General features: G+C 58.9%; 58 protein-coding genes and 2 riboswitches (2 of these 60 cut by a window edge). Of the genes, 17 read left to right on the top strand and 41 right to left on the bottom strand.

Going from position 1 to position 55,634, the window contains the following annotated elements; genetic code table 11:
• The 9 genes from GBK02_RS13300 to GBK02_RS13260 all read left to right on the top strand — a co-directional run.
• Positions 1-536, top strand: partial view of a cation-translocating P-type ATPase gene (locus tag GBK02_RS13300; protein WP_203467116.1) — the final stretch only. It extends 1,645 nt beyond the left edge of the window; the window shows 536 of its 2,181 coding nt (coding positions 1,646-2,181); the start codon falls outside the window, past its left edge; its stop codon occupies positions 534-536.
• Positions 537-589: 53 nt separating this feature from the next.
• A complete protein-coding gene (locus GBK02_RS17030) occupies positions 590-2,317 on the top strand; it encodes a bifunctional diguanylate cyclase/phosphodiesterase (protein WP_203467115.1) in 1,728 nt (575 codons plus the stop codon).
• On the top strand, positions 2,318-2,527 hold the full coding sequence (locus GBK02_RS13290; RefSeq protein WP_371810490.1) for a heavy-metal-associated domain-containing protein: 210 nt from the start codon (positions 2,318-2,320) through the stop codon (positions 2,525-2,527). It abuts the gene before it with no gap.
• A gap of 33 nt (positions 2,528-2,560) precedes the next feature.
• A complete protein-coding gene (selD, locus tag GBK02_RS13285; RefSeq protein ID WP_203467114.1) occupies positions 2,561-3,607 on the top strand; it encodes a selenide, water dikinase SelD in 1,047 nt (348 codons plus the stop codon).
• A gap of 262 nt (positions 3,608-3,869) precedes the next feature.
• Complete coding sequence (locus GBK02_RS13280) at positions 3,870-6,086, top strand: TonB-dependent siderophore receptor (RefSeq protein WP_239003027.1); 2,217 nt, start codon at positions 3,870-3,872, stop codon at positions 6,084-6,086.
• A gap of 60 nt (positions 6,087-6,146) precedes the next feature.
• Positions 6,147-6,830 (top strand): Fe2+-dependent dioxygenase, encoded by a 684-nt coding sequence (locus GBK02_RS13275; RefSeq protein WP_203467113.1) that lies wholly within the window; start codon positions 6,147-6,149, stop codon positions 6,828-6,830.
• A complete protein-coding gene (locus tag GBK02_RS13270) occupies positions 6,830-8,005 on the top strand; it encodes an alpha-hydroxy acid oxidase (protein WP_203467112.1) in 1,176 nt (391 codons plus the stop codon). The genes GBK02_RS13275 and GBK02_RS13270 overlap by 1 nt, the downstream gene beginning before the upstream one ends.
• Positions 8,002-9,018 carry a Fe(3+) ABC transporter substrate-binding protein gene (locus GBK02_RS13265; RefSeq protein ID WP_203467111.1) on the top strand — a complete coding sequence of 339 codons (1,017 nt, stop codon included), beginning with the start codon at positions 8,002-8,004 and terminating at the stop codon, positions 9,016-9,018. Before GBK02_RS13270 ends, GBK02_RS13265 begins: the two co-directional genes overlap by 4 nt.
• A 63-nt stretch (positions 9,019-9,081) precedes the next feature.
• A complete protein-coding gene (locus tag GBK02_RS13260; protein ID WP_203467110.1) occupies positions 9,082-10,206 on the top strand; it encodes a DUF1513 domain-containing protein in 1,125 nt (374 codons plus the stop codon).
• A gap of 127 nt (positions 10,207-10,333) precedes the next feature.
• On the opposite strand, the gene GBK02_RS13255 is transcribed toward GBK02_RS13260, so the two are convergent.
• The 22 genes from GBK02_RS13255 to GBK02_RS13150 form a co-directional block, all read right to left on the bottom strand.
• Positions 10,334-10,537 carry a (2Fe-2S)-binding protein gene (locus GBK02_RS13255; protein WP_203467109.1) on the bottom strand — a complete coding sequence of 68 codons (204 nt, stop codon included), beginning with the start codon at positions 10,535-10,537 and terminating at the stop codon, positions 10,334-10,336.
• 103 nt (positions 10,538-10,640) lie between these two features.
• Positions 10,641-11,942, bottom strand: a complete 1,302-nt coding sequence (locus tag GBK02_RS16910; RefSeq protein WP_239003026.1) for a DUF2325 domain-containing protein — start codon at positions 11,940-11,942, stop codon at positions 10,641-10,643.
• A 76-nt stretch (positions 11,943-12,018) separates the two neighbouring features.
• A complete protein-coding gene (locus GBK02_RS13245; protein ID WP_203467108.1) occupies positions 12,019-12,225 on the bottom strand; it encodes a hypothetical protein in 207 nt (68 codons plus the stop codon).
• Positions 12,226-12,442: 217 nt separating this feature from the next.
• A complete protein-coding gene (locus tag GBK02_RS13240; protein WP_203467107.1) occupies positions 12,443-15,226 on the bottom strand; it encodes an ATP-binding protein in 2,784 nt (927 codons plus the stop codon).
• 4 nt (positions 15,227-15,230) lie between these two features.
• A complete protein-coding gene (locus GBK02_RS13235) occupies positions 15,231-16,322 on the bottom strand; it encodes an NrtA/SsuA/CpmA family ABC transporter substrate-binding protein (protein WP_203467106.1) in 1,092 nt (363 codons plus the stop codon).
• A 104-nt stretch (positions 16,323-16,426) separates the two neighbouring features.
• Entirely contained in the window at positions 16,427-16,909 is a 483-nt protein-coding gene (gene bfr, locus GBK02_RS13230; protein ID WP_203467105.1) for a bacterioferritin, read from the bottom strand.
• Between the two features lie 12 nt (positions 16,910-16,921).
• Complete coding sequence (gene bfr, locus GBK02_RS13225; protein WP_203467104.1) at positions 16,922-17,407, bottom strand: bacterioferritin; 486 nt, start codon at positions 17,405-17,407, stop codon at positions 16,922-16,924.
• A 71-nt stretch (positions 17,408-17,478) separates the two neighbouring features.
• Entirely contained in the window at positions 17,479-17,736 is a 258-nt protein-coding gene (locus GBK02_RS13220; RefSeq protein ID WP_203467103.1) for a ferrous iron transport protein A, read from the bottom strand.
• Between the two features lie 6 nt (positions 17,737-17,742).
• On the bottom strand, positions 17,743-19,692 hold the full coding sequence (gene feoB, locus GBK02_RS13215; protein ID WP_203467102.1) for a ferrous iron transport protein B: 1,950 nt from the start codon (positions 19,690-19,692) through the stop codon (positions 17,743-17,745).
• 74 nt (positions 19,693-19,766) lie between these two features.
• Positions 19,767-21,158 (bottom strand): 4Fe-4S binding protein, encoded by a 1,392-nt coding sequence (locus GBK02_RS13210; protein ID WP_203467101.1) that lies wholly within the window; start codon positions 21,156-21,158, stop codon positions 19,767-19,769.
• Positions 21,151-21,954 carry an FTR1 family protein gene (locus GBK02_RS13205; protein WP_203467100.1) on the bottom strand — a complete coding sequence of 268 codons (804 nt, stop codon included), beginning with the start codon at positions 21,952-21,954 and terminating at the stop codon, positions 21,151-21,153. The genes GBK02_RS13210 and GBK02_RS13205 overlap by 8 nt, the downstream gene beginning before the upstream one ends.
• 11 nt (positions 21,955-21,965) lie before the next feature.
• Positions 21,966-22,295 carry a cupredoxin domain-containing protein gene (locus GBK02_RS13200; protein WP_203467099.1) on the bottom strand — a complete coding sequence of 110 codons (330 nt, stop codon included), beginning with the start codon at positions 22,293-22,295 and terminating at the stop codon, positions 21,966-21,968.
• Positions 22,296-22,303: 8 nt separating this feature from the next.
• A complete protein-coding gene (locus GBK02_RS13195) occupies positions 22,304-23,776 on the bottom strand; it encodes a carbohydrate porin (RefSeq protein WP_203467098.1) in 1,473 nt (490 codons plus the stop codon).
• Positions 23,777-23,778: 2 nt separating this feature from the next.
• Entirely contained in the window at positions 23,779-24,324 is a 546-nt protein-coding gene (locus GBK02_RS13190) for an iron transporter (RefSeq protein WP_305852113.1), read from the bottom strand.
• An 82-nt stretch (positions 24,325-24,406) separates the two neighbouring features.
• Positions 24,407-24,832, bottom strand: coding sequence for a biopolymer transporter ExbD (locus GBK02_RS13185; RefSeq protein ID WP_203467097.1), 426 nt, complete (start codon positions 24,830-24,832; stop codon positions 24,407-24,409).
• Between the two features lie 2 nt (positions 24,833-24,834).
• Positions 24,835-25,578 carry a MotA/TolQ/ExbB proton channel family protein gene (locus GBK02_RS13180; protein ID WP_203467096.1) on the bottom strand — a complete coding sequence of 248 codons (744 nt, stop codon included), beginning with the start codon at positions 25,576-25,578 and terminating at the stop codon, positions 24,835-24,837.
• Between the two features lies 1 nt (position 25,579).
• The gene (locus GBK02_RS13175; RefSeq protein ID WP_203467095.1) at positions 25,580-26,212 is read right to left on the bottom strand and encodes an energy transducer TonB; all 633 of its coding nucleotides are present in this window, start codon (positions 26,210-26,212) and stop codon (positions 25,580-25,582) included.
• A gap of 107 nt (positions 26,213-26,319) precedes the next feature.
• On the bottom strand, positions 26,320-26,493 hold the full coding sequence (gene hemP / locus GBK02_RS13170) for a hemin uptake protein HemP (RefSeq protein ID WP_203467094.1): 174 nt from the start codon (positions 26,491-26,493) through the stop codon (positions 26,320-26,322).
• Between the two features lie 134 nt (positions 26,494-26,627).
• A complete protein-coding gene (locus tag GBK02_RS13165; protein WP_203467093.1) occupies positions 26,628-28,727 on the bottom strand; it encodes a TonB-dependent receptor in 2,100 nt (699 codons plus the stop codon).
• A 150-nt stretch (positions 28,728-28,877) separates the two neighbouring features.
• A riboswitch (cobalamin riboswitch) is annotated at positions 28,878-29,075 on the bottom strand.
• A 159-nt stretch (positions 29,076-29,234) separates the two neighbouring features.
• A complete protein-coding gene (locus GBK02_RS13160; protein WP_239003025.1) occupies positions 29,235-29,798 on the bottom strand; it encodes a YbhB/YbcL family Raf kinase inhibitor-like protein in 564 nt (187 codons plus the stop codon).
• Positions 29,799-29,898: 100 nt separating this feature from the next.
• The gene (locus GBK02_RS13155) at positions 29,899-30,681 is read right to left on the bottom strand and encodes a helix-turn-helix transcriptional regulator (protein WP_203467092.1); all 783 of its coding nucleotides are present in this window, start codon (positions 30,679-30,681) and stop codon (positions 29,899-29,901) included.
• Positions 30,682-30,832: 151 nt separating this feature from the next.
• The gene (locus GBK02_RS13150) at positions 30,833-31,210 is read right to left on the bottom strand and encodes a hypothetical protein (RefSeq protein ID WP_203467091.1); all 378 of its coding nucleotides are present in this window, start codon (positions 31,208-31,210) and stop codon (positions 30,833-30,835) included.
• 350 nt (positions 31,211-31,560) lie between these two features.
• Between GBK02_RS13150 and GBK02_RS13145 the strand changes: the two genes are divergently transcribed.
• The 4 genes from GBK02_RS13145 to GBK02_RS13130 all read left to right on the top strand — a co-directional run bounded on the left by GBK02_RS13145 (position 31,561) and on the right by GBK02_RS13130 (position 34,202).
• Positions 31,561-32,259, top strand: a complete 699-nt coding sequence (locus GBK02_RS13145) for a Crp/Fnr family transcriptional regulator (protein ID WP_203467090.1) — start codon at positions 31,561-31,563, stop codon at positions 32,257-32,259.
• A 60-nt stretch (positions 32,260-32,319) separates the two neighbouring features.
• Entirely contained in the window at positions 32,320-32,514 is a 195-nt protein-coding gene (locus GBK02_RS13140; RefSeq protein ID WP_239003024.1) for a hypothetical protein, read from the top strand.
• Between the two features lie 488 nt (positions 32,515-33,002).
• Entirely contained in the window at positions 33,003-33,473 is a 471-nt protein-coding gene (locus tag GBK02_RS13135) for a hypothetical protein (protein ID WP_203467089.1), read from the top strand.
• Between the two features lie 81 nt (positions 33,474-33,554).
• Positions 33,555-34,202 carry a hypothetical protein gene (locus tag GBK02_RS13130; protein ID WP_203467088.1) on the top strand — a complete coding sequence of 216 codons (648 nt, stop codon included), beginning with the start codon at positions 33,555-33,557 and terminating at the stop codon, positions 34,200-34,202.
• Positions 34,203-34,650: 448 nt separating this feature from the next.
• Here the strand turns inward: GBK02_RS13130 and GBK02_RS13125 are convergent, their stop codons facing one another.
• The 15 genes from GBK02_RS13125 to GBK02_RS13055 form a co-directional block, all read right to left on the bottom strand.
• A complete protein-coding gene (locus GBK02_RS13125; protein WP_203467087.1) occupies positions 34,651-35,016 on the bottom strand; it encodes a ferredoxin in 366 nt (121 codons plus the stop codon).
• The gene (cobJ, locus tag GBK02_RS13120) at positions 35,013-36,011 is read right to left on the bottom strand and encodes a precorrin-3B C(17)-methyltransferase (protein WP_203467086.1); all 999 of its coding nucleotides are present in this window, start codon (positions 36,009-36,011) and stop codon (positions 35,013-35,015) included. The genes GBK02_RS13125 and cobJ overlap by 4 nt, the downstream gene beginning before the upstream one ends.
• Positions 36,008-36,403: a cobalamin biosynthesis protein gene (locus tag GBK02_RS13115; protein WP_203467085.1), complete on the bottom strand. Its 396-nt coding sequence runs from the start codon at positions 36,401-36,403 to the stop codon at positions 36,008-36,010. The genes cobJ and GBK02_RS13115 overlap by 4 nt, the downstream gene beginning before the upstream one ends.
• On the bottom strand, positions 36,400-37,143 hold the full coding sequence (locus GBK02_RS13110; protein WP_203467084.1) for a cobalamin biosynthesis central domain-containing protein: 744 nt from the start codon (positions 37,141-37,143) through the stop codon (positions 36,400-36,402). The genes GBK02_RS13115 and GBK02_RS13110 overlap by 4 nt, the downstream gene beginning before the upstream one ends.
• Before the next feature lie 37 nt (positions 37,144-37,180).
• On the bottom strand, positions 37,181-37,969 hold the full coding sequence (gene cobI, locus GBK02_RS13105; RefSeq protein ID WP_203467083.1) for a precorrin-2 C(20)-methyltransferase: 789 nt from the start codon (positions 37,967-37,969) through the stop codon (positions 37,181-37,183).
• Entirely contained in the window at positions 37,966-39,258 is a 1,293-nt protein-coding gene (gene cbiE, locus GBK02_RS13100; protein ID WP_203467082.1) for a precorrin-6y C5,15-methyltransferase (decarboxylating) subunit CbiE, read from the bottom strand. Before cbiE ends, cobI begins: the two co-directional genes overlap by 4 nt.
• Entirely contained in the window at positions 39,255-40,433 is a 1,179-nt protein-coding gene (locus tag GBK02_RS13095; protein WP_203467081.1) for a cobalt-precorrin-5B (C(1))-methyltransferase, read from the bottom strand. The genes cbiE and GBK02_RS13095 overlap by 4 nt, the downstream gene beginning before the upstream one ends.
• Positions 40,434-40,439: 6 nt before the next feature.
• Positions 40,440-41,117, bottom strand: coding sequence for a precorrin-8X methylmutase (locus GBK02_RS13090; protein ID WP_203467080.1), 678 nt, complete (start codon positions 41,115-41,117; stop codon positions 40,440-40,442).
• A 16-nt stretch (positions 41,118-41,133) separates the two neighbouring features.
• Entirely contained in the window at positions 41,134-42,051 is a 918-nt protein-coding gene (locus tag GBK02_RS13085) for a sirohydrochlorin chelatase (RefSeq protein ID WP_203469398.1), read from the bottom strand.
• Positions 42,047-42,838: a precorrin-4 C(11)-methyltransferase gene (gene cobM / locus GBK02_RS13080; RefSeq protein ID WP_203467079.1), complete on the bottom strand. Its 792-nt coding sequence runs from the start codon at positions 42,836-42,838 to the stop codon at positions 42,047-42,049. Before cobM ends, GBK02_RS13085 begins: the two co-directional genes overlap by 5 nt.
• A gap of 32 nt (positions 42,839-42,870) precedes the next feature.
• Positions 42,871-43,746: an energy-coupling factor ABC transporter ATP-binding protein gene (locus tag GBK02_RS13075; protein ID WP_203467078.1), complete on the bottom strand. Its 876-nt coding sequence runs from the start codon at positions 43,744-43,746 to the stop codon at positions 42,871-42,873.
• Positions 43,746-44,489 (bottom strand): cobalt ECF transporter T component CbiQ, encoded by a 744-nt coding sequence (gene cbiQ / locus GBK02_RS13070; RefSeq protein WP_203467077.1) that lies wholly within the window; start codon positions 44,487-44,489, stop codon positions 43,746-43,748. Before cbiQ ends, GBK02_RS13075 begins: the two co-directional genes overlap by 1 nt.
• Positions 44,479-44,829, bottom strand: coding sequence for an energy-coupling factor ABC transporter substrate-binding protein (locus GBK02_RS13065; protein WP_203467076.1), 351 nt, complete (start codon positions 44,827-44,829; stop codon positions 44,479-44,481). The genes cbiQ and GBK02_RS13065 overlap by 11 nt, the downstream gene beginning before the upstream one ends.
• The gene (locus GBK02_RS13060) at positions 44,826-45,503 is read right to left on the bottom strand and encodes an energy-coupling factor ABC transporter permease (RefSeq protein ID WP_203467075.1); all 678 of its coding nucleotides are present in this window, start codon (positions 45,501-45,503) and stop codon (positions 44,826-44,828) included. Before GBK02_RS13060 ends, GBK02_RS13065 begins: the two co-directional genes overlap by 4 nt.
• Before the next feature lie 124 nt (positions 45,504-45,627).
• Positions 45,628-45,841: riboswitch (cobalamin riboswitch) on the bottom strand.
• 118 nt (positions 45,842-45,959) lie between these two features.
• Positions 45,960-47,774 carry a DEAD/DEAH box helicase gene (locus tag GBK02_RS13055; protein WP_203467074.1) on the bottom strand — a complete coding sequence of 605 codons (1,815 nt, stop codon included), beginning with the start codon at positions 47,772-47,774 and terminating at the stop codon, positions 45,960-45,962.
• A 371-nt stretch (positions 47,775-48,145) separates the two neighbouring features.
• On the opposite strand from GBK02_RS13055, the gene GBK02_RS13050 reads away from it, so the two are divergent.
• Positions 48,146-51,025 (top strand): response regulator, encoded by a 2,880-nt coding sequence (locus GBK02_RS13050; RefSeq protein WP_203467073.1) that lies wholly within the window; start codon positions 48,146-48,148, stop codon positions 51,023-51,025.
• Here GBK02_RS13050 and GBK02_RS13045 read toward each other — a convergent pair.
• Genes GBK02_RS13045 through GBK02_RS13035 form a run of 3 tightly spaced genes read right to left on the bottom strand, consistent with a single transcriptional unit; the run spans position 51,022 to position 53,222 of the window.
• Positions 51,022-51,819: a ferritin-like domain-containing protein gene (locus GBK02_RS13045; protein WP_203467072.1), complete on the bottom strand. Its 798-nt coding sequence runs from the start codon at positions 51,817-51,819 to the stop codon at positions 51,022-51,024. The two genes, GBK02_RS13050 and GBK02_RS13045, sit on opposite strands and share 4 nt — an antisense overlap.
• Positions 51,816-52,853 carry an aldo/keto reductase gene (locus GBK02_RS13040; protein WP_371810517.1) on the bottom strand — a complete coding sequence of 346 codons (1,038 nt, stop codon included), beginning with the start codon at positions 52,851-52,853 and terminating at the stop codon, positions 51,816-51,818. The genes GBK02_RS13045 and GBK02_RS13040 overlap by 4 nt, the downstream gene beginning before the upstream one ends.
• A gap of 36 nt (positions 52,854-52,889) precedes the next feature.
• The gene (locus tag GBK02_RS13035; RefSeq protein WP_203467070.1) at positions 52,890-53,222 is read right to left on the bottom strand and encodes a hypothetical protein; all 333 of its coding nucleotides are present in this window, start codon (positions 53,220-53,222) and stop codon (positions 52,890-52,892) included.
• A gap of 105 nt (positions 53,223-53,327) precedes the next feature.
• Here GBK02_RS13035 and GBK02_RS13030 point away from each other — a divergent pair, with 105 nt between their 5' ends.
• Positions 53,328-53,966 (top strand): DUF47 domain-containing protein, encoded by a 639-nt coding sequence (locus GBK02_RS13030; protein WP_203467069.1) that lies wholly within the window; start codon positions 53,328-53,330, stop codon positions 53,964-53,966.
• A 14-nt stretch (positions 53,967-53,980) separates the two neighbouring features.
• On the top strand, positions 53,981-54,988 hold the full coding sequence (locus GBK02_RS13025) for an inorganic phosphate transporter (protein ID WP_203467068.1): 1,008 nt from the start codon (positions 53,981-53,983) through the stop codon (positions 54,986-54,988).
• A 150-nt stretch (positions 54,989-55,138) separates the two neighbouring features.
• On the opposite strand, the gene GBK02_RS13020 is transcribed toward GBK02_RS13025, so the two are convergent.
• Entirely contained in the window at positions 55,139-55,360 is a 222-nt protein-coding gene (locus GBK02_RS13020; protein WP_203467067.1) for a YdcH family protein, read from the bottom strand.
• Between the two features lie 68 nt (positions 55,361-55,428).
• Between GBK02_RS13020 and GBK02_RS13015 the strand changes: the two genes are divergently transcribed.
• A protein-coding gene (locus GBK02_RS13015; RefSeq protein WP_203467066.1) for a hypothetical protein crosses the window boundary here: on the top strand, positions 55,429-55,634 show its 5' portion. The gene runs 103 nt beyond the window's last position; only the first 206 of its 309 coding nucleotides appear in the window; its start codon is at positions 55,429-55,431; its stop codon lies beyond the right edge, outside the window.

Genomic DNA, 55,634 nt, shown 5'->3' with positions numbered 1-55,634 from the left:
GTCAGGCGGTGGAAACCCTGCTGGCTCGCGGCATTCGGGTCGTCATGCTGACCGGAGACAATGAGGCAACGGCCGCCGCCATCGCAGCGCAGGCTGGTATCGTCGAATTTCGTGCCGGCATCCTGCCGGGTGACAAGGCCAGCGCGGTGGCCAGCTTGAAAGCGGATGGCTTGCTGGTGGCAATGGTTGGCGATGGTATCAACGATGCGCCGGCGCTGGCCGCTGCCGATGTCAGCTTCGCGATCGGGGCTGGCTCGGATGCGGCAATCGAGGCGGCCGACCTGACTCTGATTCGTAACGACCTGCTCGGTGTAGTCGACGCAATCGACCTATCCACGGCCACCTTGGGGAAGATACGGCAGAATCTTTTCTTCGCATTCATCTACAATGTGGCAGGTATTCCGCTGGCTGCACTCGGTTTGCTCAATCCCGTTTTTGCCGGGGCGGCAATGGCCATGAGTTCGGTTTCGGTGGTGTCGAATTCGCTTCTTCTGAAACGTTGGCAGCCGGATGCGCTGCGGCAGGAGAAAAAATAAGGCTTTGAGAGGAGTTTTGATGACCGTTAAGCACAGGCAGAAAGGGCCGGAAAATGATTTTCGGTGATACTGCCCATGTGCTCGCCGGGCATCAAGGTGGCGAGGCGGAGTACGACGCCCTGTTTGATGCCGCGATGGCGGCAGCGCAGGTCGGGATTTTCATCCATCAGGATGGTCGTTTCAAATATGCCAACGCTCATTTGCTCCAGCTGATCGGCTATTCGGCAGATGAACTGATTGACCGGATGGGGCCGCTTGATCTGCTGGCGCCGGGTGAGCAGGCGCTTTTCCTGCAGCACCTTGCAGAGGAGACCGCGGGCATCTCCAGCCATCAATACGAACTTTCGGTTCGTCACAAGGATGGCGAATCGATTCCGGTCAGTCTGCTTGGACGATCCACCCGGTTTAACGGCCGGGCGGCATCGGTTGCCAGTGTCCTGAATATTTCAGCCCAGCGCGAAGCTGAAAGACAGGCGCGGGAACTGGCTGATTTCGATGCGTTGACTGGCTTGCCGAACCGCCGTCTGCTGGCCGACCGGATGGTCCAGTTGCTTGCCGTCGCCGAGCGCGAGCAAGGTGCCGCGGCGCTGATTTTTCTCGATCTCGACCACTTCAAGCGGATCAACGATTCCCTGGGGCACAGCTTGGGCGATGAATTGCTTTGCGCGGTGGCCCAGCGTTTGTCGACCGTGGTCCGGCGGGTCGATACCCTGGCCCGCCTGGGCGGCGATGAATTCGTCTTTGCGCTGCCGTCGACCCATTCCGGCGCGGCCGCGGAGATCGCCCGGCGTCTGGTTGAAGTCTGCAATGAGCCCTTTTTTGTCGGTGGGCACGAGTTGACCGTGACAGCCTCGCTGGGCATCAGCCTTTACCCGCAGGACGGAAAGGATGCCGAAACCCTGCTCAAGAACGCCGATACAGCGATGTACAAGGCCAAGGAACAAGGGCGTAACGCCTTTCAGTTCTACGCCAGCGCAATGAACACGGCGATGCTGGAGCGTTTGCTGATCGAGAGCGATCTGCGGCGGGCGCTTCGCCTGAATGAATTCACGCTGGATTACCAGCCACTGGTCAGCCTGCAGAGCGGATTGATCGTCGGTGTTGAAGCACTGGTGCGTTGGCGGCATCCGGAACTTGGCATCATCATGCCGGACAGCTTCATTCAGGTGGCCGAAGAAACCGGGATGATCAACCGGCTGGGGGACTGGGTGCTCGGTGAAGCTTGCCGCCAGGCGCAGGCCTGGTGCGACGCCGGCTTGCCGCAGATGATTGTCGCGGTCAACGTTGCGCCGGTGCAGTTTCGCCAAGCGGGCTTTGTCGAGGCGGTAGCCGGGGCGCTGGCTGCCAGCGGGCTGGAGGCCGGCCTGCTTGAACTGGAGGTGACCGAGCGAACGGTGATGCACGATGCCGAAATCCATCTTGGCACCTTGTCGTCGCTCAACCGGATGGGGGTGGAGCTTTCGCTCGACGATTTTGGTACCGGCTATTCATCGCTGGCTTATCTGAAACGTTTCCCCGTCGGCAAATTGAAGATTGATCGTTCTTTCATCCGCGATCTGGAAAACGATCCGGACGACCGGGCCATTGCCTCGACCATTATCAGCATGGGGCGTAACCTGCGCCTGACCGTGTTGGCCGAAGGGGTGGAGAATGCACAACAACTCGCCCTGCTGCGCGATATGGGCTGCGATATGGCCCAGGGCTATTATTTCAGCCGGCCGCTGCCTGCCGGTGAGATGACCGTGTTGCTGCGTCAGCAACCGTTTTTGAACAAGGAGTAAATGGTGGAAGAAACGTTGATCAAAGTCGGCGGCATGAGTTGCCAGGGGTGCGTCAAAAATATCAATCAGCTGCTGCTGGCCATGCCAGGGGTCAATTCAGCCGATGTGTCGCTTGAGGCAGGGGAGGCGAAAGTCACTTTCGACCCGGCAAAAATCCAGCGCCTTGCCTTGCTTGAAGCCATCGAGGACGCCGGCTTCGATGCCGAATAGTCCATTTTGAACATTCGTAACGAGAAACCAGCCGTGTCAGACGAAAAACCCAGACTTACCCAACTTTCCCACGGCGGCGGCTGTGGCTGCAAGATTGCACCGGCCGTGCTCCAGAAAATCCTGGCCGGCATGCCGCCAGGCATCGTCCCGCCCCAGTTGCTGGTCGGTACCGAAACCAGCGACGATGCTGCGGTCTACCAGATCAATGCACAACAAGCGATTGTCGCAACGACGGATTTCTTCATGCCGATCGTCGACGACCCCTTCGATTTTGGCCGCATCGCTGCGACCAACGCTATTTCCGATGTCTACGCCATGGGCGGCACGCCGCTTTTCGCGCTGGCGCTGGTCGGCATGCCGGTCAATGTCCTGCCGCTCGAAACCATCGGCCAGATTCTTGCCGGGGGCGATGCGGTGTGTCGTGCGGCGGGGATCCCGATTGCCGGTGGTCACACCATCGATTCGGTTGAACCGATTTACGGTCTGGTGGCCATCGGTCTGGTCAATCCGGATCATCTCAAGCGTAATTCCGGTGCCAAGGCCGGGGACAAGCTGATTCTCGGCAAGCCGATCGGTGTCGGGACCTACAGCGCCGCGATCAAGAAGGACAAGCTGCATCCGGGCGATTACGCCGCCATGGTGGCCAGCACCACGCAACTCAATACGCCGGGGCCGGTCCTCGCCTGTCTGGACGGGGTGCATGCCGTGACCGACGTTACCGGATTCGGCTTGCTGGGGCATTTGCTCGAAGTTTGCAAAGGCAGCCAGTTGCGCGGCAAAGTCAAATTTGCCGATATTCCGCTATTGCCCCGGGCACAGGAATTTGCCGAGGCCGGTGTGATTACCGGTGCTTCCGGACGCAACTGGGCAAGTTACGGGCAGGATGTCGTCTTTGATCAGGCTTTGGGTGAAACTGCCCGCCACCTGCTGACCGATCCACAAACCTCCGGTGGGCTGCTCGTTGCCTGCGCTCCCGATACCGTCACGGAAGTGCTGTCGATCTTCCTGCAGCAAGGCTTTGGCCATGTTTCGGTGATCGGCGAAGTGGAGGAAGGGCAGCCGGGGATCGAGGTGTATTGAGCGTCATTTCACGGTGTTACTGCGGGTCGGTCTTGAGCTTTTTTTACAAATGAGATACATTCTCGTTTCTATTTATGAACTAGCCAGCCAATTCAGCATAGCCAGCCAGGTTCTCAAAGAAACTGTTTGAGCCTGTCCGGTATTTTTCCAGCAGGGTAGTCCACTGACTGCCTTGCTGTGGTCGACCGATTCTCAAACGCAGAATTCGGCAAGCCAGCCTTTCGCCAGCCAGCCGCCTCAATGACTCGCTAAAGGACTGTCCGTGAAAAAAACCAAGTTGCTCGCCCGGGAAAAAGCCGGGCCTTTGTCTTCAACCCCCTGTTCGACTGATCGCGCCAGCCCGGTTTTGCCGCTGGGTGCCGCCATGTTCGTTGGCCTGATGGGGGCCGCAGGGGTGGCTGTTGCCCAGGAAGCGACGCTGGCACCGGTGACCGTCAAAGCCAATGCCGAGCAGCAGGATGGTTATCGGGCCAGCAAGACCCGTGTCGGCAAGGTGGTTCAGGACCCGCACGATGTGCCGCAGGCCATTACGACGATTACCCGCTCGCTGATGGAAGAGCAGGAAGCCAATTCGTTGCGCGAAGCGTTGCGCAATGTTTCCGGCCTTTCGTTCAATGCCGCTGAAGGCGGTCGTTCGGGCGACAACATGATGCTGCGCGGGTTCTACACCTTTGGTGACATGCACCTCGACGGTATTCGCGACACGGCGCAGTACGACCGTGAAGTATTCAACCTGGAGCAGGTCGATGTGCTGCGCGGTGCGGCCGCCATGCTGTTCGGTCGTGGTCAGGCCGGCGGTGTGATCAACCAGGTCAGCAAGACGCCGATGCTTTACGGTATCAACAAGGTCAGCGCCGGTTTTGGTACCGATGGTTTCTTCGAAACCAAGGCCGACCTGAATCAGCGTATCGGCGAAACAACCGCATTGCGCCTCAATCTGATGAATCGCGATGAAGGGAGTTCACGTTCGAACCCGGTCACCGGCACGACCCCGGAAATCCATCGTCAGGGCATTGCCCCGAGCATCGCCTTCGGTCTGGGAACGCAGCATGAGCTGACTTTGAGCCATTTCTGGTTGCAGACCAACGATCGCCCGGATTATGGTGTGCCATTCAACGGCCAGGCCAAGAAGCCGGAAGCCAATCACGCCAAGTCAAGCACGTACTGGGGGCTTAGTGGCCAGTTCGATGAAAGCCAGACCAATGTCACGACCCTGAACTACCTGTTCAAGATTTCGCCGGATACGCAGTGGCGGACTGTCATGCGTGCCGCAAACTACAAGCGCTCTTACTGGGCAGGAGCCCCTGAGGGGGTTCGCTTGCCTAATGGTACACGGACAGATCCGGCGACAACAATTCAGTCTGGCGGCGGTGCAAAAACGCGTGAATTCGATACCGACAACTTTGTTATCCAGAGCGATTTCAATACCGCGTTCAATATTTTCGGCATGCGTAACGAACTCGTGACCGGCGTGGAGTACCTGAAGGAAGATTCGAAGCGCTGGGCTTTGCGTAATCTCGGTACAGCCGCCAACCCGGTGTACAAGTCCGGTCACTACACTTCTGCCTCGCCGAATACCTATAACGGCGATACCTACAGTGCTTATGTCCAGGATACGCTCGAATTTGTCCGTGACTGGAAGTTGACCGCAGGTATCCGCCGCGACGAAATGCGTTCCGGTTATCAATCGGTCAGCAATACCGGTGTGGTCAGCAACTTCAGTGGTGATTTTGGCGAAAACAGCTACCGCACCGGCCTCTCGTGGCAGCCTTCGGCGGCACAGCATTACTACCTCGGCTGGAGCGACTCGTTCAGCCCGACAGCCGATCTTTACCAGCTTTCGGGTAACCAGTATCCGGCCGAACGTTCCAAGGTCACGGAAATTGGCGCCAAGTGGTTGTTGCTCGATGGCAATCTGGCCTTCCGCACGGCACTCTATACCGCGACCAAGAACTGGGAGCGCAACACCGATCTGGAATCCACCTCTTCAATCCTGACCAAGAAACGTCAATCGGATGGTCTGGAACTGGAACTGGCCGGCCGGATTACCGACCAGTGGGAAGTTTTCAGCGGCTTGTCGTTGATCGATGCTGAAATTCTGCAGGTTGCGCCGACGACTGGCAACGCGAACTTCATCGGCCACAATGCCCGTAATACGCCGAAGCAGACGTTCAATTTGTGGACCACGTATCAGTTGCCGATGGGCTTCAAAGTTGGCGGCGGCATGGAGTACAAGAGCAAGCGCTACGGTGGCGCCCCGACGGGCAACAGTGCAACAACGCCGTTCAACCCGAACTTCGTGCCGTCCTACACGCGCTGGGATGCCATGGTTGCTTATGAGCAGCCGAAATACACGATCAAGCTCAACATCCAGAATGTCTTCGACACCCTGTATTACGACGCGATCTACGACAACGGTGGCTTCACTTATGTTGGCCAGCCGCGCCGCTTCATCCTGAGCACGGAATACAAGTTCTAAGAAATGTCTGACCCAACGCCCCCGACCTGAAAAGCGGGGGCGTCTTTGCTTGAGGAAGCGATGCTGATTACTATCGATGACGTTTTGACCCCGGAAGAGCTGTCGACCGCGAAATCGTTGCTGGCACAATCGACCTGGTCGGATGGGCAGATAACCGCAGGTTTGCAGGCGGCCAAAGCCAAGAACAACGAGCAACTGGCCGAAAATGCTGAGCATTTGCCGGCCTTGCGCCGTCTGGTACTCAATGCGTTGAACCGGAATGCGCTGTTTTTTACCGCCGCCTTGCCGCTCAAGATTTTGCCGCCATTCTTCAATCGCTATGGTGGCGACAGTAATTACTACGGTTTTCACACCGACAACGCCATGCGCCAGATGCCGGACGGCAGCGGCTATGTCCGGGCCGATGTTTCGGCCACGCTGTTTCTGTCCGACCCCGACGAATACGAAGGCGGGCTGCTGACCATTGAAGACACCTTCGGCAAACACGGGGTCAAGCTCAAGGCGGGCAGCATGGTGGTTTATCCCTCGACTTCGATTCACGAAGTTGCCCCGGTGACGCGGGGGCATCGCGTTGCCTGCTTCATGTTCATGCAGAGCATGGTGCGCGACCCCGGCCAGCGCCGCATGCTGTTCGATATGGACATGGCGTTGCTCAGCCTGCGCGAGACGCAAGGCGACAGCGAGCCGGTCGTCCGTCTGACCGGCTGCTATCACAATCTCCTGCGTCGCTGGGCAGACAGCTGATGTTCCAGGCGCCGTTGCTTGACGGCATTCCGCGCGACATCGTCGCGCTGGCCGACTATGAAGCCTACGCCCGTCGCCGTCTTGACGACAATGCCTGGGCTTATCTCGATGGTGCGGCCGCCGATGAGCTGACCCAGGCCTGGAATCGCGCCGCCTTCGATCGTCGCAGCCTGCTGCCGCGGGTGATGGCCGATGTTGCCGGCGGGCATTGCCGGACGACGTTGCTCGGCCGCGAACTGCCCAGCCCGGTGCTGCTGGCACCGGTTGCCTGGCAAAAACTGTTTCATCCGGATGGCGAACTGGCGACTGCCTATGCCGCCTCGGCGCTGGGCGCCGGCATGGTGCTCAGCACGCTGGCTACTTGCCAGATCGAGGATGTGGCTGCCGCAGCCCGGCGGGGTGGCGATGGGCCGCGCTGGTTCCAGCTGTACCTGCAACCGGAACGCAGCCTGAATGCCGAACTGGTACAGCGAGCCGAAGCTGCCGGCTACGAGGCCATCGTTTTTACTGTTGATGCGCCCTTGCACGGCATACGCAATCGCGAGCAGCGTGTCGGTTTCCAACTGCCGCCCGGCATTGAGGCCGTAAACCTGCGTCGACCGCAGCAAACGGACGATGTTGAGGGAATGGCCCGGCGTCGGCGTTCGGATGCTGAAAAACGCGCACAGCGCGGCCCCAGCAAAGTGTTCGATGACTTGATGCCGCATGCCCCGACCTGGCGCGATCTTGAATGGCTGCTCGCGACGACCCGTTTGCCGGTCATCGTCAAGGGCATCCTGCATCCGAACGATGCCGTCCGCGCGGTCGATCTCGGGGCGGCCGGTATTGTCGTCTCCAACCATGGCGGCCGTACGTTGGATACCTTGCCGGCCAGCCTTGATGCCTTGCCGGCGATTGCCGAGCGCCTGCTCGGTCGCGTCCCCATCCTGCTCGATGGCGGCATCCGGCGTGGCACCGATATTTTCAAGGCCATTGCCCTCGGGGCATCGGCCGTCATGATTGGCCGTCCCTATATCCACGCGCTGGCTGCTGCCGGCCCACTGGGTGTCGCCCACGTGCTGCGCCTGCTGCAGGACGAACTTGAGGCCACCATGGCCTTGTGCGGTGTTGCCAGCCTCAGTCAGATTTCAACCGATTATTTCAAAGCACCTTCTTTCAGGAGAACCGACCGATGAACAAGAAAATGACGCTGATCGCCCTGTTGCTGGCGACGACCGGCCTGGCCGCCCAGGCTCAGGAAAAGGTTTTGAACCTCTATTCCGCCCGCCACTATCAGACCGACGAAAAGCTCTACGACAACTTCACCAAGCAGACCGGCATCAAGATCAACCGGATCGAGGGCAAGGAAGAGGAGTTGATGGAGCGTATCCGCAACGAAGGCGCCAACAGCCCGGCGGATGTGTTTATCACGGTCGACGCCGCCAGATTGGCCAAAAGCGATGAGTTGGGGCTGTTCGCACCGGTCAAGTCGAAGCTGCTCGAATCGCGGATTCCGGCCCACTTGCGCAGCGATACCTGGTTTGCCTTTTCGACCCGGGCGCGCGTCATCATCTATAACCGCAATGTACTCAAGGCAGAGGATGTCGCGACTTACGAATCGCTGGCCGATCCGAAGCTGAAAGGCAAACTGTGCAGCCGCTCCGGTGCGCATCCCTATAACCTGTCTCTGGTTTCTTCCTTGATCGCCCACGATGGCGAAGCAAAGACCGAAGAGTGGGCCAAGGGCGTTGTCGCCAACTTTGCGCGTGCGCCAAAGGGCGGCGATACCGATCAGATCAAGTCGGTGGCGGCCGGCGAATGCGGCGTGGCCGTTTCCAATACATATTACCTGGCCCGTCTGATTCGTTCCGACAAGATAGAAGAGCGCCGGATGATGGAGCGGGTCGGCATCGTCTGGCCGAATCAGGCCGGGCATGGCGCGCACATCAATATTTCGGGCGGCGGCATGGTCAAGACCGCGAAGAATCAGGAAGCTGCCGTCAAGTTCCTGGAGTACCTGGCCAGTGACGATGCCCAGCGCTATTTCGCCGATGGCAATAATGAATGGCCGGTCGTGGCCAGCGTCCAGACCAATAACCCGGCGCTTGATGCGATGGGCAAGTTCAAGGCCGATACCTTGCCGATCAGTGCGTTGTCGAAACATGTTGCGACCGCCCAGAAACTGCTTGATCGGGCGGCCTATCGCTAACGACGAACAGGGCAGCCGGTAGATGCCGGCTGCTGTTCTGTTGCTTTTATCACTGGAATCGAGATGAATCGTCGTCAAATCCTGCTTGCCTTGGCGGGCATGGCTACTTTGCCCAAGTTATCCCTGGCTGCCCCAGCCATCCACCAGGCTATCATTGGTGCGGCCTGGCGCGGGCCGAACAAGAGCGATCCCTACTTTGCCGGTATGCTGCGTGCCGACTGGGACAGTAAAAAAATCGACATTGGCTACGCCGTTCCCCTGCCAACCCGTCCGCATGGCTTGCTGCCCGAACCGGACGGCGGCCTGCTTGTGGTTGGCGCCCGGCCGGGCGGCTGGATGCTGCGTTGCGATGTCGATGGCAAGATCGTCCAGCAACTCGACATGGCGGAAGAAAGTGCCTCCGTCCGTCTGAACGGCCACGCTGTCGTATCGGCCAACGGCAACTTGCTCTACACGACGGAAACAAATCTGACGACCGGGCAAGGGAAAATTGGCGTTCGCGACCTCAAAACGCTGAAGAAAGTTGCCGAGTGGGAAACCCATGGTATCGACCCGCATCAACTGCTGCTCGACCATCAAGGCAATCTGATCGTTGCCAACGGCGGTGTGCCGCGGACCCCGGCAGATAAAAAATACGACCTGCACCGGATGGACCCGTCATTGGTCCGCATCGATCAGCGCAACGGCCAGCTGCTGCGCCAGTGGCGTCTCGATGATCCGAGGCTCAGTTTGCGTCACCTGGCCTGGAGCCACACGCCGGTTGATGCCGATGCGTATCTTGGCATTGCCATCCAGGCCGAGCACGACGATGCAGGCAAACGTTCTTCCGCCCCGATTTTGGCCGTTCTTGATGGCGATGAACTGAGCGTGCCGACGCGTGCCAATGACGGTTTTGGTTATGCGGGTGATATAACGGCGGCCTATAACGGCGGATTTGCCTTGTCGAGCAATCAGGCAGGGCTGGCTCAGTTATGGCATCCGGCGACGCCCGACAAGCTGACGCACATCGTCGAGCTTGAAGAAGCCTATGCCCTGGCCGGCTGGAATGGTCCGGGCAAGGGTGGGGGCGTGCTGGTTGCGACGGGACTGGGTCTGGTTCGCTGGCATCCGACCGCCAAGGCGGCGCTATTGCCATGGCCGAAGCCGATGGCGCTGGATAATCACTGGGTTTTGCTCAACGAGGCATGAGCGGCTTGTGATGGGCGCCTTGCCAGCAAGGTGCCCGTTGGCCAAATTGGCGGTAACGCCAAGACGTTTTGTTTCAGATTGGCTGATTGGGTCGCCGGGCGGTGTATTCGCCGGGAAAGACGGCAACTCAGGCTGTTTTGCGCATCACCTTGCCGGGTTTTTTCTGGTTGCCGTGTGCTTCCTGCAGGCAATCGTGGGCGCATGAGGCGCAGCGACCGCAGTCGCGGGTCACACCCAGATCGCGCCGCAGGTCTTTCAGGGTTCTGGCCCCGCCTTGCGCGGCTTCACGAATCTGGCGATCGGTCACTGCGTGGCAAACACAGACGTACATGGCATCAATTCCGAAGAAAGATTGAACAATGAGAACCATTCGCATTGTATATAAATGCGAATGAATGTCAATTGTGTTTCGTTGGTTTCAAGGCGTTCTGAAATTATTCAAGCTCGGCCGCATCGAGTGCGTTCAGTCGATTGATGTTTTCAGCAAGCGATCTGGCCAGGCTTGATGCCCCTGTATTTTTCATGAAAATGCATGGCTTGCCTGTCCGCTTGCACTGTTCCTTGACCCGCCAGTAAGCGTTGTGGCTGATGCAGCCAGCTTGGCAGATGACCAGGTCGGCCGCGGCCAGTGCACCATCGATCCGGTGCAGACTTTCTTCAAGGCCGCCGTCGTGGTGCAGGAAGCGTCCGCCATGCTGCTCGATGATGCCGCGGTAGGCTTCGATCGATCCTGCCCGCCCGCCGACGCACAGGACATTTTTGCCATCCAGTCGTTCGTGGCTGGCCAGTTGGGCGATAGCGCAGTCCGGGCCCGCGGATGTTTCATCTATCGCGGTGTCGGGCAATCCATTCTGGCCGCTTCGGCGCAGTGCGTTGTTTTCCAGTTCGAGTCGGGCGGCATGGGCAGAAATGGCCAGCGCGCGTGCTTCTGCATCACTGGCTCGACGGGCTAGCGCCTGCCTGTTCTTGAGTTCGGGAATGCTGCTGCGCAGGGTGTCCAGTTCGCCTGCCTGACGCGCCAGGCAGGCGTCTTTGCCGGCCAGTTCGATGCGTAATTCGCTGATGCACTGTTCCTGGCGTTGTGCTTCGCGCAAGCGTTCTTCGCGGATCAGGGCAATTTCCTGGCGAGCGAGCATGGCCTGGCGTTCGAGCTCCCGATTTTCTTGCTGCAGTTTGGCGAAAGCTTTCAAGTCGGTCCTTGTGCCGGTCCCGATCTGGTGCTGAAGCATATGGATGTCGCCATAAATTTCCTGCTCCAGTGCTTTGTCGCACGACGGGTGCGACCATGTTGCCCAGAGTGCGGCAGGAATGGCCGTTCCGATCCGCAGACTTTCCTGCCAGAGTTGTCGAAGGCCCTGAGTCTCCCGAGCTGCGGCAAAGCGCCGGATGTCCGTCTGATAGCGGCGTTCCAGTGTTTTGTAGAGAAGCTCGGCGAGCGGAGTGCGATGCTCGCAGGCACCGACGGCACTTGTGTGCAAAACGAAATCGCTGGTGTCACCCGGAAAGTGCATCACTTTTTTCATCAGGCTGCGAAGTTCATCAACGGCAAAGCAGACGCCAATGATCGGGCAGTGGAATTTGTGCGAAATTTCCCACAGACGCCGGCGACGCGAACCTCTGGCGAGCTGCTCGCTGGCTTCGGGCAAGCTGAAGTCAAATGGCTTGGGCAAGCCGGGAAATGCCGGGGCGGCGGGAAGGCTGCCGCCAGCGACGTGGAAAGGGAATTGTTTGGGCATGGCCTGATCCGGTTGGCTGGCTGGCTAACCCGTTCGGGCGTGGCTGGCTGATGGGGCAAATGAAGCGTGTTGCGGTCTACTTGGTAAATCCGGGATTTTTGCTGCTCTGACTCAAGCGGATGCTGGCTCGGTCACACAAGGCCCGGGTTGCTTCGTCCAGGTCGCTGGCATCCGAAATACATTCGAGTAAACGGGCGGCCTGACTGGCGGCATGGGGGCAGGCGGTTTCCGAATGATGGAGCAGAAGGCTTAATGCGCCGGCCCACAGTTCTGTTTTTGGCATGCTCGACTCCTTGCTTAAAGCCAGTTATGCGCAGACATCAAGACCCACAGGACAAACCCGGCAAACGACAAGTTAAGGATGCTGCTCATGACATTTCCCTATACAAGAATTGTTCTCATTGTATGGGTGGGATGGTGCTTTGTAAATAGGAATTATTCCTATTTGTGAGTGGGTTTTCGAGCTTGGCACCTGTGCGGTGCGAAAGAGGTACCGTTGTCTATTGCCGGGTGGCAGTTTCAAGCCAGCGCAGCAGCGTGGCAAAAAGAATGTCGGGATCAACCGGTTTGGCAATGAAGTCATCCATACCCGCTGACAGACAGGCTTGGCGGTGATCTTCGAAGGCATTGGCAGTCATCGCCAGAATCGGTGTTTTGCTGTTGCGTGGCTGCGTCCGAATCTGCCGGGTGGCTTCCAGACCATCCATTTCCGGCATTTGCATGTCCATCAGGATGATGTCAAAACGGCCATTTTCAGCCTGTGTGACGGCTTCACGTCCGTTGTTGGCGATGCTGACCGAGAAGCCAAGCACATCCTGCAACAGTTCTTTGGCGACTTCCTGGTTGATCAGGTCGTCCTCGGCCAGCAGGATGTGCGTGCCGGGGAAACGTGATTTCAGAATGCCTTCCGCATCGATCGACGAATGTGGACTAGCTGCCGCAGGCTGCGCACAGGCTTCCATTTTGCCCAGCGGAACAGAAAAACGGAATGAACTGCCGGCATCCGGCGTGCTTGTGACGCTGATTTCACCGCCCATCAGTTGGACGACTCGTTTGCTGATTGCCAGACCGAGCCCGGTACCGCCGTATTTGCGCGTGGTTGAATCATCGGCCTGCTCGAAAGGATTGAATAGCCGGGCAATCGCTTCCTTCGAAATACCAATGCCGGTATCCCTGATTTCAAAGCTGACAAGAAGTTGGTCGTTGATTTCTTCCTGCACTGCAACGACGATTGAAATACTGCCGCGTTCGGTGAACTTGATCGCATTCCCGACCAGGTTGAGCAGTACTTGCTGGATGCGAAGCGAGTCGCCCCGGAGTACGCGATTGGCCAGGTCGGGCTCGATCTGTTTGTTCAGAACCAAGCCCTTGGCACCGATCCGGTCTATCGAGAGACTATCGATGTTGCTCAGGATGGTCCCCAGGCGGAATTCTGTTTTTTCCAGAACCAGGTGATCGGCTTCGATCTTGGACAAATCAAGAATGTCGTTGAGCAAATGCAGCAGATGATTGGCCGACATACTGATCTTGCCGAGCCGTTCACCCTGCGCCTGGTCGTGGTTGTTGCGACCGACGATGTGGGTCAGGCCGATGATCGCATTCATCGGCGTGCGCAATTCGTGGCTCATGTTGGCCAGGAAGGTGCTCTTGGCGCGGTTGGCCATTTCTGCGCTTTCCTTGGCTTTCGACAGGTCGGTGGTCCGCTGTTCGACCAGTTCTTCAAGGTGGTTTCGATGGTTGATCAGTTCAAGCTCAGCCTGCCGGCGAAGGGTGATGTCTTCGCCGGACGACAGGGTGCCGACGATCTGGCCGGAAGCATCCCTGAGCAGCGTATTGCTCCAGTAAATCAGGCGACGTTCGCCCCGGCTGTTGATGATCTGGTTCTCATGGTTTTCAGGAATGTCGGTATCACCGGCAATCATCCCGGCAAAAAGGCAGCACACTTCCTGCACCCTCTCGGGAGGCAGGAAATTCTCGAACCAGTTCATGCCGAGCAACTCTGCACTGGGACGGCCGATGATTTCCGCCCCTTTTCGGTTGATCATGACAATCCTGCCCTGCGTATCGAGCGCAAGCAGCATGACCATGGCAATGTCCAGATAATGCTGCGCCAGATCGCGCTCCTGAGCCAGTGCGGCAGTTCTTGCCACGACGTCCGCTTCGAGGCGCATGTGCGATTGCTGGATGCGGTCGGCCATGCTGTTGAAGGTGTCGGCCAGTTGTACCGTTTCCGCACTCTTGCCCGATTCCATACGGACATCCAGTTGTCCCTGGCCCAGTTGTTCGGCGTTGGCGGCCAGCGTTTCCAGCGGCAAGGTCAGCCGGCGGGCGGCCAGCACAACAAGCACCAGGGCCAGTACGGCAAGCAGTGTTCCGAGCGTGAGCAGGTGGTGTGCCTGGATATTCAGCGAGGTCAGGGCGGAGTCGACCGTTTGCAAATGCACCAGACTCCAGCTTTGAGCGCCGCTCAGCGGGATGTGGCGGTAGACCGTGATGAATGATTGACCAAAGGGGTCTTGTTCAATCAGCGAGCCTTCAAAACCGCTGGCAATCATGTTGCCCGGCCGGTAGTTGTCGTAGGCCGGATTGTTCGACGGGTGGCGCGCCAGTTGACGGCCGGTGTTGTCGAACAGCAGGGTCGTGCCGGGATGGCTGGCGTGTACGCCCTCGATGAGAAGATAAGGGGTATCGAGTATGGCAATGACAATGCCGACCAGGCGGTCATGGTCATCCGAGTTGTGGACTTGACGGAGAATGGCCAGATTGGGCCGGTCGGCATAATTGACTTGCTCGATCAGCTCCGTCACGCCTGGCCGTGAGGCGCGCTCGATCAATGCTTCACGCGCAAAGCGCTGGCCGACCTCGTTGGTTTTTGACGAGGCACGAATTTTCATGGTGCTCGGGTCGACCAGGGAAATTTGCAGGTAACGATCCGGATAGGCGCGCTGAAGACGTTCAAAAACCCGTTCCAGATTCTGTTGCAGCTCGCTTTCGACCTTGCCTGACGTCGTGGCCAGCTGGATTTCCAGTGTCCGGCTTTCGGCCAGCACAAGAATGTCGCCCCGGCGCTCGTTGATCGATTGCGCAAAATATTCGCGTTGTTGATCGGCCGAGGCTTCGAGCAGTCGCGATGATTCAGCCAGTTTTTGTTCGCTCGCTCCTTGCAGGCTGATCAGTGGCAGACCGTTGAACCACAGCGCAAAAAGAATGCCGAGGACGAGGAGAAAAAGTCCGCAAAAATAGATCGAGATGCGTGTCGAGAATCGGAAGGGTACCGATTGCATGGGCTTACTCGGCATAGTCGAATTGTTTGGTCTGGTATTTGCGCTGATCGGACATGACACGTTCAAGGCCATCGTAATTCAGTGCCGTAACCACTTTTTCCCAATCTCCGTGTTTGGGAATCTTGTTTTTACCTTGGAGGAAGGTGAATTCACTACGCAGGACAGGCGGTGAGCCTGGCGATGAAATAATGGTCGGTGCCGAGGGGACGTTCAGTATTTCGCGGCGGGTGATGGCCACAATCTGGCTGATCGGCAGCGCGACCGGTTTGCCTGAGAATTTCTCGACATCGGCGATGGCCCACCGGGCGGCCAGTTCGATGTTTTTCTGGCTGCGTCGCATCCATTCGATGGCCCGGACAAAGCCGGCGACCAGAACACGAGCGGCTTCAGGGTCATGTTTCTCGAAATTGCGGTTGATCACGAAGTAGTCCGAGCTCAGACCGCGAAAGACGATCCGGTGCTTGTCATTCTGGCCGAGAGCAATTGACGGCGCAGGCTCCCAGGCAGCAAATGCATCAATTTGACCGCGTGCCAGTGCATCCGGCATGTCATCGACCCGCATCGGGACCAGCGTGACATCATTTTCCGTCAATTTGGTCGACGCCAGCCCCTGCAGCAAGGTGTGATGGGCGCTTGAATTTTCGACGTAGCCAATACGTTTTCCGGCAAGGTTACGAATCTGGATTTCGCCTTTGGCAACAATCGAGGTGGATGTTTGCTTGACCAAGCCAACAATCAATACATCACCGGTTGCTGCACTCAGGATGGTCGGAACATCGCCGAGCAAGCCGGCTTCGAGGCGTTGGTCGGCGAGCAGGGCAAGCATGTCTGCCCCGCGTTGAAAGGGATAAGCCTTGAGCGGGTGTCCCAGTTTGTTTAATTGAACAGCCATGATCCGGTCGCGGCCCATGACTGCACTGATCAGACCGGAAGGGTAGCCGAGTGGCTGAATCCCCAGATCCAGGGAAGGCGAAGCAGGAGTTAGCCCGTAGCGATCGAAATAGGCTTCGGCCAGCACTTGTCCGGCCGGCAGGAGCAGTGCTGCGGTCAACAGCACTCCTGCACTGAAAAATCGCCAGCGAAAATCAGCCTTCATCAAGCAGTCTCCACATTATCGATTGCGTAACGATTTGAATAATCGTCATGTCATGTTAGTCGAAAAATGTGGAGACCACAGCTTGTTTCACTGCGGACGGCGAATCAGTCGCCGCCGGCTTCCATGTGGGCTTGAAGATAATTGGGCAGTGTCACGTTGGCGATCAGGCTGTGTTGCGTTTCCAGCCAGTCGATTGCCTCTTCGCAGTGCTCAAGCAATTCTTCCAGCAAGTCCCGGCTGACGTAGTCCTGCAGGCTTTCGCAGAGTGCAATGGCATCGATCAGCAGCGGACGCTGGATGTCGCGTTCGTAATTCAGATCGCCTTGCAAGCATTCGACGACATGTTCGCCAATCATCAACTTGCCGAGGTTTTGCAGATTGGGCAGGCCTGCGAGGAAAAGGACGCGTTCGATGACTTCGTCGGCTTCCTTCATGACGCGAATCGACTGCTTGTACTGGTAGTCGTTGAGTTTTTCCAGCCCCCAGTTACGGAACATGCGAGCGTGCAGGAAATACTGGTTGATCGCGGTCAACTCGTTTTTCAGCACCTTATTCAGGATTTCGATGACTTTCTTGTCGCCTTTCATCGTTGTCGCTCCTTAAGCCGGGGTGCCGGAATTCATCTGGCTCTGCTGGTAATTCTGCAGGCCGACCAGTTCGATCAGGCGGAGTTGTTTTTCAAGGTAATAGGCATGATCCATCTCGGTATCTTCGAGCTGGATGGCAAGCATGTCGCGGGTCACGTAATCCTGGGCCTTTTCACAGGCCGCCATGGCTTTTTTCAGTTCCCCAACCACCTTGTATTCGACGGCAAGGTCGGACTTCAGCATGTCCGGCACCGTCTTGCCGACCTTCAGCGCTTCGCGCTTGGCCAGATTGGGGGTGCCTTCGAGGAACAGGATGCGCTGGATCAGCGCCCGGGCGTGCTGGCGTTCATGATCGGATTCGTGCAGTGATTTTTCAGCCAGCTGGGACAGGCCGAAGTCAGCGTACATTTCGCCGTGGATCAGATATTGATCAACCGCCGTCAGCTCACCGGCCAGCAGGTTGTTCAGGATATCGATGATTTTTTTATCGCCCTTCATGGCATTCTCCGTAAATAGATGGAACTTGTGGCTGGCTGGTGAAACTTAACTGGCTTGCCCGGAGGCCTATTCTAGGTGGTGGGGAGATCCTTTTCCACCCAGATGTGTCTTGCGACAGCATGTTCCAGCGCCAGTTCCACTTCATCGGCCAGAATGACCGTCATCGGTCGCTGTTGAAGAATCCGGATCGGGCGATTTTCGGCCAGGCCGTAGGCGGTCAATTGTTCGCGCTGCAAGGGATCGATCTCGTCACCCAGCGCAATCAGGCGGACATCGTTGCCGGGGGGAATGAAAGCGAGTGGCAGGCGGGCTTCGTGTTTCGAGTTCATGTCTTTTCAGACCCAGAGTGCGCGCAATATCCAGTTGAACAAACCGCCGATAAAGAAGGCGAAGGGCACAATGACGGCGACCATGCCGAGTGCAACCCGGCTGCCTTGTTCCTTGACCATCATCATCAGGCTGGCAAAGCAGGGGATGAACAAGGTGATGGTGATCATGCCGACGACTGCCTGGATCGGCGTCAGGCCGTGGGCCATGGCGAACAGTCCGGTAGCGCCGAAATCACGGCGCAGAAAACCCATGACGAAGGCCGCCGAAGCTTCCTTCGGCAGGCCGAGCCAGCCCGAAACAAGTGGTTCGCCGGCTTCGATGATGGCTGGCAGAGCGCCGGATTTATCGAGCGCGAACATGATCAAGGTGCCGAGCAGGAAGAGCGGAATGACTTCGATCAGGTACCACTTCAAGCGGCCGCCGGTTTTCTTGAGTACGTTGGCAAAGATGGGCAGGCGCATCGGCGGCAGTTCGGTGACCAGCGGAATGCGTCGTCCGGGAATTAGTTTGGCCGCCAGGAAACCGGCCAGCAGCAGTATGCCGACCATCGCCACGGCCCAGATCAGTACGGCGGCAAAAGAAACGCCACCGAGCATGCCGAGCACGACGCCCAACTGCGCCGAGCAGGGAATGGCCAGGGCGAGCAGGAAAATGGTGATCAAACGTTCGCGCCGGCTGTGCAGGATGCGCGTCGTCAGCGTTGCCATCGTCACGCAGCCGAGGCCGAGCACCATCGGCAGTACGGCGCGGCCGTTGAGGCCGATCATTGCGAATAACCGGTTGGCGATCACCGTCAGGCGCGGCAGGTAGCCGGAATCCTCAAGCACGCCGAAAGCGAAGAAAAAGGTGGTGACGATGGGCAGGATCAACGCCAGGGCGTAGGTCATGCCCATGGTCCACAGGCCGTACTGGCCGACCAGCAATTCGGCCAGCCAGGGCAGGTTGACCGCGGCATGGACCGCTTCGCTGAACAGTGGATTGAGAATGCCTTCGAAAAGGTCTTTTTCCATTAGCCCGACGAGCACAGAGGCACCAAAGACGCCGACGAATTGATAAACGGCAAACAGCACGCCGAGCAGGATGGGAATGCCCCACACGGGATGCACGACGTATTGTCCGATGCGCTGCGAAAGCAGCGGGCTGCTTTTCGGGGCGCGCTGAATCACGCTGGCTGCCAGGGTGTCTGCCGCCTGGGTGCGTTCGCGCGACAGCAGGGTGGGCAGGTCGCCTTCGGCTGGTTGGCTTGCCGACTGGCGCAGTGCCTCAAGGGGCGGATATTGCTCGCCCGTTGTTTCGCGCAGCCAGTTTTCAACTTCGGGGTCGCCCCCCAGATACAGGATGGCCAGGCCACGCGCTGCCAGATGCGGGTGGGCCGCATGGGTTTCGATGTATTGGCCGACTTGTCCGATGGCGGTCTCGATTTCGGCATCGTAGCGGAGCAGCGCCTGCGGTCGACGGGCCGAGGCGATTTCGCCGATCAGGGCGCCGATTCCTTCACCGCCGGTCGCCACCGTGGCCAGCACCGGTACGCCGAGTTCCTCGGCCAATGCCGGAATGTCGACGGTTACGCCGCGGGCGGCCGCTTCGTCGTGCATATTGAGCGCCAGTACCATCGGGACACCCAATTCGGCGAGCAAGGCACTGAGCGTCAGTGTGCGGCGCAGGTTTTTGGCATCGCCGACTTGCAGCAGGGCGCGTGTATCTTCCTTGAGCAGGGCGCGCATCGTGGCGCGTTCGTCGTCGCTGCGCGAGGGCAGCGCCAGCACGCCGGGGGTGTCGAGCAGCGTGGTCCCGGGGTCGAAGCGGGCGCTGGCCCGCGTTACTTCAACCGTTGTTCCAGGATAGTTGGAGACATTGACGTATGCCCCGGTCAACCGGTGAAAAAGGACGGATTTCCCGACATTCGGGTGGCCGACGAGAAGGACGGCGCTGGCGCTGGAGGCGAGGGTATTCACGTGGATTCTGGTTGTTGAGGCATCACGGTCGGCCGGGAACGTTCCCGGCCGGGCAATACTTTACGCCGGATTGTTTACCAGATGAAAAATACCAGGCTCCAGATGCCGGCCATCAGACCGATCGACCACAGCATCGCAGCAACTGCCAGGCCGGATTTGAACAGGCCGGTCGCGGCCGCTGCGCTCAGGCGCAGAGACAGCCACAGACTGCCAAGGCAGCCGGCGCCGAGCAGGACAATGCGGAAATAAGGCAGCCAGCCGAGCCAGACATGTTCGGCCTTGAGATGCGTCACGGTGAGCATCGAAAGTCCGAGAATGACGCTGGCAGCAGCGAGTGGCGTCAAGGCCAGGGACAGACGCTGCCATGACAGTGCCGGCGTCTGCAGGCAGCGGCTGGCGAGGAGCGGACCAAGCAACAACAGGCTGCCGAGGAGAAAGCCGCCGCCCAGCAGGTAGGCCAGGATCAGGCTGCCGTCGAGCCAGGTGAACAGATCGTTGGCTTCCGGGTAATGGGTCAGCAGCCACCAGGGAACGTCATTGTCGAGCAAGGTGAACTGGTCGTGTTCGACCAGCCACTCGGCAGCCTGGATTTTGGCCTGGAGCAGCCACGGACTGAGTGTCCACTGAAAGGCTGCGGTGGCGACGCCGAGGACGCCGTAGAGCAGGGTCAATGCATCCGGCGTGCGGGCCGGCGCATCGAGGTTGAGCACTTCGGCAAACGGGGAACGGGCCGAGAAGGTGACGGCATCGCGCTGGCCGGCGCAACGGCCGCAGGCATGACATTCGGAGGCGCTGGTCATGCGCCGCACATCGAGCAGCGGCGCACAATTGACCGGCTCGAAATCGCCTTCGTGCTTGTCCCAGGCGGCACGGTCAACCTTGTAATGGAGCGGGGCAATCTTGGCCAGGACGGCAAAGACACCGGAGGCCGGGCACAGGTAGCGACACCAGATCCGCTTTTCCCGGCCGTAGAGCAGGCCGATGACGACTGCTGCCACGGTCGACCCGCCGAGGACCAGCAGGGCGGCTTGCGGATACTCATAAACACTGACCAGTTGGCCGTAGACCGTGGTGCAGATGAATGCGACGAAGGGCCAGCCGGTCCATTTGAGCCAGCGCGGCAGCGCCTTGCCCCGGCCGTATTGGCTGACCCACTCGGAAACCGCGCCTTCCGGGCAGAACAGGCCGCACCAGACGCGTCCCATGGTGACTGTGGCAATCATCACGCCCGGCCACCACAGCCCCCAGAAGCAAAATTGGGCGAAGAGGCGCAGGTTGTCCCAAATGTGGGCATCTTCCGGCGGTAAAGGCAAAAATGCCGGGATGATGACCATCGCGGCATAAAGGATGACAATCAGCCACTGGACTGAAATGATCAGGCGGCGGTTGTTGCGCAGGAAAAGGCCGACTTTTTCGAGTCGACCGCGGGGTTTTTCAGGATAAAAGCGAATGGCATGTTCAGCCATGGGCAGTTCTCCGCCAGGCCAGCAAGACAACGCCCCAGTAAGTCGCCCAGGCCAGCAGGCCGCTCAGTGCCGGGCGAGCGCGGTAGCCGGAAAAATCGGCAATCAGCTTGCCGGCCTTGGTCGTGTCGTCAATCAACTGCGACGTATCCCAGACCGGATCGAGCAAGGGCGGTAGCCAACCAGCGCCGATCAGGCGGTCGACCGCAGCAACCAGCAGGGCCGAAGCGAGAATCAGCAGCAGGATCGACGAAAGACGCAGCAACAGGCCGATATTGAGTCGAGCCAGGCTTTTTGCGGCGAGCCATGCGGTCGCACCGGCGCCGGCGAAACCGGCCAGGGCACCGATCAGCAGATTGCCGAGATTGCCTTCCTGCGACATGCCGTAAAGAAAGATGACGGTTTCAGCACCTTCGCGGGCGACGGCCAAGGCGGCCACGACAGCGACACCAATCAACCCGGAACGCTCAGCCGCAGCCGACAATTCGGCATGCAGGCGGGCTTTCATCTGGCGACCGTGCCGGCGCATCCACAAGACCATCTGGGTGATCAGCCCGGCCGCAACGAAAAGCGTGGCGGTCTGGAATATTTCAAGCGCTTCGCCGGTCAGTTCGTCCTGAACTGTGAGCAAGGCCCAGCCGAGCAGCATGGCCAAGCCAGCACCGGCGGCCAGACCGAGGAACAGCGCCCGCTTGCCTTTGCCGGTATCGTCGTTGGCCTGCAACCAGGCGTAAAGAATGCCGGCAATCAGAAAGGCTTCGAGGCTCTCGCGCCAGACGACGAAAAATGCGTTACCCATGATCGCTGTCCTTATTTGGCGACAATCCGGCCTTGACCGGTTTCCGGATGAAAGTCGTCAAAAAATTTGTACGTACCCGGTTTCATCGGGAAAAAAACCAGGTTGCGGGTCACACCGGGAGCGAGTACCAGTTCCTTCTTCAATTCCAGACTTTCGAACTCCGCCGCGCCCGGACCCTCGTTTTTGACCTCCAGCCTGAAACGCGTATTGGCCGGAACCTCCAGCGTTTCAGGATAAAGGCGGCCTTCTTTCATCAACAGCTTGATGGTCGGCATATCGTCGGCCATGGCTGCGGTCGACAGGGCAAAAAGGCTAAAAACGAGGAGGGCGAAGCGTTTCATGAAGGTTCTCAGTAAGCGATATTGGCGCGCAGGGCAAAGACCTTGACCGATTTGGCATCGCCATTGCCGCCACCATTGGTGACGTACTGGAAGTCAGGCGATAGTTCGAATTGCGGCGACAGGCGGTAGCGGTAATAAATTTCTGTCAGCTTTTCGGCCCCTTGCGGCGTGAAATTGTAGGCGACTTGCGTCTGCTTGTCGTCGAGCCAGGTGCTGGCGGTACTTGTCCGGTAGCCCTTGCCCGATTCCAGCCAGGCGCCGGCGATGCCGATGCTGTCGGCGCCGCGGTTCCAGTAGCTGCCGGAGAATTCAACACCTGCCGTGACGCTCTGGTTGAACGGCAGTTCACCCTTGATCAGCTTGCCGTAGCGGGCGAACAGTTTGATCCCGTCGCCAACCCGCTGGTCGATCGAGGCGCCAATCCCGGTGTGTTTGTTCAGGTTGCCGTCGTAGTCGGTCCCCTGGCTGCGGTTCCAGCCGTAGAGGCGGTAGTTGCCGGTCAGGCCGCCGAACAGTTTCAATTGTTTTTCAGCCTGGACCATGAGCAGTGGCGAAGAGAGGCTGCGCTGGTAATTGGCCCCCTTGTCACCGGTGCCGAACAGGCCAACCGACAAGCGCCACGGTTCGGCCTTGTTGAAGTAGTTCAGGTAGGAAGCGACAAAACCTGGCTGGAAACCGTTCGCATCGACGCCGACTTCGCCACCCGCATCGAGCAGTGGGTTGTGGACGAAGACCGAGTTCATGAATTGTTTGGCTTCATCCCCGGCGGCGGCGTTCTGGTCGAAAAAGCCGAAGATGTCCATCTTGCCGACGGTCAGTTCCAGCGTCTCACGCGAGTAAGGCTTGAATCCGAGGAAAGGCAGCGGGATGGCTGCCTGGTACCAGGCCTGGCCGAGAATGGTGACGGAGGAATCAGGATCAAGGCCGGAGGCGCGGAAGGCCAGGGCGTTCGGTGCGCTGGCGAAGTGGCCGAGATTCGAGAAGGCTGAGTTCAGGCCGAGCCCCTGGCCCATGCGCAAATGCGCAAAAAGCTTGTGGTTGATGTCGCCAAGCGGCTTGAGCGGCAATTCAACCGAGATGTCTGCACGGTAATTGAGCTGGGAACTGCCGTTTTCGATGTCCTTGGGCAGGCCGTTGGCATGCTGCGCGACGGTGGCCAGCGAGGCTGCCACTTTGATGCCGTCGAGGCCTTCGGCAATCTTGGCGGCTTTTTTCTGGTTCAGTGCGTCCTTTTCAACAGCCTTCAGGCGCACCGTCAGTTCCGGCTCCTGTTCCGAAAGGCGTGGGCTGTCGAGGCCTTGGGCGATTTTCTCGTTCTCGCCCTTGAGTTGCTTCACTTCCTTTTCCAGATCGGCGTTGCGCGCTTCCAGTTTTTCCATCCGGGCCAGCAGTTTTTCCAGTGCGGCATCGCTCGGTGCGGCGAGTACGGGCAAGGCCAGCCCCGCTGCGACGAACGCAGCGCTGATTTTGGCGAGGCGCATGATCAGTAGCCGCCTTTTTTACCGATACCGACGTAGGTGAATTCGTATTCGACTTCAAAAGGCTTGAACCACGGGCGAACGCCGGTTGCGCGGTCGGTGTGGCGGCCGAAATGCGAATGCGGGTTGGCCGACGGCGGAAGAATGTTGTATTTCACCTTGTACTTGCCCGGGCCAGCCAGCTTGATGTTGTCGCCGTAGTGTGGCCCATCGTTGGCCACCATCGGCATGAAATCGCCGGCAACCTTGAAATCGCTGCCGATTTTGCTGACTTCGAATTTGACAACCAGGTAAGGAATCCATGCCCCTTCTTCAAAACCGTTCGGGTTGTTGGCCAGTGCGTGAATGTCGGCTTCGATGTGAATGTCCGACTCGGTGGCCTTGCGCATGTGGCCTTCCGGTTCCATTTCAACCGGCTGCAAATAAACGGCGGCGATTTCCATGCCGGCCCGTTGTTGCGGTACGCCGATCGGATATTCGATAGCCAGGGCCGGTGCGGCCAGTGCAGCAGAAATGGTCAGTGCGGAAACAAGTTTTTTTATAGTCAGCATTGCAGAACTCCCTGATGTCTCTGGCTGGCTGGCAAAGACGGGCTTTGCATTGCTGGCTTGAGAATGAATGAAATGAAACGAATTAGTGCGCGTCACTACCTGGTTGTGTCACGAAACCGATCTTGGTCAGTCCGGCCCGACGTGCGGCGCTCATGGTTTCAGCCACGGCTTCGTAGCGGGTGTTGCGGTCGGCCTTGAGGTGCATTTCGACGTGCGCATCCTGGGCGACTGCGGTCTTGAAGCGTTCTTCGAGGGTGCTGCGGTCTACCCCTTCGGAACCGATGAAAATGTGGTTGTCAGCATTGATCGCCACCTGCAGCGTCATCGGCTTTTCCGGTGTCGGCGTGCTGGCTGCGCGCGGCAGGTCGACCGGTACCGAATGCGTCATCAGCGGTGCGGTGATGATGAAAATGATCAGCAGCACCAGCATCACGTCGACCAGCGGCGTCATGTTGATTTCCGCCGTCGGCATCTGGTTCTGTTGCGAATTGAAGCTGCCCATCGCCATGATTACGCGACCTCGGCAGCAGCGCGGGCGCGCATCGGGTGGATCTGGGCGCTGTTGGCGACAAACGGCTTGCCGACCGTGAAGAAGGCATGCAGGTCGTGGGCGAAGGCGTCGAGATCGGCCAGGATGACGCGGTTGGCGCGGGTGAAGGCGTTGTAGGCGAAGACGGCAGGCAGCGCAACGGCCAGGCCGGCGGCGGTCATGATCAGTGCTTCACCGACCGGGCCGGCGACTTTTTCCAGTGCGGCCTGACCGGAGATGCCGATTGCCACCAGCGCGTGGTAAATCCCCCAGACGGTGCCGAACAGACCGACGAACGGTGCCGTGGCGCCGGTCGTGGCGAGCAGCGTCAGGCCGTTTTCCATACCGGCCTGGGTGCTCGACAGTTGCTGGCGCAGGGCGCGTTCCATTTGTTCGGCCGGGTCGAAGCGGGAAGCCAGGCGGCCGGTTACGGTTTCGCAATCGTGGTTGCAGCAGTTGGCCTGCTCGGCCAGTTGCGCGTAAGGACTGTCGCTGCCGGCATCGCGCAGGCGCTCGATCCCTTCGGTGACGCTGCTGGCCGCCCAGAACTGGCCGACAGCGCGGGCCGAGCGACGAACGGTCCACCAATCCCAGGCTTTGGCCAGGATCAGGTACCAGCTGGCAATCGACATGATCGCCAGAATGATCGCGACGCTGTGTGAAATGGCATCGCCTGCAGCCCAAAGGTGGGCGAAGCCGAAAGCGTTTTGCGTGGTTTCCTGCATGTTATTGCTCCAATTTGAAAATGATGGGTACCAAAACCCAGCTTTGAGTCGGGGTGTCGCCACGGCGGGCGGCGACGAATTTCCAGTTCTTGACGGTGTTGACCGCAGCGTTGTCGAGGCGCTCGCTGCCGGAAGATGTCTTCACTTCAACCTGTTCCGCCGTTCCCTGCGGGCTGACCAGGACGCGCAGCATGACCTTGCCTTCTTCGCCCATGCGGCGTGACAGCGGCGGGTAGGGCGGGGCCGGGTTGCGCAGGTAGTCGGCGTCGAAACGGGCTTGCGTCACCGCCGGTGCGGCCGGTGCCGGCGGGGCCGGTTTGACTTCGGGCGGGGCGGCGACCGGTGCGCTGGGCGCCGGAACGACGCTTTGCGTGGCTTCGATCTGGGGCGTCGGGGCTTTGGGGGCCGGGCTAGGCTGCCTGACCGGTTGCGGCTTGACGACCGGCAGCGGCTTGGGTTCCGGTTTGGGTTCGGCCGGTTGCAGCAGGTCGACGACCAGCGGTATTTCCATCATCTGCGGGACGACGGTCTTGGCTGCAAAAATCAGCAGAAAGATGCCGACATGCAAGCCGATGACCAGTGTCAGCAGGCTGCTGCGTCGGCTGTTTGAAGCCTGGGATAGGGTGTAACTCATGAATTTCGTTTTCCGGATTGTCCCGAGCCGGCCGGAAAAAACCCTTGGCTGGCTGTACATGCTGGCTACGGGAACGAGAGGTACAACGGAGATCGTTGGTGGCTGGCCTATTTGGTCAGGATCAGCTTGTTTTCACGCGTCACGCGCAGCAGGTAGCGTTGGCCGGCGTGCATGATTTCAAGCGTTACAGCGCCGCGCAGCAATTCACTGGTGTCTATCCGCGGCAAATGGGTGCCGGATAGCGGTGGTGTTGCGGGTGAAGGCTGGGAAGGCGGGTTCATGATATTCCTGCAAATGAGAACTTGTCGCAATTTTACGTAAACGCGAATCGTTGTCAATTACATTCGTTTGCAATTTGTCGATCAAACGTTATATCTGTCGCCTGCCATTCCCAGTCAAAGTGCTCTCTTGTGCCTTAGAACGTGAAGCGCATGCCCAAGCGCAGGGTGCGCGGTTCGATCGGATGCACCAGGCGGCCATCGATGCCGCCGCCGCAACTGCCGTTGGCGGCTTCGCTACGCGTGCAGGCGCCGCCCCAGTATTCGATGTCGTTGGCTTTCTTGTCGAACAGGTTGAGTACATCGAGTGTGAATTGAAGCTGGCGATCGTAGCGGTAACCGGCTTTCAAGTTGGTCATCCAGAAGGCCGTCGATTTTTCATGCGCCGTTTCTTCAAGGGCGTAGGCCCCGATATAGCGCAGGCGCAGGCCGCCAAAATAGCGGCCGCCCTGGTCGGCCGTCAGGCCGAGCGAAGCGGTCAGCGGGATGGCATTCGGTACATGGCGTCCGCCGTTATCGGCGTTGGCTGTCTTGAAGCGGGCTTCGGACAGGGCCAGATCGGCATCGATGATCAGGCCATCGGTCGGCACGATGTAGTTGGACCATTCGATGCCGTGCCGTTGCGAGGCGCCCTTGGGTTCGGTGATGCCTTCATCGCCGATGAACACCAGCTCGGAGGCCAGATCCATTTGCCACAGTGACAGGCTGGTATGCCAGCCGCGCAGTGGCGCGGCACGCATACCGATTTCCGAGCCGCGGGCCTTGACTAGCAGCGGGACGGCCATCGTCGCCGAACCGTCCTGCGGGTTGGTTCTTGCTGTTGCACCGCGTACATCGTTGCTGTGGAAGCCGTTGCCCCAGTTGGCGTAAAACTCGGTGGCGCCGAGCAGGTTGAAGGGGCCGATGGTGATGCCGAGTTTGGGGCTGGTCTGGCCGGCGCTGATATCGCCGCCATTGCTCATGTTGTTGGCGCCACCCAGGGCGCTGGCCTGGGCCCGGATTTCGTCGCGGCGCAGGCCGATGTTGCTGCGCAGCCATGGAGTCCACTGGCTACGCGCTTCGAGATAGAAACCGAGTGCTGTCTCGTTGATGCGGTCTTCGCGGACGGTGTTGGTGCGCTGGCGATTCTCCGTGCTGTACAGGCCAACGTGGCTGATCCGGTCCTGACGCAGTGAGACGCCGGCGGTAATTTCGCTGTCCTTGAACTGTGGACCGAGAAACCAGCTGCGGCTGGCCTGGCCGCCCCAGATGCGTCGCTCGTCAGCCTGCTCGTGCTGGTCGCCATTCAGTCCGTTGATGTAGCCGGACGGGGCGGAGAAAAGATTGAGCCCGTAATCGATCAGATATACGTTGGCCCGGGTGGCGCCTTCTTCACCGGTTCTGGCCCATTCGCCGGACAGGCTGTAGCGGTGCGTTTTGCCGCCATCGTTGGCTGACAGCGCACCGTAGCGACCGATCTCGCCGCTCTGGATGGCGCGTTCCGGAACATGTTCGGTGGCTCTCCAGTCCGCCTTGTAAGCCATTGCCGTGACGGCGTAGCCATTGTTCGTCGTACCGTTCGAGAGACGCAGCACGATATTCGTCTTTTTCAGGTTTTCCGGCTGATCCCAGGGGCCGTCGTTACCGGCCAGCTCCAGTGCGCCGAGCAACTGGTGACCGGCCATTTCGCTGCTGCCCGCCGTCACCAGGCGGCGAAAACCGTTGCGGCCGATGCTCATGTCGACAAACGGGCTGGCCAGGCTACGCTGATAATCGATCCGGGCCGAGCCGGCCGTGGCGAAATCGCCATCGTCCGCTGCATAGACGCCCTTGCGGTATTTGACGCTGGAGATCAGTTCCGGGATCAGGAAGTTCAGATCCATGTAACCCTGACCATGGCCATGGGTGACCATGTTGGCCGGCATGCCCATGACGTGGGTTGAAAAGTCGCTGCCGTGATCGAGATTGAAACCGCGCAGGAAATACTGGTTGGCCTTGCCGTCGCCGGAGTGTTGCGTGACGATCATCCCCGGCACCGTTTCAAGTACTTCGGCCGGCCGCAACAAGGGACGATTGGCCAGTTGTTTGGCGGTGACCGTTCCTTCGGTGGCCGAATCGGCAACGCCGATCAGATTCTGCTGGCCGCTGCTGACGGTCACTTCTTGCAGCGTCGGCACGCCGGCCGCCTGGGTGCTACCTGAAAAAGCAAGCAGCAGGGCGGCTGTCAGGGGCGATGTTCTAAACGATTTCACTGGCATGGGGAGTCTCCGCAGGCGGGGGAGATTCGAAGGGGCGCGCTGGGCGCAGCGCGATCGCCGCAACGGGAGTTTCCCGTGGGCAGACAAGCCGGACGAACGAAAAATGGCAGCACGCACAAACCTTTCATCAGGGACACCCCGCCCCATCATTGGTTGGAAAGTTGTTGCGGCAGGTCTCCTGGCTCTCGGTTCATCGCGCTTCGCTGCCTTCCCGGTGTGAGCCAGTGGCAAGAGTGGCGAAGCGCTCGCCGATAACAGTTGCGGGGGCAGCCCCGGATTTCGAGTCAGACTCGGCACCGGATTCCCTTTTAATCCCCAGAATGGGGAACCTTCAACAACTTTGATTCTAACGGTATGGTGGCCTGAGCGTCAATGATGTTTCTACTATGGGTAGTGCCTGCGAATATTTTTTCTACTGTATATGGTGGTTTTTGAATTTTTTAGAACACCGTACTCCTGTTTGCCAGACCGCTTGAAGTGGATGTAAAAGAGAGCTGGGCAGTTTGATCAGTTCGCTTTGGCGCGACCGTAGTGGGCCACAAAACTGGCCTTGCCAAGGGTGTTCGCATTGATCATGTAGCCGGCCAGTGCTGCGGTGGCATCGGCCGGGATTTCGATTTTGGCTGTCTTCAGGGCGTAGACCGTGAAAATGTAACGATGCGCTTTGTCACCTTGCGGCGGACAAGTGCCGCCCCATCCAGCGACACCGTAATCGATCCGTACATGCTTCGCACCGGCCGGCAGTTTTGCGCCACCGACCGCCCCGGCATCCGCCGCCAAGGCGTGCACTTCGGCGGGCAGATCGATGACTGACCAATGCCACCAACCCGAACCGGTCGGTGCATCTGGATCGTATACGGTGACGGCAAAGCTTTGGGTGCCGGCGGGGGCGCCGCGCCACTGCAAGGCGGGCGATTTGTTTTCGCCGGAGCAACCGAAACCATTGAACTCGAAACGCTTGTCGATCATGCTGCCGGGCTTGATATCCGGGCTGCTCAACTCGAAATCGGTCGCCACAGCGAAGGTCGACGTAGCGGCAAGTGCGGCGGCAAGAAGAAGTTTACGCATCATTTGGACTCCAGAAAAAGGAAGGCCAATGATGACCACAGGAAGCGCGGCGCGCTAGCTCTGGCGCGTCAATTGCTGTGCGTTGCAGTCCATACTGCAGCTTTCATGAGCGCAAGTGCGACGGTGCATAGCCAAAGCGCTGGCGAAACGCCGCTGAGAACCGGCTGTGTGAGTCGTATCCACAGCGCGCCGCAATTTCCGAAACCTGCAGGCTGGAGGATTGCAGCAAGGCCATCGACGCTTCGAGGCGAGCCTCACGCACGCATTGACTGACCGAGGTGCCTTCTTCCACCAATCTGCGGCGCAGCGTGCTGGCGCTGAGCAGGAAGGCACGCGAAACGCTGGCCATGGTCCAGTCGAATTCGGGGCGTTGCCCGACCAGCCGGTATACCCGGTCTGTCCAGCTCAAACTGTGCGTCGGCGTAAAAACCAGACCGCGCTCGGCCAGCAGCAACAAGACCTCCAGCGCCCGGTGTTCGCGAACGGCATTTGACGCGCGGGGATCTTCAAGCGCCGCCAGTGTATGGCTGAAGGTCGCCGTGAAAGCCTCATCCGCTTTGGTCATCGCGCAACTGCGCAATATCGGTGTCGCGGTGAACTGAGCAAAACGTTCGAAAAACTGTTCAAGCAACTGCGGCGAAAAACTGATGATGCGCGCCTGGTAGGCGCCACCCGGATCAGCTTCGTTGATCACATCCCACTGCGTTGCGCGCGGGATGAGAAATACCTCGTTGGCACCAAACTGCTTGTCACCGAGCGGGGTGGATAAGCGTTTGCGGCCGGAAATCACCCAGCCGACCAGATCGTCACGCATGGTGAGGGTGCGCACCGTATGCGAGATACGCGTGTTGATGGTCAGGGCAGAGACGCCAGCGGGTGAGTTCATCCGGGTGTGTGGATAGTGCAAGGAAATTGGGCGATTTTGGCGTGTCGACCGTAGCACGCAGGAAGATCGCTTGACGGGCAGCATTTGCCGCACGGCGCAGCGTGCTGTCCCAGCCCCCAGGCTGTGGCGGCCATGGGGTGCGTCAACCGGCTCAACGTTTTGCCGCGGGGGCCGGCGCGTCAATCAGCCGATGAAATGCCTCATGGACATCAAAGAATGCTGCATCCACATCGGCCAGCTTGCCTTTGCATTTGCCTTGCAAAGCGTTAATCGTTGCAAGCAGCGGCGTTGCGTCCGAAGACTGGATGCCCTTGGCCAGTTTCTCCATCTCGGCAGCCTGGGCGCAGGCGTTGCGCGAACGCTCCTTGCCGGGGCGTGCATGCCAAATCGGCGCGAGCACCGCATGGAACGCATCAACATCTTGGGGGAAATCGTGATGATGCTTGTGTCCCGGGTTTTCGGCCAAGGCGGCAGTGAGCCAAAGTGCTGACGAAACGGTAAAAAGCATCCTGCTAAGTTTGTTGATCATGACATTCCTGAAAAGAGTAAAAACTTCGATATTTGGGGCGATCCATACGTTATCCGAACTGCCGTATCAAATCACCTGGCATCCGGTGATCATCTGTGTCTCCGGCCCGGCTTTCAAACCTGATCTTGTGCCGCCATCGTTGGCAGGCTTGGGTTGTAGCGCGGGTCAATGGAAAAGCGGCAGGATAGCAAAATGTTGCGAGAGCCTCCAAAAATACGAATGAAATGTAGTTATTTGGTATGGGAGCTACCTAGGGCCTTCGGATTGTTTTGATCTAAATCAAGCTGCGCCTGAACATCAGAGGCACATTGCACGCTCAACTGTTCCCGCAGCCTGAGCTAGGAGAAGCAATGCGCGATGTAAAGTCTGTCCAGATTGATACCCTGTTGGGTCGAATCCCTTTGTTTGGAGGACTTTCCTGCGACGAGACTCTCGAAGTTGGCAAGGCCTGCCAGACACTGCATCTCGAAAAGAACGACATGCTGTTTCGATCCGGGAATGGGTGCTCTGGTCTGCTGATCGTGATGTACGGCCAGGTGAAAGTGGCATTTTCATCACCCCAGGGCACCGAAAAGGTCGTCACTATACTGGGCGCAGGGCAGAGCTTTGGACAGACCGAGCTTATTTTGGATCAGCCCTACCGGGCTCATGCGCAAGCACTGGATGACACGCTGGTGCTACAGATCTCGAAAACGGCAATTCTTGATCTGGTCGCCCGCAATCCGGGCTTCACCCATAATTTGCTAAGTTCTCTGTCGCAACAAACGCACGACCTGATGGTCGATCTGGAAGGGTACACGCTGTGTTCCGGCGCCAAGCGCGTACTCACCTTTCTGTTGCGTGAAGCAGCCAATCAGGAATCATGTCAGGAAGCCACTGTCATCAGGCTGTCTGCACCTAAAAGCGTCATTGCCTCTCAGTTAAGTCTGAGCCCTGAGCATTTCTCCCGGACTCTCCACGAATTGAGCGCGCAAGGTCTCTTTACCATCCAGGGGCGCGACATTCACATCAACAGCATCTCGCGATTACAACTGGATTTAGTCGCCTAATCAGGATTGGTCAGCGCTAGTACCCAATCCCCCCTTCCTTTCACTACCTTGGCTCGATCAATGATGGTTCTCGAGACTAATGCGATTTACACCGTTGAACTGTGCAGCGGAGATGTCCAGCAGTGGAAATACCTCGGTCAAGACAGCCGGGGATTGGTTTGGTGGAAGGATGTGGAAACCAGGCAGGAATTCAATGAGGCTTCCCTGATGTATGCGTGGCGCGTGAAGGAAAAAACACCTTCACAGAAGCCGTAGTCAAATCACTGCACATAGAGATAGGTTAGAGAAAAAGCAACGAGATGCCTATTTTCAGGCTGGAGTTTTTTTCTCTCGGCGGCTCGACTTCCAGCATCAACCGCATTCTAGAGTCATGTTGCGGGTGGGCTATCGGCTAAATAGCCGGTGACTGACTCCACGAAGCAGTTATCTGAAAATCCGCCAGGCTTCTGAGCCTGTCTTTGGGGATGCTTCATACCTGGCTTACGGCAGGCAGCTTGATTTCAATAGCCGTATACCGGAAAGTTGGCTGAATTGGTGCTATCGGCCATCTGCGGACACTCGATTACCGTGCCCCAAAGCAGACATTGCTCTGAGTCAGTTGTCCGGCATATTGATATTGTTATACTGACAGCCAACATTCCAAGTGACTGAATACAATATGCTTAGTGCAATATATCCGGCGTCAGCAATATCAATTGCCATGCGGACCCGAGCGTCCGTGTAAACACTGTTAGGTGCCACAAATGCGTCGTATCTTCTTACCGCTTTCTCTCGTATTTTTATGCGGGATTTCGCATGCTGGCATTTTGCCGGAAGCACAACGAGAAGAATTGCTCTCTCTCGTGCTTCAAAATTTTTGGGGAAAAGCAAAGCTCTCCAATGGTCAGTTTGCCCAACCAACCTCGGAGAAGGACAGAATTACAGTGCCAATTTCAAGAGCCGTGGCTAATCGCGCCTTTGATGTTGGCGAAGTTTCGGGCCTTGCCGAATGGTGCGGCCTTGATTGGCAGTCAAATTACACCTCACTCACGGGTGGCGCACGTAACCGAGGGTTTAGTGACAAGCAGGTTGCTTTTGTATCCTTTTTGCATGGAGCAGCCCAAGGACACATAGCATCGGCAATGTCCAAGTCGGGAGCATGTAGCTCACAAGATCGAACAAAAATTGAGCAGTTGTTTAATCAATCCAAAGCACGGGGCTTGGATGGCACCTAACACACCAATCCACCGGACCTTCGGCAAGCTGCGCTTGCCGAAGGTCCGGTGATTTTCTACGTTATGCCTCAAAGGCTCGCTATGACTGACTTCATCACGGCATCAACACACGAAGAACGATTGAGATGTGCCGTGTCTGCCGCATGGGAAATATTCGCCCGGAAAGTTGGCGGAAAAACCATCCCAATTAACAAAGAAGCGTCAATGCAACTTCAGTACGCTTACATTCTCCGCCAGTTAATTCCACTTACTTCGCACTCCGGTCACGAGGTGGCAGACATTGAACTGGAAACAGGTGTAAAAACGAAATTGGGAACAAATGAAATTGATATTCTTCTGAAAGGAGAATCAACCCAAGGCGAATCATCAATCGCCATTGAACTCAAGTGCTACCGCGCTATCGCATCTTCCGGTGGCCCACGAGGCGCTCACGACATATTCATGAAGGATGTATATGAAGACCTCGGTATTCTTGAGGAATATGTTTCTCTTGGTATCTCTAACCGCGGCGTTGCATTGGTAATGAACGACCTAAAACGGTTCGTAAACCCCAAGACCAAAGGCGGCAAGTGCTGGGCTTATGACATTTCCGATGGTCACTCAATATCAGGAGCCAATCTGTCAGTACCTATTGGCGGGAAAGACATATCCATTGAATTGCAAAAGTCATATCACTTTAATTGGTCAAAGTTTGGTAGCTTCTGGTTCATGGAGTTGGAAGGTGTTTAGGCATAATCCGGCACTCAACCCCGTTTGCTCAGCACTCTGGGCGCTGCGCGATAAAGCGCAGCGCCCCTTACCTTGAAACGTTAAAGCGCTTGCTGAGATGGGAAATCGTTGCTCTGCTCCAAAGCGGCGATTTAGCTGTTGCTGCCCGTCATGCTCGCTGGAAATGGGAGCTTCAATGACTTCTACATTCACGCCGATGATCTTGGGACACACCGACGACTCAACGAACCGCTTGATCAACTGCGGGATCAATTGTGGATTGCGCTGGGGTTGTGAGCGTGGGTGTGCATGTGAGCTTTAACCTACCATTGGAGCGGACCGCCTTCGGCGTCCGCTCATCTTCACGTTCCTGAACGTCCGGTTTTCAAGATAGCCTATAGCTGCTATGGGCACGTTCCGGCCATCTCAATTTCAGCCAACGATCAGATCGCCGGCCGGATGTGGCCTGCTAGCCGGAAGCTTCTTCCGTGCAGCTCGGTTTTCCTTGATGGAAAACCAGTTCATCGACGACTTTGCCGTTCTTCAGATGCGACTCGATGATCCGGTCCATATTTTCGTCGGTCACGTTGTAATACCAGGTTCCGTCCGGTTGGACGCCGAGAATCGGGCCGCCTTTGCAGGCTGCGACGCAGCCAGTCCGCGTTCGCTTGACGCGCAGCGGGCCGGCATCGACGCCTAGCCCGGCGGTGCGTAGTTTGTGCTGCAGGCTGTCAAACAGCGCCTGTCCTTCGCCGTTCAGTGTGCACCGTTCGCCGGTGCACACCAGCAGGTGGCGGCTGTATTCGCGGAATTTCGGCTTGGCGACCTGGCTCATGCTTCGATCTCGTTGGCCTCGCCTTCTTCCGGCACGTCGCTGATTAATACGGCAGCGATGTAATCCTCCGGCAGACGGTACTCGACGGCCAGTTCGGCGGCGCTCTTGCCGCTTGCCTGAATCGCCGCCATCCAGCCGTTCAGGCCGGTGGACAGCGAGCGGCCGGCCTGTTCGCCGTCGTGCGTGTTGCGCTCGCCGTCTTCAACGGCGTACTTGTTGGCGTAGCCGCGCGGGGTGACCATCAGGCCGTGCTTGACGAAAGTATTGGAGTTGCCGATCAGCACGGTCGACAACATCCCGATATCGCACTCGTTCATCTTCTCCAGCGTGGTGAATTCGATACGCTGCTTCGGGCGGTAGCCGGATTTAACGATGGCGACGGGCGTTTGCGGATCGCGGTGGCGCAGGAAGAGGCGCTGGGCTTCGACGATCTGCTGGGTGCGGCGGCCGCTCTTCGGGTTGTACAGCGCGACGACGAAGTCGGCGTAGGCCACGGCGTCGAGCCGGCGGGCGATGGTCGGCCATGGGGTCAGCAGATCGGACAGTGAAATGGCGCAGAAATCGTGGGTCAGCGGCGCACCGACCAGTGCAGCGCAGGTGTTGAGCGCCGAGGCGCCCGGCACGATCTCGACCTCGATGTCCGAGTCCGGCGTCCATCCGGCCTGGAACAGCACTTCAAAGGTCGGCCCGGCCATGCCGTAAACGCCGGCATCGCCGGAGGAAATCAAGGCCACTTTCTTGCCCTGGCGGGCGCGGTCGAGCGACTCGATGGCGCGATCGAGTTCCTCGGTCATCGATTTCTTGATCACTTCCTTGCCGACGACGAGATCGGCCACCAGGCGGATATAGGTGACGTAGCCGATGATCGTGTCGGCTTCGGCAATGGCGGCGCGGGCGCGGGCGGTCAGGTGATCGTTGCTGCCCGGGCCGAGACCGACGAGCATGATTTTCCCGGTCTTCACGGTGGCGGGGGCGAGGGTTTCTGGTGCGTTCATTGTGGAATCCTTGCAATGGAGACAGTGGCGTTGCGCCCGTCCGGGCCGCGCAACTTGTGTTTTTCGATGATCAAATGAGCGGCATCGGCATTGGCGGCGAGCAGCGCCGCGGCTTCCGAGACCGATGGTGTGCCGGTGTACTGGCGCACGGTTTCCGACGGATTCGGCACGTCGACCGCAGCAAGGGCCACGGCCGGGTAAAACAGGCAGGGCCAGCGGTGCGTCTCGATGACGTGGAGCAAGCCGGTTTCATTGGCTTTCAGGTCAATGCTGGCCGCTGCCCAGACATCGCTGAAACTGCGGCCGCACAGTGCCAGCGCCTCGGCGATGCATTGCTCGATGGTCGTGGCCGGGGTGTTCCGGTCGCAGCCGAGGCCGAGGGTGATTTTCATGCCCTGTCGGCCGGCCGGTAAATCACCCGCTTGCCGGCCAGGCGGGCAGCGAACTCGGCCGGCAGGGCGCGCTGGCTGATCCACAGGACGGCGGCAAAATGCTCGGGATCAATCTCCTCGATCCGGCTGAAACGCTGGATATTGGCTGCCAGCGGCCCACTTCGGCCATTGGCGTGATGCGTCCACCAGTCTTCGCTGCCGCTTTCCTGGACCAACGCAACCGCCTCGTCATTGACCACGGCGGCGCTGCAACGGACGATTTCGTCGTGCGTTGCTTCAAAAGTCCAGCCCAGTTCGCGGCCGAGCAGGTCGACGGCCAGCGTCTGGCGCGCATCGGATGCCGTGGTCAAGACCGGCGTCGCGCCGAGGGCGGTGGCGAGATGGCCGGCCAGTGAATTGGCACCGCCGAGATGGCCGGAAAGCATCGGGATGACGAACTTGCCGGCTTCGTCGATGACGACGACCGCGGGGTCGGTTTCCTTGTTTTTCAGGTGCGGGGCAATCAGCCGGACAACCGCACCGAGCGAGACGATGCAGACAATCCCGTCGAAGGCGGCGAACAAGGCTGGCACCTGGTCGCCGACCTTGCCGGTGTAGCAATGGAAGGCACCGGGCGCAGCGGTTTCTGCATCAGCCCGAAATTTTTCAGGGCAGAAAAGTTGAGCGCCAGGCAGGGCGGCAAGCACCTGGCCGGCCAGTGCGATGCCATGTTTGGTGATGGAGACGACGGCAATTTTCATGTTGGGGTTCTCTGTGGGGCTTGGTTTTTTGTCTTTTTCAGGCGTCGACCGCAGCAGCGTCCTTGCGCTTGCGGCAGCCACGGCGCAATTCGCCGCGTACGCGTTTCGGGTTCTGGACCAGCATCAGCGACAGGTAATTGACCTTTTCGCCCTTCAGGCTGGCGATGTCGCGGATCACGCGCTCGTCCGGCGAGCCGACCTTTTCGATGAACACCGAGGTGGCCAGCAGCTCGCGGCGTTCGAGCAGTTCGATGACCTCGTCGACCAGCGGCTTGACCTTGAGCAGGGCCAGCGTGTCGAACTCGTCGAGCAGATGGTCAATCACCTCGACGCCGTAGGCGGCCGGGATGATGGCGAAGGTTTCGTCTTCCTCGGCGAGCACGGTACCGGTGCTGGCGGCTGCGGCGGCGAAGGAGGAAACGCCGGGAATCGTCTCGACTTCAACTTCCGGCACCAGCTCACGGACAACGCGGGCGAGATGGCCGAAGGTGGCGAAGGTCGAGGCATCGCCTTCGACCAGGAAAACCAGGTCGCGGCCCTCGGCGAGCAGTTCGACCGTTTGAACGGCGGCGCGGCTCCAGGCCTTGGCGAGGATTTCGGCATCGCGCGTCATCGGAAAAACCAGTTCGACGGCATCGCCCGGCACGGCAATCCCGCCGCGTTCGACGATGGACAGCGCGTAGGAGGATTCCTCAGCCTTCTTGACCGGATACAGCCAGCGCGCGCCCGATTGCAGTGCGCGCCAGGCGCGGCGGGTGATCAGTTCGGGATCGCCGGGGCCGAGCGAGGCGCCGATCAGTTTGCCGTAGGTTTTGGGTTCAATCATGTGTTTTCCTTGCTTGCGGTGACGATCCAGACGGGGTTCTGGGCCGCCATCCGGTGCATGTCGAGAATTGGTTGCGAGCGGCTGGCCTGGAGCTGGACGACATCCCAGGCTGCGCCGTTTTCCTTGAGCGATGCGGTGGCGGTGGCGAGGTTTTCCAGCGTCACGAAGTTCATCACCAGCCGGCCGCCGGGTTTCAGGCGGGCGAGGATGAGCTTGATCAACTCACTGAGTTCGCCGCCCGAACCGCCGATGAATACGGCGTCCGGGTCGGGCCAGGTGTCGAGCAGGGTCGGGGCCTTGCCTTCGCATAGCGTGTAGTTGCCGACCCGGAAACGCACGGCGTTGGCGCGGGCGTTGGCTGCATCGCCCTCGTTTTTTTCGATCGCCCAGACATGGCCGTGCGGCGCCAGCCGGGCGCATTCGAGGCCGACTGAGCCGGAACCGGCGCCAATGTCCCAGACGATGGCGTCGGGTTTGAGGCGCAGTTTGGCGAGCGACAGGGCGCGCGCTTCCTGCTTGGTGATCAGGCCCTTTTCCGGCGAACGCTGGATGTATTCGAGGTCTTCCAGCCCGAAGCCGGGGCCGGCAGCGTCCGGCGTGCGTTCGACGAGCACGACATTGGGCTGCGGAAATTGCATTTCGGCGGCGTCGACCGCGGCAAGGCCGGTGAAGATGATTTCATCGTCGAGCAGCAGGCGACAGGCGACCGAAAGCCTCGCCTGGTCACCATAACCGGCGGTGATCAGCGCCCGGGCCAGGCGGTCGGGCGTGTTTTCCGGGCCGGTGAACAAGGCGACGCGCGGGTGCTGCGCAATCGTCCGCATCAGTTTGTAAAGACCGTGTTCCGGCGTGGCGCCGACGAACCACTCGCCGGCATCGGCGCTGTGGCAGGTGGCAATCCGGATGTCCTGCCAGGCTGTCTTGAAGCGGGCGAAAGCCAGTTGCAGGGTGGACACGGCGGGCATGATCTCGAAGCCGTTGCGGCCGAGCTTGCCGGTCAGCCACGAAGCGATGCCATGGCAGAGCGGATCGCCGGTGGCCAGCGCGACGCTGCTTTTGCCTTGCTCGCGCGCTTCCAGAATCCAGCCGGCGACCTGGCCGAGCTTGCCGCCCATATCGAAAATCTCGACGCCGGCGGCCAAATGGGGGCGGACCAGTTCAAGCGTGCGTCCGGCACCGATCACCACATCGGCCGTCGCCAGGCGCTGGCGGGCGGTGTCGGAAAGGCCGGCCCAGCCGTCATCGAGCATGCCGAGCAGGGTGCAGTGTTCAAGGGGTTTGATGGTCATGCTTCCTCTTCATCGACGCGACAAATGAACTGGCCTTCGAAATCGCAAACCAGCACGGCGAGGTGGTAATTGCCGGGGTAGTGTTTTTTCAGGCTGCGGATGGCCTTCTTGGCCAGTTGTTGGTGGAATGCCACGGTCAACCCCATTCCAGCGAGCTTTTCGGCGGCAAAGCGGGCTGTTTCGGCGGCGCGGATTTCTTCGACCAGATCGGGCGGCGCGCCGACTTCCTGGGCCGATTCGGCGAGAATGTCGCGGTCGACTTCGGCTTTCCAGGCATGGGTGACGGCAAGACCCTGGCACATCTTGGTCAGTTTGCCGACCATTGCCCCGACGTACACCTTGGGGAATTCGCGCTTTACCGCACTGCTGAATGCCGCTTTGACGAAATCGCCCATCTGCACAAAGCAGGATTCATCGAGTTCCGGCAATTGCTTCATGGCGAATTTTTCGGTCCGTCCGCCAGTCGTGAAGATCACGCTGGTCTGGCCTTGGCGGGCTGCCACATCGACCGCCTGCACGACACTGGCCCGAAAGGCGGCGGTCGAATAGGGGCGAACGATGCCGGTCGTGCCGAGAATCGAGATGCCACCGAGGATGCCGAGTCGGGCGTTGAGCGTTTTTTTCGCCATCTCGTCGCCCCCGGGGACAGAAATGGTGACTTCCAGCCCGTCGTGATCGAGCAACTCACCGGCCACCGCCCGCACGTTGTCGACGATGTTGCGGCGCGGCACCGGGTTGATCGCCGGGCCGCCGACTTCCAGCCCGAGACCGTCCTTGGTGACGACGCCGACGCCGAAGCCGCCCTTGAGGACGATTTCGCCGGCGCGATGCCTGAGCAGGCGGACATCGGCCGTCATGTGGGCGCCATGCGTCGCGTCGGGGTCGTCGCCGGCATCCTTGACGATCACGGCGTGGGCCAGTCCGGCCACTTCTTCGACATAACCGTCGATCACGGCAAAGCTTACTTCGCTGCCATTCGGCAGGCGACAGACCACCGTTTCGGCGACTTCGCTGTTGAGCAGGCCGAGTGTCGCCGCGCGGGCTGCGGCGGCCGAGCAGGCGCCGGTGGTGAAACCGGTGCGGTTGCCGCGTTCGCGCTTGGCGTCACCCTTGCGGACCTTGGTTTTGGTTTCAGCCGGCGCGGGATTGTCGACGGGGATGATTTCCGGAGGCATCGAGAATCAGGCGGCCAGTTCGTTTTGCTTGGCTTCGGCCAGCGAGAGCATGGCGTGGATGGCGGCAACGACCAGCGTCGAGCCGCCTTTGCGCCCCTTGATGGCGACCCACGGCACGTCGTTGACCGTCATCATCAGGTCCTTCGACTCGGCGGCGGAGACGAAACCGACCGGCATGGCGACGACCAGTGCCGGACGTACGCCTTCTTCGCGAATCAGGCGGACCAGTTCGATCAGTGCGGTTGGCGCATTGCCGATGCCGACAATCGCGCCATCCAGCTTGCCCAGCTTGTGTGCCTTGCGCATTGCCTGCACGGCGCGGGTGCTGTTCTCGGCCTTGGCCTGCGCAATGACGTCTTCGTCCGAAATGTAGTGGTGCGTGCTCAGGCCGAAGTGGGCCAGGCGCGGTTTGGAGAGGCCGACGCAGATCATTTCGACATCGGCGACGATAGGCGTATTGCCCTTGAGCACGGCTTCAAAACCGGCCCGCATGGCTTCCGGGTGGAAAGCGGTCAGGCCGTTGAATTCGAAATCGGCATTGGCGTGGATCATCCGGCGGACCAGCGGCCATTGTTCGTCGGTGTAATGGTGCGGGCCGGCTTCGGCATCGATCACGGCAAACGATTCGTGCTCGATGGCGCGGCCGGCGGCGGTCAGTTGTTCGGTAGCGGTATTGGGATTCATGCTTGTCTCCGTGCGATCAATCGTGTTTGTGGGCGCAGCCGTGGGCATGGCTGGTGTCATGGTTATGGCCGTGACTGCAGCCATGGTGTTCGCCATGGACAGCCGTGTGGCTGTGGTCGTGCAGATGTTCTGCCTCGGCCGCTTCGCGGTACTTGCAGCCATCGCATTCGAGCATTCCGCCGGCTTCTGCATCGCCGCCTGCCTTGCGGTCGAGCAGCTCGAAAATGCCCTTGTCGAAGCCGAAATGGGTGCCGAGCGCAAAGCTGACTTGCGGATACTGGCGTTGCAGGCGCTCGACTTGTTCCTTGATGCGCTCGATCAGCACGCCGGTAAACAGGTAGACCGGGACAATGGCAATTTGCATCATGCCCAGCCTGACCTGGCGCTGGACGACGGTTTCCAGGCGCGGCCAGGTCACGCCGGTGAAGGCCAGGTCGACCAGTTCATGATCGTTGTCCTCGAAAATCCAGCGCGCCATCTTGGCCAGTTCGCCATTGGCGCCGGCATCGGACGAACCGCGTCCGAGCAGGATGACGCCGGTGGTCATCGGGTCGGGGACTGCCAGTTGTTTCATCAGGCGGTCGAGCTGGCCCTGCAGCACGGCAAAAATCTCGCGCCCCATGCCGAGGTGGCGGGTGACGACAAACTCGACGCCGGGGTGGCGCAGGCGGGCTTCTTCCAGCGCATGCGGCAGTTCCATCTTGACGTGGCCGGCGGCGTTGAGGATGAAGGGAATGGCCACGACGCGTTTTGCTTCACGCGCCGCGCGGTCGAGGCCGGCATCGAGTAGCACCTCGGCGTGCTCGATGAAACACACCTCGATGCGCCAGTCCGGGTGCTGTTCGCGCCACTGCGCCGCGAAATTGATCGTTTCCTTGTTGCCTTCGCGGCCGCGTGAACCGTGGCCGACGAGAAGCAGGGTGGTGTCGTTAATCATTGGGTTTCTCGGTTGCCTTGCGGAAGCGGTGGGTGAAGCTCGGGTCGTAGAGCTTGGAGCGAATCAGGTCGGGCCAGTCGGCGGCGCCCAGGGTCGGGCTGGCGACGATCATCGCCTGGCTGGCGATCTTCTCGTCCTGGCACTTGCGTTTGATGTCCTTGATCGTGCCGCGCACGATCTTTTCCTCGCCCGGCCAACTGGCTTTCTGGATGACGAGAATCGGCGCATCTTCCGGCCAGCCGGCGGTGAGCAATGCTTCCTGAACCTTGTGCAGCAGCGTGATCGACAGGTAGATGCACAGGGTCGATTTGTGCGCGGCGAGCGATTCGAGATCTTCGCCCGGCGGCATCGGCGTGCGCCCGGCAACGCGGGTCAGGATCACCGTTTGCGTCACTTCGGGCAGGGTCAGCGTTTCACCGGCCGCAGCCATCGAGGCCATCGCCGAGGAAACACCGGGAACGACGGCCCACTCGATGCCGGCGGCGGTCAGCGGGCGGGTCATCTCGATCAATGCGCCGTACAGGCCAGGGTCGCCGGTTTGCAGGCGAATGACTGTCTGGTGCTTTTCAGCGGCGGCGATCAGCCAGTCGGTCATTTCTTCCAGCGTCATGTCCTTGGAGTCGCGGATCTCGCAGCCTTCGGGGGTGAACAAGGTCGCCGCCTGATCGACCAGCGAACCGGCAAAGAGCACGGCTCCTGACTGTTCGAGCAGCTTGCGGCCTTTGACCGTGATCAGGTCGGGGTCGCCGGGGCCGGCGCCGATGAACCAGATTTTTCCGGGCATTTATTGGCTCCCGGCGCGGTCGACCGCGAAAATCAGCTTGTTTTGCATAAATTCTCCTTGGTGGAGTCAGTGGCTGCCAGCAAGGCCAGCAGGCTGGTGATGCAACGCGGTTGCGGTTGACTCGGCAGGATGCCGCGTTCGACCAGGCCGCGATGCAACACGATGGTTTCAGGGAGTGGCAGGCCGGCTGCCGCCAGCATGTCTGCCTGGCTGGCGAGTTCGTTTGCGGCGAGCGATGCCATGCAGCGACCGTCGGCCATCAAATGGATGTGTTCGGCCCAGCGGTAGGCAAAGTCGATGTCGTGCGTTGCCAGCAGCAGCGTGATGCCACTTTGCTGCAGGCTGTTGAGTGTCTTTTCGAGTTCTTTCTGCATGGCAGGATCGAGGCCGGCCATGGGTTCGTCGAGAATCAGCAACTCGGGCTGCATGGCCAGAACACCGGCAATGCAGACCCGCTTTTTCTGGCCGAAACTGAGGTTGTGTACCGCTTTGTCGGCCAGTTCAGTCAGGTCGACCAAGGCCAGTGCGGCAGCGACTCGCCGTTCGACGACATCGAGCTTGAGGCCGAGATTGAGCGGGCCGAATGAAACGTCGTCTGCAACGCTGGACGAGAATAATTGCCGGTCCGGGTCCTGGAATACCAGCCCGACCCGGCTGCGCAGATGGCGCAAGCCACTGCGGCTGTATTCGACCGGCTTGCCGGCATAGTGAACGACGCCGGAGGAGGGTTTGAGCAAACCGTTGGCATGCTGGAAGAGGGTCGTTTTGCCGGCGCCATTGGCGCCGATCAGGACGTTGCGTGTGCCGCGCCGGATACGCAGCGAGCACTGCGCCAGGCCGCGGCTGCCATCCGGGTAGCGATAGGTGGCCTGGGCCAGTTCGAGCAGGGTGTCGTTTTGTTCGGGCATCACAAGGCGACCGCCATGAGTATCAGCAGGCTGCTGGCCAGCACAGCGATCAGGCAGTCGCGCCCGGTGTTGGCGTAGGATTTTTCGATAAAGCGCAGCGGCCCATCGTTGTTGCGTGCCTGTGCGGCAAGATGAAGATCGTGGGCGCGTTGCCAGATTTGCAGGCTCAGGCTGGCAGCCAGTTCGCCAAGCGAGCGCAGCGAGGTTCCCGGGGTGGCATAACCGAGGCGCGCGGCCTGGGCTGTGTGCGTGCTCTGGCATGCGTCGGAAAAAACGAACAGCATGCGGTGGCAGAGCAGCATGATGTCGAGCAGCAGGGGCGGAGCCTTGAGGCGTTGCAGCAGACCCAGCAAATCGTTGAGTGGCGTGCTGGAAATAAGGAACAGCAGCGCGGCCAATGCCCCCAGCGAACGATTGCCGAGCGCGACGATTGGCCCGCTGGATTCAGGTATCAGGACGATGTGGGGCAGGCTGCTGGCGGGGTTCGTTTCGAGCGAGAACGCCAGCGACAGGCAACCGGGGAGCAGGAACAGCGCAGCCGGGACGGCCACCCGGACATACGAGCGCCAGCCAATGCCGGGACCGAGCAGGCTGGTGGCGATCAGGAGCAGGGTGATGCCTGCTGCGGTCAACGGCTGCCGAACGGCAAAAACCGCAATCAGGCCGCCAATCGAAAAAATGCTTTTTGCAGCCGGTGAGATGTGACGCCAGCGATTGTTCGCTGCCATTTGGTCAATCAGCATCGGATTGCTTCCCTGATTTTTGCTGATTGATTCGCTGCTGCTTTTCGCGATTGAGCGAGACGCCCAGGTAGTAGCCGATAAAGCCGGCACCCAGTGCTGCCTGCAAAGCAAACAGCAGTGATGCGATTTCGCTGCTGGCCGGTTGCAGCAGCGGCGTAAACCAGGGCTTGTAATCTGGCGATATCTGGCTGATCAAGGCTCTGGCCTTGTCATCCGTTCCCGTGAAAATGTCTGATGGCGGGCTTGCATCGGTCGGCACCGGTGCTTTGACCAGCCAGAGCGGCAAGGCTGCGAGCAAGACAACGATCAGCAAAAGCAGTGCATTCCGATGTCGTTTCATGCGCCGCTCCGCTTTGCGGGTAAAACAGCCATGTCACGCAACTCTTGCGGATTGAAGCGTGCCAGGGCGTTGAAAATCACGATGCTGAGCAGCCCTTCGCTGATCGCCAGCGGTATCTGGGTGATGGCAAAGATGCTCGAAAACTTGACCAGTGCGCCGCTAAAGCCGCTGACCGAATCAGGGAATGCCAGTGCCAGCTGGACGGAAGTGGTCAGATACGTGAATAAATCGGCCAGGGCGGCAGCACAAAATACGCTGACCGAGAATGAGCAATGCAGCCAGCGCATCATCCGAAAGGTCATGCTGGCCACCAAGGGGCCAACGATTGCCATCGAGAAGACATTGGCACCGAGTGTCGTCAAGCCGCCATGGGCCAGCAGCAATGCCTGAAAAAGCAGGACAACCGTACCAATCGGTGCCATCGCGACGGGGCCGAAAAGCAGCGCGCCCAGTCCCGTACCTGTCGGGTGCGAGCTGCTGCCTGAAAGCGAGGGGAGTTTAAGAGCCGACAGCACGAAGGCGAAGGCTGCGGCCACCCCAATCAGCATGCGCTGTTCGGGCTTGTCGCGAATGCGCTTGCCGAGCGCCAGCAGGCCCCAGCCGATAAAGGGTGCGGACGCCAGGCTCCAGCCAATGGCGTGCTCGAAAGGCAAAAAGCCCTCCATGATGTGCATTCTTCTCTCCCACAGCGAGAAATGGCAAACAGCACCAATACGGGGGAGAAATGCAGATCGGAAGAAATATCGCTGGCCAATGCCTGCGCAAATCAACAGAACCTTTCCCATCACCCCGGGGATTGGTACAGCAGTTGATTTAGGCCGGTCTTCTGGCTCGCCTTCAATCTAGTTTGCCAACCTTCCCGTGCGAACACAGTGGCGTAGGGCAAATTCGTCAGGCTTACAGCAGCGGGGGCTGCGCCGGAATGGTTGAGCTGTTGGCTCGAACGTCACCGGCTTCCCGTTTCACCCGCCCCACGACTGTGGAGCAAGGCACCTAAAACGGCGCGAGTATAGGCTGATCTGATTGCAATTGCATAGCGCAATTTTGCCGCTCTGCTGTTGGCGGGCGATTTACAGGCAATAAAAAAGCCACGGTTTGAGCCGTGGCTTTTGAATTCAAGCGGGGCGTGCTTAGTAGGCGCCCGGCTTTTTCTTGAATTTGCTGCGATCACCATCGAACTTGCGTTCGCCGCCGCCATCCTGGCGTCCTTCGTCCGGACGCAGGTTGATCGGGACGCCACGAACGCGGGTGCGTTTCAGGGCGTTGGCAGCTTCGCCAGGCATGCCAGCAGGCAGTTCGACCGTGCTTGATTCTTCGTAGAGCGCGATGCGACCGATGAAGCGGCTTTCAATCCCGGCTTCATTGGCGATGGCGCCAACGATATCCTTGACCTGAACGCCATGCTCCCGGCCCACATCGATCCGGTAACGGACAACGTCGCCTGCCGGTGCGGCACGGCGTGGCTTCTCTCCGCCTTCGAAACGGGGCCGTTCGCCACGATCTTCGAAACGCGGTTTGTCGCTGCCCTCAAAGCGCGGCTTGCGATCACGCTCGCCAAAGCTGCCCGGACGGGCACGGCTGTCGCGGTTGTCGTAGGCGGCAGCCGGGGCTGGACGCGGGTCTTCGCCGGCGATCTGCAGTGGCTTGCCTTCCTGGGCCATCATGGCCAGTGCGGCGGCAACTTCTTCGGCGCTGACATTTTGTTCTTCGGCAATTTGCGAAACGATGTTGGCAAAGAAATCGAGGCCTTCAGCATTGAGCACTTCGGCGACCTTGGCCTTGAAGTCGGTGACGCGCTTGTTGGTCACGTCGGCACGGCTGGGCAGGGTCAGTGGGGCGATCGGCTGGCGGGTGGCACGCTCGATGGTGCGCAGCATGCGAATTTCACGCGGCGCGACGAAGAGGATGGCGTTGCCGGTACGACCGGCGCGGCCGGTACGGCCGATACGGTGCACGTAGGCTTCGGTGTCGTACGGAATGTCATAGTTCACAACGTGGCTGACGCGCGGCACGTCGATGCCGCGGGCGGCCACGTCGGTGGCGATGACGATGTCCAGTGCGCCGGACTTCAACTGCTCGATGACGCGTTCGCGCATTTGCTGGTTGAGGTCGCCATTCAGCGCAGCAGCGGCGTAACCGCGGGCGTTGAGCTTGTCTGCCAGTTCAACGGTGGCGGTCTTGGTGCGGACGAAAATGATCGCTGCATCGAAGTTTTCTTCGACTTCGAGGATGCGGGTCAGGGCGTCCAGCTTGTGCATGCCGGAAACCTGCCAGTAAACCTGACGGATGGCGGCAACGGTGGCGGTGGCCGACTTGATCTTGATTTCGCGCGGTTCAACCAGGTATTTCTGGGCAACGCGGCGAATTTGTTCCGGCATGGTCGCCGAGAAAAGAGCGGTCTGGTGTTGTTCCGGCGTGCGTTCGAGAATCCACTCGACGTCGTCGATGAAGCCCATGCGCAGCATTTCGTCAGCTTCGTCGAGCACCAGGGTCTTCAGGTTGTCCAGGTTGAGCGTCTTGCGCTCAAGGTGGTCCATGACGCGACCCGGCGTGCCGACGATGACGTGGGCGCCGCGCGACAGTTGCTTGAGCTGGATGGTGTAGCTTTGACCGCCGTAAATCGGCAGCACATGGAAGCCGGGCAGGTTCTTGGCGTAGCTTTGCAGCGCTTCGGCAACCTGGATGGCGAGTTCGCGGGTCGGCGTCAGGATCAGGGCCTGCGGCTTGGCGACCTTGACGTCGATCTGTTCCATCAACGGCAGCGCAAAGGCGGCGGTCTTGCCGGTGCCGGTCTGGGCCATGCCGATGATGTCATGGCCGTCAAGCAGAATGGGAATGCACTGAGCTTGAATGGGCGACGGTGTTTCGTAGCCGATTTCAGTCAATGTCTGGAGTAGCGTGGAGCTTAGGCCGAGATCGGCAAAGCTTTCAGCGGGTGATGTCATGCTGTTTCCTTTCGACGTCGCTGCTTGCTTTTATTGGCTTGCGACGCGTATGCCCGATGGTCGGGCGGCCTGAGTTCCCCTGACGCAGCTATGCCTAGGGGGCGATTCAATGGTGAGACCTGCAAAGTGAACTGCAAACGAGGGGTAAAGCGGTAGCTGCTCGGGAGCCCTGCGGGCGATGGATCAACGCATTGATATTATTAGTTTACTCCATTTTTGCCTGGCCGGAAACTGCTAAGGTCGATATTTGCCAACTACAATACGCTGGCGCATTATTGCGGATACATGAAGCTCGACGCCAAGCGCTTGCTAGGGCGGCTTTTCGGGCCATAGGGGAGAGCATCGTTTTGCTGGGAAAAGTCGGATCATCATTGGCTGCCCGCTTTGGCTTCAGTCAGCTGAAGCTGCGTCTTTGGGCGCTGGCGCTGTTGCCGGTATTGGTCTTGCCGGTTGTCGCCGGCATTTTTCTGGTCATTGGCAACGAATATTTCGAGCGGATGCTGACCCAGAAAGTCATTGGCGATTTGTCGATGGCTCGCTCGCATCTCGAACACATTCAAAATGAAGCCAGTGCGTCGGCGCGTAGCCTGGCTGATTCAAAACGGATTAACCGTCTTTTGCGGGGTGAGTCAAAAGATACGCCATTGAGCGATGTCCTTGCCTCCCGTCAGGAGAATGTGGGTTTCGATTTCCTGGCCATTCTTGATCGTGAAGGACGGATTGCTGCATCGGCCCAGAAAAACGGTGAAACCAATCCATTCGCAGACATCGGCGTGGTGCGTCGGGCGCTGAGCAATCCTGCGCAGGCGACGGTTGGTCTGGAAGTTTTGCCTGGTGCATTGTTGGCTCGCTTGTCTGCCAGCTTGCCGGAGCGGGCAAGAATCGATTTGCTCCCGACGCCAATGGCTGCGCCGACTGATCGCAGCGCCGAAACCCGTGGCCTGCTCGTTGTAGCCACGGCGCCGATGCATGATGAAGCGGGTCAAATGATCGGTCTGGTGGTCGGCGGGACGTTGCTGAATCGGGATGATGCTTTTGTCGATTATTTGTCAGGTATCGTTTCGGCCGGTTGGCTGAAGCAACTGGGGGCCCATGGGGCGGTAACCCTGTTTCTTGGTGATACGCGCATCGCGACCAGTGTCCGGCTTGATGGCGGGGCACGGGCAATTGGTACGCGCGCTTCCCAGGTTGTCAGCGAGGCTGTTTTCGGGCGGGGTGAGACCTGGGTTCGTCGAGCTTTTGTCGTCGATCAGTGGGCCATGACGGCTTATGAGCCGGTGCACGATTTTGCCGGTGAACGGATCGGGATTCTGTATGTAGGCATTCCTGAGGCACCTTTCTCAGATTTTCGCTGGCGAGCCACGGCTATTTTCCTGCTGGCCTTGGTGATTGCTTCCGGTCTGGCTACCTGGATTTCATGGCGCCTGGTTCGCAGCATCGTTCACCCTCTTGCTCACCTTGAAACAACCATGCGCCTGGTCGGGCAGGGACAGATGGAGGTGCGCGTCGGTGCAATGCCGGGTGACGATGAACTGGCGCGTCTTGGCGAACTATTTAACCATTTGCTCGACACCATTGGCCAGCAGACTGCGGATTTGCGGGAGTGGGGCGAGTCGTTGGACAGCAAGGTCGTGCAACGCACCCGGGATCTGGCCGATGCGAATCAGGCGCTGGCTTTGGCGCGGGATGAAGCAGAAAGAGCCAATCGTGCGAAAAGTTCGTTCCTGGCCAACATGAGCCATGAAATACGTACGCCGATGAATGCGATCGTTGGCCTGACTCATCTGTTGCAGAAAGAGCTTCGTGATGAGCGCCAGGTAGACCGGCTCAAGAAGATAAATGCTGCGGCACAGCACTTGTTGTCGGTGATTAACGACATCCTCGATATTTCAAAAATCGAGGCTGGCAAATTGCATCTGGAACACAGCAGCTTCGATATGGACAAGGTGTTTGATTCTGTTTGCGCCATGACTGCTGAACGCGCTTGTGCAAAAGGTGTTGAACTGGTGCGCGATGTAGCACCCGAGATGGTTGGAACATTCCAGGGGGATGCCCTGCGCTTGAAGCAGATATTGCTCAATTTTGCTTCGAATGCCCTCAAGTTCACCGAGCAGGGTGCAATTGTCATCCGCTCGTCGGTTGTTGAAGACCGTGGAAATCAGGTGCTTGTTCGCTTCGAAATGAGCGATACGGGGGTTGGCATTCCCCATGATGCCTTGCCACGCTTGTTTTCAGCCTTTGAGCAGGCGGATAGTTCAACGACACGCAAATACGGCGGGACAGGTCTGGGGTTGGCGATCAGTCGTCGCCTGGCAGAGTTGATGGGCGGGCAGATCGGTGTTGAAAGCGAAACGGGGCGCGGCAGCATCTTCTGGTTTACGGCGCAGCTTGGGCGGGATGGTTCGACCGCGCGGGCTACGCCGCCGCTTTCCATGCTGGCAAATCGTCGGGTGCTGGTTGTGGACGATCACCCGGTGGCGCGTCAGGTGCTGGCCGATATGCTGGGCCTCCAGGGAATGCGTGTCGAGCAGGCTGAAGGGGGCGAGGCCGGTCTGGGGCTGATCGGTGTGGCCGATCGGGATGGCGATCCTTTTGAGTTGGTGTTGTTTGACTGGCGTATGCCCGGCATGGATGGCCTGGAGGCGGCTGAGGCGTTGGCGCGGATGCCTTTGCGGCATCGCCCGATGCATCTGCTGATCACGGCTTACGATAATGAATTGACGCGCGACCTGTGGGAACCTGCCGGTTTTCATGCCGTGCTGGCCAAACCGGTTTCCTCTTCGAGTCTTTACGATACCTTGCTCGGTCTGCTCGGGCGCGGCCAGATTGCTGCACCGATGGAGGCTGCGGCCGTCGAGCGCTTGCTGATTGAACGGCATGCCGGACAGCGCATTCTTTTGGCCGAAGACAACGAAATCAATCGGGAGGTGGCCATGGAGCTGCTTTCCACGGTCGAAATCGAATTCGATGTTGCCGAGAATGGTGCGGAGGCCTTGGCCAAGGCCGCTTCCGGACGTTACGACCTGATTTTGATGGACGTCCAAATGCCTGTCATGGACGGTTTGGAGGCAACGCGCCAGATTCGTCTTTTGCCCGGTTACAAATCAGTCCCGATTCTGGCGTTGACCGCGAATGCCTTCGAGGAAGATATCGCTGTTTGCCTGGCAGCCGGGATGGATGCGCATGTCGCCAAGCCGGTGGATCCTGATCTGCTTTTTGCTGCCTTGCTGACGTGGTTGCCTGAGCGTTAAGGGCGTACGGGGCGAAGTTCGGCCAGTTCGCTGGCCGAGAATCCGGCGGCCAGTCTGGCGCTTTCATTCAGCGGGGCAGATGGACGCGGCGCCTTGAAGTCGCTGAGTAATTGGCGATAGGTGCTTTCCGGTTCCAGTTGCCGCGCTGTGCATAACTCCCGGAACCAGCGGTCGCCCAGGCCGACATGGCCGATTTCATCGTGCAGGATGATGTCGAGCAGGCGCACACTTTCATGGTCGCCGCATTGTTCCAGTTTGCGCTGGATCGGTGGCGTGGCATCCAGGCCACGTGCTTCGAGCAGGCGTGGAACCAGCGCCATGCGAGCCAGGACGTCATGGTTGGTTTTTTCAGCCATCTGCCACAGGCCGGCATGCGCTGGAAAGTCACCGTAGTCGTAGCCTAGCGTCAGCAGACGTTCGCGCAGGATGGTGAAATGATAGGCTTCCTCCGCTGCGACACCGACCCAGTCAGCGTAGTACTGGCGTGGCATGTCACGGAAGCGGGCGGCGTGATCGAGGGCCAGGTTGATGGCGGAAAATTCGATGTGGACAATTGCATGCAGCAGCCTGGCCCGCCCTTCCGGGGTCGAGATATTGCGTGTCGGCACTTCTTTGGGCGGGATCAGCTCAGGTTTTGCGGGAATGCCGCAAGCAAGTGCCACGGCCGGTTGGTTTTGCCAGTCGAGTTTCTCAGCCTGCCAATCGGCAGCAAGTGCTGCGGTCAACCTCAGTTTTGAACTGATTTCTGTGCAGGCAAGTGCTTCGGCCAGTGCCGCAAAGAGCGATTTTTTCATGGGGCGGGATTGGTGTATTGCAGGTGAATGTTGTCGATTTCGGCAATGATTTCCGGCGACATGATCGTGTGCGTGGCGGGTAGTGTTTCCTGGAGTTGTGACAGGGATGACGCACCAATGATCGTGCTGCTGACAAACCAGCGCGAGCGAACAAAGCCCAGCGCCAGCTGGGTCGGGGTCATGTTGTGGCGACGGGCAAGGGCGACATAGGCGCTGACTGCGGGCGCGACATTCGGTTTGGTGTAGCGCTGCCCGAAGCTGGGCCACTGGGTCAGGCGGCCTGGTGCCGCCGGATTTTCCAGATATTTTCCGGTCAGGTGGCCGAAGGCGAGGGCTGAATAGGCGAGCAGGCCGACTTGCTCGCGATGGCAGACTTCGGCCAATCCGGTTTCAAAGGTGCGATTGAGCAAGTGGTAGGCATTTTGGGTTGAGACGACGTGAGGCAGGCCCAGCTCATCGGCCAGCCGGGTAAATTGCATGATGCCCCAGGGGTGTTCGTTCGAGAGTCCGATTTGACGGACTTTGCCTTCCCGGACCAGTTCGGCCAGTGCTTCAAGTTGTGTGCGGATCGGCGTGCATTCGCGTTCGGCGTCCGGGTTGAATTGCCATTGGCCGAACATCGGTTGATTGCGCTCCGGCCAGTGCAGTTGGTAAAGGTCGATATAGTCTGTCTGCAGGCGGCTCAACGATCCTTCGACTGCCGCACGAATATTGGCCCGGTCAAGTGCCGGCGGGCCGCTGCGTATCCACTGCAGGCTGCGGGCAGGGCCGGCGACCTTGGTGGCAACGATCACTTTGTCGCGCGATTGCCGGCTCAACCATCGGCCAACGATGCTTTCCGATGCGCCGCAGGTTTCGGCGCGCGGCGGGACGGCATACATCTCGGCTGTATCGATGAAGTTGACGCCCGCGTTCAGCGCAAAATCGAGTTGCGCATGGGCATCGGACTCGGAAGTCTGCTCACCAAAAGTCATGGTTCCCAGGCAAATGTCCGGCACGCTGAAACCTTTTTTGCCTAGAAGGCGTTGTTTGATTGAATTCATTCCATGTCTCCGAAAAATGCCAGAAATTCAGGGTTGACCGCAGAGAACGCCATAAATCAGCACGTGGCGCTTTAAAAGCGGATCGAAACTGGCTGGTACGATGGCCAGATTGTGTTCTTCATTGATCATGCCGTGGTTGTGCACCCATTCGCTGGCTGCCTTGTGAGCCTCGTCGAAGCTGAGGTACAGCCCTTGCAGGCTGGTTGAGCGGACGGATAAAAAATTGCCGCTGGTTTGGTCGAGCAAGGTATCCGTATCCAGCTTTTGAACCGCGTAGCCAGAAGCCGAGCGAGGCAGAGGGAGTGCAGCCAGGTCGAAACTGTCGCCAAATGCATCCGGAGGCATGATTGTGTTGGGCATGACGTATTTTAACGGGAAGATCTCTTGCAAACCCGAGTTAGGCTAAGGTGATTCGGTCCGACGTGGTAGAATTTTGCGCTGTAATAATTACTCAACAGGACTGTCATGTTCGGACGGCTGATGCCCAAAGAGGGCAAGTATTTCGATCTTTTCAATTCCCACGCAGATCTCATCGTGGAGGGAGGCAAGGCGCTTTCCGGTTTGATTGGCGCATTGGTGGATGAGCCGGGGAAGGCGGCGGTTCATGCCGAAGAGATCGATGTGCTGGAACGCAAGGCAGACGAAATTACGCACAGCACACTGGCGCAACTGCACACTTCATTCATCACGCCGTTTGACCGTGATGAAATTCATCAGCTGATCAACAGCATGGATGACATTCTCGACATCATTCAGGATGTCGCCGAATCAATGACCCTGTACGACATTCAGCGCGTTCCGCCGGAGGCCAAAGCGCTGGCTGACGTGACAGAGGCCTGTTGTGCACGGGTCCAGTCTTTGGTCAAGCTGCTGCACAGCATGGATAACGCACCCCAGATTCTCAAGTTCTGTCACGAAATTGCCGAACTTGAGTCTGATGCGGATCGTATATTGCGTGAAGCCATGTCCAAGCTCTTCCGTGAAGAGCCCGATGTTCGCCAAGTGGTCAAGCTCAAGGAAATTTACGAATTGCTCGAGTCTGTCAGTGATCGGTGCAAAGACGTGGCCGGTACTGTCGAAGCCATCGTTCTCGAAAATTCCTGAGCGGGTAGCTCGGCATGGATTCCATACATATCAGCCTCGGGGTCGTTGTTACCCTGGTGATTGTCGCTTTGCTGTTTGACTTCATGAATGGGTTTCATGATGCAGCAAATTCAATTGCTACCATTGTTTCAACCCGCGTCCTGAAGCCCCATCAGGCTGTTATCTGGGCTGCGGCATTCAATTTTCTGGCCTACTTCATGTTCCAGTTGAAGGTTGCCAGTACCATCGGCAAGGGCACCATTGATCCCAGCATCGTCGATCACTACGTCATCTTCGGTGCCCTGATTGGTGCCATTATCTGGAATATCATCACTTGGTACTACGGAATACCGTCATCGTCATCGCACGCGTTGGTTGGCGGGCTGGTCGGGGCAGCAGTAGCCAAAGCCGGGTTTGCAGGTTTGATTTCGGCGGGTGTCCTTAAAATCATAGCCTTTATTTTTGTCGCTCCGCTGCTCGGTTTCTTTATTGGTGGGGCGTTGATGGTCGTCGTTTCGTGGATTTGCCGGAATATGGCGCCGCGCAAGGTCGATAAGTATTTTCGCCGTTTTCAGCTTTTGTCTGCTGCAGCCTACAGCTTGGGGCATGGCGGTAACGATGCGCAGAAAACTGTGGGGATCATCTGGATGCTCTTGATTGCAGCCGGCATGTCCCAGTCCAATGAACCGATTCCGGGCTGGGTTGTTTTTTCCTGCTATACGGCAATGGGTCTGGGGACGATGTTTGGTGGTTGGCGGATCGTCAAGACGATGGGCAATCGCATCACCAAATTGAATCAGGCCCGAGGTTTTTGTGCCAATAGTGGTGGAGCCATTACGCTTTTCATGGCAACTGCCCTGGGTGTTCCTGTATCAACGACGCATACCATTACCGGTGCTATTGCCGGGGTGGGGTCTACTCGGGGTGCCCGGCGTGTCCGCTGGGGGGTTGCCGGTGGAATCGTCTGGGCTTGGATTCTGACCATTCCATGTAGTGCCGGTATGGCTGCAGTAGCTTGGTATCTTGGTCGCCTGATCCTTTAGGCTTCAGTCGCTCGCAGTTGTCATTTTGTTCTTTCTGCTCCTGCCGGTTCTTTTGGCAGGAGTGGTTTCTGTAGTCCTCCCTCTCCCCGAGGGTTGCCGTTGCCGATTCGGCAATGCGTACTGAAAGTTCGTGTGCGCTTAAGGCTGGGTCTAAGCTGGAATGTCCGGCGTAAGCAACTGCTCCAGTTGCATGATCTTGTCTTTCAATCCCAATTTTCTTTTTTTGAGTCGCCTGATCAACAAATCATCCGGAGGCGGGTTTTCGCTAAGGTGGGTGATTACAAGGTCTAGGTCGCGATGTTCTATCTGGCGTTCACTTAGCTGAACTCGAAGCAAGTTTGCAGCTTCTTCGCTGGGTGGTTGAAGTGACATCTCGAACTCCTGAGGCACTGACGATGTTTTGTTAGAATAACCTGAACAATTCAAAGGAGGAGAGCAAAATGCAACACCACGTAATCGTGTCTTTTGGCAAAGACAAGGAATTTGATTTCAAGCTGACAGGCGGAATGCCGGCTGATGAGGCTCGCAAATGGTTTGATCATGAATTCACGGTTCTCGAATGTGACGTAGCGACGCCAACCGGGAAAATCCTGGCAGTTGATCGTATTTTGAGCGTTGCCAAGTATGCAGGGGAGACTGCGTTTCG

This window comes from Dechloromonas sp. TW-R-39-2, assembly GCF_016864195.1.
Taxonomy (GTDB): Bacteria; Pseudomonadota; Gammaproteobacteria; order Burkholderiales; family Rhodocyclaceae; genus Azonexus.
Note: the sequence above shows the minus strand (reverse complement) of the source record. Positions and strands in the feature narration are given on the sequence as shown.

What these genes read in the sequence shown, in the direction of transcription:
- GBK02_RS17030 (WP_203467115.1), top strand. Translation starts at nt 590, where the DNA reads ATGATTTTCGGTGATACTGCCCATGTGCTCGCCGGGCATCAAGGTGGC.
- GBK02_RS13290 (WP_371810490.1), top strand. Translation starts at nt 2,318, where the DNA reads ATGGTGGAAGAAACGTTGATCAAAGTCGGCGGCATGAGTTGCCAGGGG.
- GBK02_RS13275 (WP_203467113.1), top strand. Translation starts at nt 6,147, where the DNA reads ATGCTGATTACTATCGATGACGTTTTGACCCCGGAAGAGCTGTCGACC.
- GBK02_RS13270 (WP_203467112.1), top strand. Translation starts at nt 6,830, where the DNA reads ATGTTCCAGGCGCCGTTGCTTGACGGCATTCCGCGCGACATCGTCGCG.
- GBK02_RS13265 (WP_203467111.1), top strand. Translation starts at nt 8,002, where the DNA reads ATGAACAAGAAAATGACGCTGATCGCCCTGTTGCTGGCGACGACCGGC.
- GBK02_RS13260 (WP_203467110.1), top strand. Translation starts at nt 9,082, where the DNA reads ATGAATCGTCGTCAAATCCTGCTTGCCTTGGCGGGCATGGCTACTTTG.
- GBK02_RS13255 (WP_203467109.1), bottom strand. Translation starts at nt 10,537, where the DNA reads ATGTACGTCTGTGTTTGCCACGCAGTGACCGATCGCCAGATTCGTGAA.
- GBK02_RS16910 (WP_239003026.1), bottom strand. Translation starts at nt 11,942, where the DNA reads ATGCCCAAACAATTCCCTTTCCACGTCGCTGGCGGCAGCCTTCCCGCC.
- GBK02_RS13245 (WP_203467108.1), bottom strand. Translation starts at nt 12,225, where the DNA reads ATGCCAAAAACAGAACTGTGGGCCGGCGCATTAAGCCTTCTGCTCCAT.
- GBK02_RS13240 (WP_203467107.1), bottom strand. Translation starts at nt 15,226, where the DNA reads ATGCAATCGGTACCCTTCCGATTCTCGACACGCATCTCGATCTATTTT.
- GBK02_RS13235 (WP_203467106.1), bottom strand. Translation starts at nt 16,322, where the DNA reads ATGAAGGCTGATTTTCGCTGGCGATTTTTCAGTGCAGGAGTGCTGTTG.
- bfr (WP_203467105.1), bottom strand. Translation starts at nt 16,909, where the DNA reads ATGAAAGGCGACAAGAAAGTCATCGAAATCCTGAATAAGGTGCTGAAA.
- bfr (WP_203467104.1), bottom strand. Translation starts at nt 17,407, where the DNA reads ATGAAGGGCGATAAAAAAATCATCGATATCCTGAACAACCTGCTGGCC.
- GBK02_RS13220 (WP_203467103.1), bottom strand. Translation starts at nt 17,736, where the DNA reads ATGAACTCGAAACACGAAGCCCGCCTGCCACTCGCTTTCATTCCCCCC.
- GBK02_RS13210 (WP_203467101.1), bottom strand. Translation starts at nt 21,158, where the DNA reads ATGGCTGAACATGCCATTCGCTTTTATCCTGAAAAACCCCGCGGTCGA.
- GBK02_RS13205 (WP_203467100.1), bottom strand. Translation starts at nt 21,954, where the DNA reads ATGGGTAACGCATTTTTCGTCGTCTGGCGCGAGAGCCTCGAAGCCTTT.
- GBK02_RS13200 (WP_203467099.1), bottom strand. Translation starts at nt 22,295, where the DNA reads ATGAAACGCTTCGCCCTCCTCGTTTTTAGCCTTTTTGCCCTGTCGACC.
- GBK02_RS13195 (WP_203467098.1), bottom strand. Translation starts at nt 23,776, where the DNA reads ATGCGCCTCGCCAAAATCAGCGCTGCGTTCGTCGCAGCGGGGCTGGCC.
- GBK02_RS13190 (WP_305852113.1), bottom strand. Translation starts at nt 24,324, where the DNA reads ATGCTGACTATAAAAAAACTTGTTTCCGCACTGACCATTTCTGCTGCA.
- GBK02_RS13185 (WP_203467097.1), bottom strand. Translation starts at nt 24,832, where the DNA reads ATGGCGATGGGCAGCTTCAATTCGCAACAGAACCAGATGCCGACGGCG.
- GBK02_RS13180 (WP_203467096.1), bottom strand. Translation starts at nt 25,578, where the DNA reads ATGCAGGAAACCACGCAAAACGCTTTCGGCTTCGCCCACCTTTGGGCT.
- GBK02_RS13175 (WP_203467095.1), bottom strand. Translation starts at nt 26,212, where the DNA reads ATGAGTTACACCCTATCCCAGGCTTCAAACAGCCGACGCAGCAGCCTG.
- hemP (WP_203467094.1), bottom strand. Translation starts at nt 26,493, where the DNA reads ATGAACCCGCCTTCCCAGCCTTCACCCGCAACACCACCGCTATCCGGC.
- GBK02_RS13165 (WP_203467093.1), bottom strand. Translation starts at nt 28,727, where the DNA reads ATGCCAGTGAAATCGTTTAGAACATCGCCCCTGACAGCCGCCCTGCTG.
- GBK02_RS13160 (WP_239003025.1), bottom strand. Translation starts at nt 29,798, where the DNA reads ATGATGCGTAAACTTCTTCTTGCCGCCGCACTTGCCGCTACGTCGACC.
- GBK02_RS13155 (WP_203467092.1), bottom strand. Translation starts at nt 30,681, where the DNA reads ATGAACTCACCCGCTGGCGTCTCTGCCCTGACCATCAACACGCGTATC.
- GBK02_RS13150 (WP_203467091.1), bottom strand. Translation starts at nt 31,210, where the DNA reads ATGATCAACAAACTTAGCAGGATGCTTTTTACCGTTTCGTCAGCACTT.
- GBK02_RS13145 (WP_203467090.1), top strand. Translation starts at nt 31,561, where the DNA reads ATGCGCGATGTAAAGTCTGTCCAGATTGATACCCTGTTGGGTCGAATC.
- GBK02_RS13140 (WP_239003024.1), top strand. Translation starts at nt 32,320, where the DNA reads ATGATGGTTCTCGAGACTAATGCGATTTACACCGTTGAACTGTGCAGC.
- GBK02_RS13135 (WP_203467089.1), top strand. Translation starts at nt 33,003, where the DNA reads ATGCGTCGTATCTTCTTACCGCTTTCTCTCGTATTTTTATGCGGGATT.
- GBK02_RS13130 (WP_203467088.1), top strand. Translation starts at nt 33,555, where the DNA reads ATGACTGACTTCATCACGGCATCAACACACGAAGAACGATTGAGATGT.
- GBK02_RS13125 (WP_203467087.1), bottom strand. Translation starts at nt 35,016, where the DNA reads ATGAGCCAGGTCGCCAAGCCGAAATTCCGCGAATACAGCCGCCACCTG.
- cobJ (WP_203467086.1), bottom strand. Translation starts at nt 36,011, where the DNA reads ATGAACGCACCAGAAACCCTCGCCCCCGCCACCGTGAAGACCGGGAAA.
- GBK02_RS13115 (WP_203467085.1), bottom strand. Translation starts at nt 36,403, where the DNA reads ATGAAAATCACCCTCGGCCTCGGCTGCGACCGGAACACCCCGGCCACG.
- GBK02_RS13110 (WP_203467084.1), bottom strand. Translation starts at nt 37,143, where the DNA reads ATGAAAATTGCCGTCGTCTCCATCACCAAACATGGCATCGCACTGGCC.
- cobI (WP_203467083.1), bottom strand. Translation starts at nt 37,969, where the DNA reads ATGATTGAACCCAAAACCTACGGCAAACTGATCGGCGCCTCGCTCGGC.
- cbiE (WP_203467082.1), bottom strand. Translation starts at nt 39,258, where the DNA reads ATGACCATCAAACCCCTTGAACACTGCACCCTGCTCGGCATGCTCGAT.
- GBK02_RS13095 (WP_203467081.1), bottom strand. Translation starts at nt 40,433, where the DNA reads ATGCCTCCGGAAATCATCCCCGTCGACAATCCCGCGCCGGCTGAAACC.
- GBK02_RS13090 (WP_203467080.1), bottom strand. Translation starts at nt 41,117, where the DNA reads ATGAATCCCAATACCGCTACCGAACAACTGACCGCCGCCGGCCGCGCC.
- cobM (WP_203467079.1), bottom strand. Translation starts at nt 42,838, where the DNA reads ATGCCCGGAAAAATCTGGTTCATCGGCGCCGGCCCCGGCGACCCCGAC.
- GBK02_RS13075 (WP_203467078.1), bottom strand. Translation starts at nt 43,746, where the DNA reads ATGCCCGAACAAAACGACACCCTGCTCGAACTGGCCCAGGCCACCTAT.
- cbiQ (WP_203467077.1), bottom strand. Translation starts at nt 44,489, where the DNA reads ATGCTGATTGACCAAATGGCAGCGAACAATCGCTGGCGTCACATCTCA.
- GBK02_RS13065 (WP_203467076.1), bottom strand. Translation starts at nt 44,829, where the DNA reads ATGAAACGACATCGGAATGCACTGCTTTTGCTGATCGTTGTCTTGCTC.
- GBK02_RS13060 (WP_203467075.1), bottom strand. Translation starts at nt 45,503, where the DNA reads ATGCACATCATGGAGGGCTTTTTGCCTTTCGAGCACGCCATTGGCTGG.
- GBK02_RS13055 (WP_203467074.1), bottom strand. Translation starts at nt 47,774, where the DNA reads ATGACATCACCCGCTGAAAGCTTTGCCGATCTCGGCCTAAGCTCCACG.
- GBK02_RS13045 (WP_203467072.1), bottom strand. Translation starts at nt 51,819, where the DNA reads ATGAAAAAATCGCTCTTTGCGGCACTGGCCGAAGCACTTGCCTGCACA.
- GBK02_RS13035 (WP_203467070.1), bottom strand. Translation starts at nt 53,222, where the DNA reads ATGCCCAACACAATCATGCCTCCGGATGCATTTGGCGACAGTTTCGAC.
- GBK02_RS13030 (WP_203467069.1), top strand. Translation starts at nt 53,328, where the DNA reads ATGTTCGGACGGCTGATGCCCAAAGAGGGCAAGTATTTCGATCTTTTC.
- GBK02_RS13025 (WP_203467068.1), top strand. Translation starts at nt 53,981, where the DNA reads ATGGATTCCATACATATCAGCCTCGGGGTCGTTGTTACCCTGGTGATT.
- GBK02_RS13020 (WP_203467067.1), bottom strand. Translation starts at nt 55,360, where the DNA reads ATGTCACTTCAACCACCCAGCGAAGAAGCTGCAAACTTGCTTCGAGTT.